The sequence below is a fragment of the Streptosporangium sp. NPDC003464 genome (assembly GCF_053588315.1).
Map to the genome: position 1 here is coordinate 1 of NZ_JBSFPS010000017.1, position 56,595 is coordinate 56,595.

Sequence of the window (56,595 nt, forward strand, 5' to 3'; positions counted from 1 at the left end):
CCAGGATGAGCGTGGCGGCGGGCTCGCCGGTGGAGACGGACTCGGGCCGCAGGGTCATCGCCTCCGGCGAGGCCAGGAACAGGCCGACGCCGCCGGGGACACGCGCGACGCGGGCCGCCCCCGGAGGGAACGGCCCGCGTCGGATCTGTTCAGGTCAGTTGATCGTCACGATCGTGCCGGCCTCGTTGGGGTACTCGACGTAGCCGGTCGCCGTCCGGTCCGGCTGGCCGGACCAGGTGGCCGTCAGCGGGAACGTCGTTCCCGGCGTGACCTTCGGCCTGTCGGGCGTCACCGTCAGCGCGCCGGACCCGGAGCCGGCGTCCACGACGTTGATCTGCGTGCTGAACGGCGTCTCGGCGCTCCCGAAGGTGAGCACGTACAGGGTGTACTTGCCGGGCCTGGGGTTGGCCAGGACCGCGCGGTAGTCCTCCCACGAGGTGACCCAGGCCAGGCCCTGCATCGCACCGCCCTCGGTGTAGCCCAGGATGGCGCCGACCTCCGTCTCGGGGTCGCCGGGGATGAGCTTGAAGGAGACGGCCTTGGCGCCTTCGGGCACGACCACGGAGACTTCCTTGCCCCAGATGTCGCTGGGACTCACGGTGCCGGGCACCGGGTCGGCGGAGACGGGCCCGTAGGCCTTGACGGGGAACTTCGACACGCCGGGGGTCACGTCGAAGGTGAGCGAGCCCTCCGGACCCGTGCCCTTGACCTCGGCGGGCGCCTTGGCGCTCAGCGGGGTGACCATCATGGGGCTGCGTACGGCGGTGTTCTTGCCCTGCCAGGTCAGCGAGCCGACGATGGCGCCGGCACCGGTGTGGCGCGTCATCTCCATGGTGACGCTGAATTCCTTGGTCTCACCCGCCTTCTTGAAGACCAGGGTGGAGGGCTGGACCTTGGTCCTGACGCCCGGCAGGTCGACGGCCGCGTGGTAGACACCGGGGGTCAGCGCCGTGACCTTGCGGGTGAGGGTCCTTGAGCCGAACAGGGCGCCGACCGCGATGCTGGGGTAGTTCAGGTCGCTGGTGGCGACGGGCGCGGTGCCGGTGCCGGTCCTGACGCCCAGCCCCTCCAGGTATCCGTACCAGTCCTGGGCCGCGGCGTCGTAGACCAGGCCGGGCCTCAGCATGCGGGCGGGGTCGACGTGACCTGAGCCCTGCGCGAAGAGGTCGGGTGTCTTGGTGTCGTACGCGGTGGTCATCATCGCCGACTTGACGGCGGCGGGCGACAGGAGCGGGTCGGTGCCCAGATACAGGGCGGCCAGACCGGCGATGTGCGGGGTGGCCATCGAGGTGCCGGAGTAGAAGTCGAAGTCCTTGCCCTGGTTCCCGGGGGGCGCGACGGCGGCGAGGATCGACACGCCGGGGGCGGCGATGTCGGGCTTGATCAGGTCGCCGTTGTTGCTGAGCGAGGGGCCGCGCGAGGAGAAGCCGGCGACCTGCGGGTATTCGGCGCCCTCGGTGGAGGAGGCGGGGAGCAGCGTCACCGTCGCGCCGGGGGTGGCGGCGTAGGCGAGGACCTTCTCGGTGTCGGGGGTGTTGATGTGCACGGTCGGTACGGCGTGCACGTCGGCGCCGGTGTCCTGGTCGCTGGGGTTGCCCAGCACCATGCCCACGCCGCCGGCGCGCTTGACCTCGGCGGACTTGTCCACGCGCGGGGTGACGCCGCGCACACAGTAGATGATCTTCCCGGCGGCCTTGGCCGGGTCCAGCGACCCCGCCGCGCAGATCTGGGCGTCGGAGTCGGAGGCGGCGGCGTTCTTCACCGACACCGAGGTGGCCAGCGGCTTGGGCCCGAACGGCGCGCTGACGGTGGTGCTGGCGCCGCGGAAGGTGCTGCCGTCGCCCAACCGCACGTCGGCCAGGTAGGGGGCGACGGTGCTCGCGGCGACGGTGGTCGTCCACGGGGCGGTGTTGTCCAGGGTGGAGGCGTCGGGGCCGGAGTTGCCGCCCGCGGTGGCGACGAAGATGCCGGCGTCCGCGGCGGCCAGGAAGGCCAGCTGGACCGGGTCGCCGGTGGAGGACTCGCTCTGACCGCCGACAGAGTAGTTGATCACGTCGACACCGTCGGCGACGGCCTGGTCGATGGCCTCGATGATGTCGGAGGTGTAGCCGCTGCCTCCGTCCGGGCCCTCCCACAGCGCCTTGTAGACGGAGACGGCCGCTCCGGGTGCGACGCCGGAGATCCGGCCGAAGTCGATGCCGTTGGCGGTGGCGGGGACGGCGTGGTTGCCCGCGGCGGTGCTCGCGGTGTGGGAGCCGTGCCCGCCCCGGTCGCGCGGCGAGGCGTACTCGCCGGTGGCGGCGGGGTCGTTGTGGCCCAGCCAGGCCTTGCCGAAGTACCTGGCGCTCACCAGCTTCTGATTGCACAGATCGGCGGTGAACTCCGTGCCGGTCTCGCACAGGCCGGTGAAGGTGGAGCCGTCGGCCTTCTTCATGACCGTGGCCGTGCCCTGGCGGTAGGGCCGGTAGGGGTCGGCGGCGGTGGGCGCCTCGGTGCCGAGCGAGGGGCCGGCGAAGGAGGGGTTCTCCGGCCAGACGCCGGTGTCGATGACGCCGACCACGATGCCCTTGCCCGCCTTGGCGGTGCCGCCGAGCGAGGCCCACAGGCCCTTGTCACCTGACAGGCCGAGGAAGTCGCTGGAGTTGCGGTCGTCCAGGGCCTTGCGCAGGGTGTCCTGGACGACGGACACGACGCCGTCCGTCCGGTGCAGCCTGAGCGCCTGAGCGGGGGTGAGCTCGGCGACGAAGCTGTTGGAGGCGACGGAGTTGTGCCGTTGCGCGGTCACGCCGACGCTGCGGGCGGCCTCGTCCTGGCGATTGGTCAGGTGCTCGCGGTAGCGCTTGGCGTCGGCGCTGGCCGTGTCGACCTTCCTGCCCTTGCCCTTGCCCGGCTTGGTGGCGGCGATGCCGTCCACGCCGCCGCTGTAGGTGGCGAGCGGCTGCCCTGCGAGGGTGACGATGTAGGTGGAGGGGGTGCCTGGCACAGCGGGTTCGGCGAGCGCCGGTGCCGCGGCGGAGGTGACCGCCAGCGCGGCGGCGAGCGCCATGGCGCTGTAGACGCGGGGGTTGCGGGACATTGCTCCTCTTGAGGGGGTGAGGCTGCCACCCGCCCGGCCAAGATCGCCGGAGGGGCCGGTGAGCAGTCAACGGCCTGCGAGGATCCCTTGTCGAGATATGGTTATGACATTTTCAGCCATATGGCCAAAATGGACACGATCCGGTCAGGTGATACGTGGAGGAGCAGCCGGTTCTCGGTGGGGTGGGGGTCGCGGAGTTCGACGAGCAGGTGTATCGGCTGCTGCTGAGGCAGCCGGGCCGGCGCACCGCCGAGCTCGCCGCCGCCCTCGGGGTCACCTCCTCACGGGTGCGGCTCGCGCTGCGCCGGCTGACCGAGGTGGGCCTGCTGCGCAGAACCGGCCCCGGCGACTACGAGCCGGTCCCGCCCGAGGCGGCGCTCGGCTGGCTGGTGGACAGGCGCCGCCTGGAGGCGGAGGCGGGCCTGGCCAGGGTACGCACCATGGCGGGCGCCTTCGCCCAGCTCTACCACTCGGGTCGGATGTGGGCCGAGCCCGCGGGCGTGGTGGAGATCCTCTCCGGCGAGGATGCCGTCAAGCGGCAGATGACCGAGCTGGCCCGCTCGGTCACCACCGAGCTGCTCTGCTTCGACAGCCCGCCGTACCTGGGCCGCCCCGACTTCTCCCAGGACACCAACGAGTCGGAGCTGGAGGACACCAGGGAACTGCTGGCCCGCGGTGTGGACATCAGGGTGGTGTACTGCCCTGGCTCGCTCGTCAGGCCGGGCCGCATGGAGACCCTGTTGCGCCTGGCCGGGGAGGGCGAGCGCTCCAGGTTCCTGCCGCGCCTGCCGTTCAAGCTGCGCATCGCCGACCGGAGGGTCGGGCTGCTGCCCCTGGTGGACGGCGTCTACGACAACATCGCGCTGCTGCACCCCTCCCGGCTGCTGGACGCGCTCATCGAGCTGTTCGACGTCTACTGGGAGCGCGGCCAGCCGCTCACCGGCGACTCCCCACCGGTGGACGACAGGCCCGCCGAGGAGGACCTGCTGGTGCTGCGGCTGCTGAACTCGGGGCTCAAGGACGGAGCCATCGGCAGGCACCTGGGCGTCAGCACCCGCACCGCGACCAGGAAGATCGCTGCGGTCGTGGAGCGCCTCGGCGTGACCACCAGGTTCCAGGCGGGCGTGGAGGCGACGGTGCGGGGCTGGCTCTGACCTTCCCCTATCCGGCCTTGAGGAAGTCGCGCAGGTGCTCCAGCACCGCGTCCGGCTGTTCCTCGGCGAGGAAGTGGCCGCAGTCGGGAATCTCCGCACCTCGCACGTCACGCGCGTAGTCGCGCCAGACGTCCAGCACCGGCACCCCGGCGGGCAGGCCGCTGGACCCCCAGAGCGCGAGCACGGGCATCTCCAGCCGCTTGCCCGCGTCCCAGTCGGCGTCGTCGTGGGCGGCGTCGTCGGGGAAGGATGCCCGGTAGTCGTCGAAGCCGGCGCGGAGCGCCCCTGGCCTGGAGAACGCGCGGACGTACTCCTCGACCTCCAGCGCGGCCCGCCGTACCGTCCACTTCTCGAAGAAGTGGCCCAGATAGCCCGCCACGTCGGCGCCGGCGAGCCGCTCGGGCAGGTCAGGCTGCAGATGGAAGGCCCAGTGCCAGGCGCCGAGCGCCAGGCCCGTCCGCGTGTCGAACCTGCGCCACATCTCGCGTGTCGGGATGATGTCGAGCACGGCCAGCCTGTCCACCTCGCCGGGGTGGTCGAGTGCGTAGCGGTGTGCCACCCGCGCGCCCCGGTCGTGGCCGATCAGCGTCACCGACGTGTGGCCCAGCGAGTGGACCAGTGCCCGGATGTCGGCCGCCATCGTGCGTTTGTCGAAGCCCGAGCGCGGCTTGTCGGTCAGGCCGTATCCCCTCAGGTCGGGCGCCACGACCGTGAACTCGCCGGCCAGCTCGGGGATGAGACGCCGCCAGCAGTGGCTCGTCTGAGGCCATCCGTGCAGCAGCACCAGCGGCGGGCCCTCGCCCGCGATCAGATAGTGCATCCGCAGGCCGTCGAGATCTGCCATCCGTGATTCCGTCATGCTGTAACTGCATCATATAGTTACATCATGCACAAGCCGCTGCCGCCGAGAGACTGGGCCTGGGATGGCGGGCGCCCCAGCCTCGACCTGGTCAACACCTTTCGCAACCGCAAGACCGGAGGCTGGGAGCTGCTGCGTACTCCCGGAGACCTGGACGCATGGCTCGCAGCCGCGGGCCTGGTCGAGGCGGACGCCGACAGCGGTCAGCTCGCCGCGGCCCGTGAGGCGCGCACCGACAGCACGCAGCTCGCGCCGGCACGCGAGCTGCGTGAGGCGATCCACCGATGCGCCTCCGGCACGCCGTCGCCCGGCGACGTCGAGCTGGTCAACGGCTGGGCGGCGCGGCGGAAGGCGACCGTGCTGCAGCTCGCGCCCGACCTTTCCGTGGTACGGCCGGCGCCGGAGCGACCCGTGGAGGCGGCACTGGCCGAGATCGCGCACGACGCGATCGACCTGATCGGGGGGGAGGAATGGGCGAGGCTGCGCGTGTGCGCCAGTCCCGAGTGCGGGCTGTGCTTCGTCGACCGGTCCAACGCGGGCAAGCGCCAGTGGTGCTCGATGAAGCGCTGCGGCAACCGCGAGAAGGTCCGTCTGCACCGCGCCAGGCGCACGCCCGAATGATCCCGGACGACCGGTCGCCTCCGACTTGTTACGACCGCCGGCGGCAACCGTGAGCCACCCCGGAGCTCTGGGCCGGGGTGGCTCACGGAGAACATTCCCGGATCGGGCAGGCGCCCGGCCGGGCGGGCCGGTGCGGCGTGGCAGAACTCCTCACTTCCGAGAGGACGGCAACCGGCGGGGTGTCGCGAGTCGACCGGGTCCGCGCAGCGCGGCGTGCGGCGGGACCGCTCCGGCCGGTCAGCCGAGTGCGACGCCGTACATCGCCTTGATGATCTTGATGGGGATGTCCAGGGTCTTCGGCTCGACGTTGGTGTGGATGACGACGCTTCGCCAGCCGTCGACGGTGCTCAGCGCGAGGGTGAAGGATCCCGGGAGGGTGCCGCTGACGCCGCGCACGGTCAGGCCGTCCATCCCCGCGCTGTCGAACTCGATCACGCCGAGGCCGTAGCGGGCGTGCGGCAGCCAGACGACGCTGTCGCCGGCGACCATGGTCCACATCTCGTGGTGCTGAGCCGGTGGCAGCAGGCCGCCGGTCGCGATCGCCTTGAGGAAGCGGGTCAGGTCTTCGGTGGTGGAGACGATGCCGCCGGCCGCCCAGCCCCATGAGGTGTTGAGCGCGGTGACGTCGATGGGGGGCTTGTCGTGGTCGATCATCGACGCCCAGTTCTCCGCGGTGAGTGCCGCCGGGTCGACGCCGTCCTTGAGGGCGCCGGCGACGTAGCCCGTGGGATGCGGGTGGGGATAGCCGGTGGCGTCGGCGGGCCGTACGTAGGTGTGGGTCAGGCCGAGCGGCCGGATGACTGAGCGTTCGACCTCGGCGGCGTAGGTGTCGCCGGTGACCTTCTCGATGATCGCGCCGGCCAGGTAGTAGCCGCCGTTGGAGTAGACGAACTGCTCGCCCGGCTCGGCGACCGGCGGCTGGGACACCGCGAGCTTCACCAGCTCGGAGGTGGTCCAGACGCGGGCCGGCTGGGTGGCGATGCTGTGCTGCAGTTCTGGTGCGAGGCCGGTGAGGAACAGGCCGCCGGTGTGGTTGAGCAGGTGCCGGATGGTGATCTTGTCGCCGTCGTAGCCGCCCGTCTCCATGACGCCGGGCAGCCATGTGTTCACCGGGTCGTCGAGGCTCAGCCTGCCCTCGGCTGTCAGGGCCAGCACGGTGGCGGCGGTGAAGGCCTTACCGGAGCTGCCGATGTGGAGGTGTTCCCCGGGCTGACGCCGATGCCCGGTGGCGAGGTCGGCCACTCCCGCGGTGCCGAACCATGTTCCGTCGTCGTCGTGAACTTCGGCGACGATGCCGGGAATGCTGTCCTCGGCCACAGCCCGGTCCAGGACCTGCTGCACCTCTTCGTGGATGTTTTGCGCCATTTTGATGCCTTTCGGAGGGGAGTGTGCGGTCTGCAGATGCCTGGGGCGTTCAGCGTCCTCTGCGCATGTAGGCGCGGAGCGACAGCGGGACGAAGATCATCAGCAGCGCGGCCGACCAGAGCAGGACGGCGGTCACCGGATGCGCGAGTGGCCAGGTCACGTTCCCGGACGGGGCGCCCGGGTTGCCGAACAGCTCCCGTGAGGCGGCGGTGAGCGCGCTCACCGGGTTCCAGTCGGCCAGGAAGCGCAGCCAGCCCGGCATGCCGTCGGTCGGGACGAACGCGTTCGACAGCATCGTGAACGGCAGGCCCAGCGGCACCATCGCGTCGGCGACCTGGTCGTTCTTCACCGCCAGGCCCACATAGACGCCCACCCAGCTCAGCGCGTACCGCAGCACGATCATCAGCAGGAACGCCTGGGCCGTGGGGATCAGGCCGCGGTGCGGCTGCCAGCCCACCAGCAGGCCCGTGCCCACCATGATGGCCAGCATCAGCAGGCCGGTCAGCAGGTCGGCGCCGGTCTGCCCGAACGGCACCGCCAGGCGCGCCATCGGCATGGAGCGGAACCGGTCCATCACACCGCGGGAGGCGTCGGTGGCCATCCGCGTCATGACCCCCAACCACGCGGAGAAGGTCACCATCGCGAACAGGCCGGGCATGAGGTACTCGCGGTAGTCGCCGCCGCCCGGCACCTGGATCGCGCTGCCGAAGACGTATCCGAACAGCACCACCATGACGGCCGGGAAGACCAGCGCGGCGACGATCTGCCCGGGCTCCTGCCGCAGCCGGCCCAGCTCGCGGCCGACCAGGGTCAGCCCGTCGGTGAGCGTCCAGCGCAGGCGGCCCAGTGGTGAGGTGAGGACGGTCATCGCACGGTCTCCTTGCGGTCGGTGAGGCGCAGGAACACCTCGTCGAGAGTGGGGCGGCGCAGGCTCACGTCGGCGGCGGCGACTCCGGCGCGGTCGAGCTCGCGCACGATGTCGGCGAGCCGGAGGCGGCCGCCGGGCAGGGCGACGCTGAGCCGGTCGGCGCCCGTCGTCGTGGGGTCGGTGCCGGTGAGGGTGTTCAGGACGGTCGCCGCCGGACGCAGGGCGGCGGGGTCTTCGAGGACGACGTCGAGGCGGTCGCCGATCGTGGCCTTCAGCTCGTCGGGAGTGCCGGTGGCGATCACCTGCCCGTGGTCGACGACGGCGATGTCGTCGGCCAGCTGGTCGGCCTCGTCCAGGTACTGCGTGGTGAGCAGCACCGTGGTGCCGTCGGCCACCAGCTCGCGGATGCTGTCCCAGATCTCGCCGCGGCTGCGCGGGTCCAGGCCGGTGGTGGGCTCGTCCAGGAAGAGCACCTGGGGGCGCAGGATGAGGCAGGTGATCAGGTCGAGTCGGCGGCGCATGCCGCCGGAGTAGCCGAGAACCGGCCGGTCGGCGGCGTCCGTCAGGCCGAAGCGCTCCAGCAGCTCGTCGGCCCGCCGGTGCGCCTCGCGCCGGGACAGGTGGGAGAGGCGCCCGAACATGCGCAGGTTGCCGCGGCCGGTGAGCTTCTCGTCCACGGCGGCGTACTGGCCCGCGAGCCCGATCCTGGCCCGTACCTCGCCCGCCTCGCGGACGACGTCGTATCCGGCGATGCGGGCGTGCCCGGCATCGGGATCGGACAAGGTCGCCAGGATGCGCACCGCGGTCGTCTTCCCGGCGCCGTTGGGCCCCAGCACCCCGCAGACCGTTCCTCTGGGGACGCTCAGGTCCAACCCCCGCAGGGCATGGGCATCGCCGAAGGACTTGTGCAGCCCCTCGGCGACCACGATCGGATCAGACATGACCCCTCCACTGGGTACGTTGTACGCGGTTTCGATGGTCACGCTAAACCACTGGGTACTATGTACGCAACAAGGAGGTGGAACGGTGGCCGACGCCGAGTACGTGAACATCTGGATGCGGCCCGAGCGCCCCGCCCGCGGGCCCAAGCCGGCCTACAGCCGCGCCCAGATCACCGAGGCGGCCGTCCGGATCGCCGACGCCGAGGGGCTGGAGGCCGCCACCATGCGGCGGATCGCCGCCGAGATCGGCGCCGGCGCGATGTCCCTCTACCGGTACGTCCCGAGCCGCGACAACCTGGTCGAGCTCATGGCCGACCGGCTGATGGGCGAGATCGACGTCACGGGCATGCCCTCGGGCGACTGGCGCGCCGACCTGACCCGCTACGCCGACGGGCTGCGGGCCATGTGGCTGAGGCACCCGTGGATCGCCACCGTGCAGCGGTCACTCCCCAGCTTCGGCCCCAACCAGCTGCTCTTGATCGAACGGCTGATGGGAGTGCTCGACGCCCTCGTCTCCATCGACGAGAACCTCGGCCTCATGGCCATGCTGAACAGCTACGTCGAGGGCACCGTCCGCGAGGAGATCAGCTCGGCCAGGGAGTTCCGCCGCAGCGGGCTCAGCGAGTCGGAGTGGATGGCGCGGAGCTACCCGTACGTCGAGCGGCTGGTGAAGAGCGGGGAGTACCCGATCTTCACCAAGATCGTGATGGAGGCGCGCCAGCCGCACCTGAGCCGCGACGACCAGTTCCGGTACGGGCTCCAGCGCGTCCTCGACTGCATCGCCGCGGCCCTCCCGTCAACGGCCGGGTCTCCGATGCCGGCGCACCGAGAGGGGCGGGGAGAGGCGGAACCTGCGGTGCCCCATGGTCCAGACGAGACGCAGCGGAGCGGGAGCGCGTAACCGCCCACGTCAGGGGCTTGTCCTGAAGCCACCGCCGGATTCCCTGCCCCCTGGTGTCCGGGCCGTGACCATGTGTCGCGAGAGGGGACGGCTTGCTGGACGACGAGGGCGGCCGCGAGGCACACGGCTCCAGCGACCGCCATTCCGGATGAGGGCCCCAGAGCCGCCATCACCCCGGTGGCAGCCGCCAGGGTGAATGTCTCCAAGCTCATCCGCGCCGTGCTGAACAGTGCGGCGCCCGCCCCTCCGCGCCGGGAGGGCACGTACTTGAGTGCCTGCCCGTCCGGGACGCCTTCGGTCAGTCCAATATCCCCATGAAGGCGCCCGTCGCCAGGGCGTACGCGCGATAGGCGGGGATCCGCAGCAGGTCCACGGGGATCGCGGGGGCGGACGCACGCCGTTCCACACGGACGAGCCCCGTGGCGCCGGCCGCGCCGATGCTGCCCCAGGCGGGCGCCTCGACCAGTAGAGGACGCCGCCCCCGCGCTCCTCGGGGACGGGGCCCTCATGCCGTCTCCTTTCAGATGAGGGTCCGGTGCGTCACGGGGTCTTGCTGTAGCCGAGGGCCTCGACGATGCGTCCGTCACGGATGTGCATGAGGTTGACGCCGGCCACGGAGGTGGACTCGACGTGGGCGTCGCCGAACACCTCGTGCGCCTCGCCGTGCTGGAAGGTGGCTCGCCACTTGATGACCGCGCGGTCGCCGAAGACGAACACCTCCTCCGGCGCGAAGCGGGTGCTGGAGTCGGCGGCCAGGTCCTGCCAGAAGGCGAGGCAGGCGTCGTGGCCTTCGTACCGGGTGCCGTCGGGTGCGGGCTGGACGGTGACCATCACGCAGTCGTCGGCGACCAGGCCGGCGAGCAGTGCCGGGTCGTGCTCGGTGAACGCGAGGTTGAACCGGTCGATGACCTCGGAGGTCGTCTTGCTGTCGGACATGGGATCGTCTCCTTGGAGTTGGTTGCCGATCTGGCCGGCAGGGTTGGGGATCTTGCGGTTCAGTGGTGGACGGCCCGGGTGTTCCGTACGGCCAGGGAGGTGAGGACGCTGAGGGCCGCGCCGAACCAGAGGACGGCGGTGAGGACCACGTGGTCGGCGACAAGGCCGCCGAACAGGGCCCCGAGGGCGATGGCCAGATTGAACACGGAGGTGTTCAGGGCGGTGGCGGCCTCCGTGCTGCCCGGGGCGGCCTTGAGGATCCAGGTCTGGACGCCCACCGGCACGCCGCCGAAGGCCAGACCCCACAGGATCAGCAGGGCCACGCCCCCGACCGGGTTGCCGCCGGCGATCGGGAAGAGGGCCAGAACGACGGCGAGCAGGACGCTGATGGCGATGAGGGTCGCTCGGATGTCGCGGCCCGCGGCGGCGCCGGTGACGAAGTTGCCGGCGATGCCGGCGACTCCGAAGGCCAGGAGTGCGGGGCCGATCATGCTCTGGTCGACGCCGGAGACGGTCTGCATGATCGGACTGATGAAGGTGAAGGCAGCGAAGTGGCCGCTCACCAGCAGGAACGTGGCGAGCACACCGGATCGGACTACGGGGTTGCGGAACTGCTCGGCCAGGGTGCGCAGCCGTACGGGCTGGGCGGGGGGCATCTGCGGCAGCAGCAGGAGCAGGGCGACGACCACCAGGAGGCCGAGCCCGCCGAGGACGGCGAACGCGATGCGCCAGTCGGTGAGTTCGCCGATCAGGGTCCCCGCCGGGATGCCGAGCACGTTGGCGGCCGTGGCGCCGCCGAAGGCGATGGCGGTGGCCTGAGGCACATACCGGTCGGGCACCATGCGGACGGCGATGCCGGCGGCCAGTGCCCAGAACCCGCCGATGCTGATCCCGACCAGGAGACGCGAGGCCAGGAGCACCGCGAAGTTCGGGGCCAGGGCGGACATCAGGTTGGCCACGACCATCAGGGCGATCAGGCCGAGCAAGACGACCCGGCGGTCCAGGCGGCCGATCGCCACCGGCAGGACCGGGGCGGTGGCGGAGGCGACCAGGCCGGGGACCGTCACCATCAGGCCCGCCGTTCCCTCGGAGACCTCCAGCGCCCCGCCGACCGAGGTGAGCAGGCCCACCGGCAACTGCTCGGCGGTCACGACGGAGAAGGTCCCCACCGCCACGGAGGCGACGGCGAACCACCTCCTGAGCGGCACACGGTCAGAGGGGGCGGTAACGGGAACGGACCCGGCGGCACTCGCCACGTCGATCACTCCTACGAGAGATGTTGATGCTGATGAGATGAGGGGTTGAGCCTGTTCCGGGGTCAGGACGGCGCGCCGTCGGCCCTGATCGTCTGTCCGGAGACCCAGCCGGCGGCGTCGCCGGCCAGCCAGGCGACCACCGGGGCGATGTCCTCGGGCTGCCCGAGGCGCCCGCGCCCTGAAGACCCGGAGACGATGTCCTCGGGCTGCCCGAGGCGTCCGCGTCCTGGAGGCCCGGAGGGAAAGGAGTCGGTGACGGGGCCGGGGGCGACCGCGTTGACGGTGATCTGGCGCATGGCCAGCTCCCGGGCGGCGGCCCGTACCAGCAGCTCCACCGCGGCCTTGGCCGCCGAATGCACCCCGATCGACGGGAGCGCGCCGGTCAGGGCCACGTACCGGCCGTGATCGGACAGATGCCGGGCGGCGGCTCGCAGCGTGTTGAACGCGCTGCGGGCGTTGCGGTCGATCAGCAGGTCGAAGTCCTCGTCGGTGTGCTCCGCCAGCGCTTTTCCCAGCACCGCCCCCACGGTGTGGACCACGATGTCGAGCCTGCCGTGCCGAGCGACCACGCCTTCGAACAAGATGTCCACGTCGGCGGACCGGGTCGCGTCCGAGCGGATGGCCTCGGCCGTCACCCCGTGCCGGTCCAGCGCCGTCAGGGTCCGCGCCGCGGCGTGCTCGCCGTGGGCGTAGCTGAACACCGTGGTGGCTCCGCCCATCGCGAGGAGTTCGGCACAGACCGCTCCCTGACCCCGGCTGCCACCGACCACCAGGGCGACCTTGCCCTCAAGATCGCGTGCCGGATACACAGGGGTCATCGGGAACGTCCCTTTCGCGGAGTCGGTGAAGTGGCTCCAGCCTGCTGTGACGGACCCCTCGAGCGGAAACAGAAGTTCGCGATGGCTGTCACCGGCGTTCTCTGTTGCCGCCCGGAATCATCCCCTGTATACGGTTATCGCGTGATCGATGTGGATATGCGCCAGTTGCAGGCGTTCCTGGTCGTGGCCCAGGAGCTCAACATCACCCGTGCCTCGGCCCGGCTGCACATCACCCAGCAGACGCTGTCCACGCAGATCCAGCAGCTCGAACGCGCGATAGGGGTGACGCTCCTGGTCCGCACCTCCCGAGGCGTCCTGCTCACACCCGCGGGCGACGAGCTGGAACGCGGCGGCGGCGCCGTGGTCTCCGAGCTCGGCGACCTCACCGAGCGCGTACGGGCCGCGCACCGGGGACGGCTCGGCCGGCTGCGGCTGGCCTGCTGCCCCTACGCCACCGCGCTGTTCGCCACCGAGGTCGCCGACGCGATGGAGGCCGCGGTCCCGGGCCTCGAGGTCGAGCTGACCAGCGTGCCCACCCCGCCTGACGAGCTCGCGCTGCTCCTATCCGGTGAGGCCGACGCCGCGTTCATGTGGCTGCCGGTCGGCGACAGCCGGCTCAACCACGCGTCCGTACGCAGTGATCCTCGCGTCGTCGCCCTTCCGCCGGGACACCGGCTGGCTGAGCGGGACTCGGTGACCTTGGCCGACCTGGCCGACGAACCGGTCGTCCGTCCCGACATCTTCCTGTCCGAGGAGAACCTGCGCCACTGGCTGGCCGAGCCCCGGCCGGACGGCAGCCCGGCCCTCCGCGGGCCCGCGGTCAGCAAGGTCGAGGACTGCCTCATGGCGGTCGCCCGCGGAAAGGGCGTCTGGCTGGCCCCCGAACCGTTGAGCCGCTGGGTCCCCGTGACGAACGTCCGTTGGCTGCCGGTCTCCGGCGCCGCCCCCTCCGAACTCGCCCTTGTATGGACCGCCCGCGCCTCACAGCGCCTGGTCGCAACCATGATCGCCGAAGTCCGGAAGGTGACCGGCCGGTCCGGGGACCAGCCGGGCTGACCCGCCTGCCCCGCGGGATCGGGGACGGCCCGGGCTTCCGAGGACACGGATCACCGGCCGGCTCTCACCGGCCCTGCTGGGGCGCCTCCACCGGGCAGCTCATCCGCGGCCGGGAGTCGGCCAGGACGTTCTCGCGGATGGTGAGCAGGGTGATCAGCGCGGAGAGGGCCATCATCGCCGCGCTGACCAGCATCGTCGTGTGGAACCCGGCGGTGAACGCGGCCGGGTCGTTGAAGGCGTCGCCGGTCAGGCCGACCAGAGGGGGGATCGCGGCGACCGCCAGCAGCCCGCCGGTCCGGGCGACGGCGTTGTTGACGCCGCTGGCCACACCCGCGTAGCGCTCCTCCGTGCTGGCCAGCACGGTCGCGGTGAGCGGGGCGACCGCCGCCGACAGCCCCAGACCGAACACGGCCGCCGGGACCAGCACGCCTCCCAGGTAGGAGGTGCCCGCGCCGATCCTCGACATCAGCAGCAGCGCGGCGGCGCAGAGCAGGATGCCCGCCGTCATCGGGATCCGGGGCCCGATCCGCTTGGCCAGCTCGCCCGCCCAGGACGACAGCAGCAGCATCAGGACCGTCACCGGGATCATCGCCGATCCGGCCGCCGTCGGGGAGAAACCCGCCGAGACCTGGAGCTGGACGACCAGCAGGAAGAACACCACGCTCATCGCGGCGTACATCACGAACGTGACGACGTTGACCGCGGTGAACACCTTCGAGCAGAAGACCCCGACCGGCACCAGGGCGTCGGGCGAGCGCCGGATCTCCAGCCAGACGAACGCCGCGCCCAGCAGGACGCCGGCCGCGATCGGGACCGGCCGCAGGCCGATCAGGCCGTAGGTGACCCCGGCCAGCGCCAGCGCGGCCAGCACCGCGCCGAGCACGTCGAAACGCCCGCTCGCCTCCACGTCCCTGCTCTCCGGCACGTGCCGTACGGCCACCGCCACCACCAGGGCGGCCAGCGGGAGGTTGATCAGGAACACCCAGCGCCACCCGGCCGTCTCCACCAGCCACCCGCCGAGCAGCGGCCCGACGGCCGCCGCCGTCCCGCCCAGCCCCGACCAGGCGCCGATCGCCTTGGGCCGGTCCTCGCGGACGTAGGACGCCTGGATGATGGCCAGGGAACCCGGCGTGAGCAGCGCTCCGCCGACGCCCTGCAGCGCCCGGGCCGCGATCAGCGTCTCCACGTTGGGCGCCAGCCCGCACAGGGCGGAGGCGAGCGCGAACCAGACCACGCCGACCAGGAAGATCTTCCGCCTGCCGTACCGGTCGCCGAGCGAGCCGCCCAGCAGGATCAGGCCCGCGAGGGTGAGGGTGTAGGCGTTGACGGTCCACTGCAGTCCCGCCATGTCGGCCCCGAGGCTGTCACCGAGCGCGGGGAGCGCCACGTTGACGACCGTGCCGTCCAGCAACGCGATCCCCGAGCCGAGCACGGTGGTGAGCAGGACCCAGCGCCCCTGAGCCGAGCGGAGCCGAATATGGCCGTTATCCATAACCCTAATCATCGCTGACCGTTTCATCCGTCTGATGCGGATTCACGATTCCAGAAGTGTCGGCGATCTCTGGTAGGACGTGATCTGTCATGTTTCGCCTGACAGGAGCCAGGATGGACTACAGCGAGTTCAACGACGAGGTCAACAGGCTGAACCGAGGAAGCTACGCCGGCCTGCCCGTCGTCGAGGCCCCCGGAAGCGACGGCGCGCCTCCGGAAGGGCTGCCGGCCCCCGAGTCGGCGGCCTGGCGGGTCTCCTGGAGCTGGCGGAGCGACGGGTTCGAGACGAACTTCCGGCACTTCCTCACCGTGGTGGACCCGACGAAGGTGGCCGCCCTCATCGTCGGCGACTGGGGAAACGCCTACGAGAGCAGTTCCGAGCAGGCCGTGGGTCTTCTCGTGGAGCACGCCGACCGCTTCCCCGCCCTGCGCTCGCTGTTCCTCGGCGCGATCGCGTCGGAGGAGTGCGAGATCTCCTGGATCAGGCAGAGCGACGTCACGCCGCTGCTGGAGGCGTTCCCGTCGCTGGAGCGGCTGGAGGTGCGCGGCGGCTCCGGGCTCCTGCTCCGGCCGGTCCGGCACGACAGTCTCAGGGTGCTGCGGTTCGAGACGGGCGGGCTGCCGGCCGAGGTGGTCCGCGCGGTCGGCGCGAGCGACCTGCCCGCGCTCGAATACCTGGAGATGTGGCTCGGCACGAGCGACTACGGAGGGGACGCCACGGTGGCCGACCTCGCGCCGGTCCTGTCGGGGGAGCGGCTGCCCGCCCTGCGCCACCTCGGCCTGCAGGACAGCGAGATCCAGGACGAGATCGCCGCGGCCGTGGCGTCGGCGCCGGTGGTGGCCGGGCTGGGGTCGCTGGCCCTGTCGATGGGCACGCTGACCGACGAGGGCGCCGAGGCGCTGCTGTCGGGCCAGCCGCTGACCCACCTCGGGCGCCTGGACCTGCACCACCACTACCTGACCGACATGATGGTCAAGCACGTCGAGGCGGCCTTCGCCGGCACCGGCGTCGAGGTCGACCTGTCCGAGCAGGAGGAGCCGGACGAGGACTGGCGCTACGTCGCCGTGGCCGAATGACCTCGCTGACGGTCGTCGGCACGCCGGGGGAGCGCCGGGTGACCATGTTCGCCGACGCCTGCGTCCGGTACGGCCTGCGGGAGCCCGCCGTCCTGCCGTGGACCTCCGTGCTGCGGGGCCGGGACATCCCGCTGCGGCCGGGGACGCTGGTGCGGATCGAGTCGCCCGGAGAGGACGCCGAGGCCGACGCGCTGCTGCGCGGGCCGGGCGAGCCGTCCCGGGTCGGCGGCGGCGCCGCCTGGCACGCCGCCTTCACCGCCGGGACGGCGCGGATCCGCCGGGCCGTCGAGCGCACGCCCGGGGCCGTGCTGCTCTCCGACGCCGACGAGATCGCGGTGATGTTCGACAAGCGGCTGTGCCACGCGAGGCTGGCGGCGGCCGGGGTGCCGGTGCCGCCCGCGCTGCCCGGGCCGGTCGGCGATTACGTGGAGCTGCGCCGGCGGATGGACGAGGCCGGGTGGGGCCGGGTGTTCGTCAAGCCGGCCCACGGCTCGTCGGCCTCCGGCGTCATCGCCCTGCAGGCCTCCGGCGACCGGGTCAAGGCGGTGACGTCCGCCGAGCTGACCGCGGACGGGCTGCACAACTCGCTGCGGGTGCGCTCCTACGAGGACGAGCTCGACGTGGCGGCGATCGTCGACCTGCTCGCCGGGGACGGGCTCCACGTGGAGCGGTGGTTCCCCAAGGCGGGCCTCGACGGGCGGACGGTCGATCTGCGTGTGGTCGTGGTGGACGGCGCGCCGACCCACGCCGTCGTCCGCGCAAGCCGTACCCCCATGACGAACCTGCATCTCGGCGGCGAGCGCGGTGATCTCGGCGCGGTCAGGACCAGGCTCGGCCCTCAGGGCTGGGAACGGGTCACCGAGGTGTGCGCCCGGGCGGCGTCGTGCTTCCCGGGGAGTCTGACCGCCGGGGTCGACCTGATGATCGGCGTCGACTGGGGGAGTGTCGCCGTGGCCGAGGTCAACGCCTTCGGAGACCTGCTGCCCCGCCTCACCGGCTTCCCCGGCGGCGGCGCCGAGCACCTGAACACCTACGAGGCCCAGGTCCGGGCCATCCTCGCACGCCGTACGGCGGCGCCGGACGCCGCGCACCACCCCGCCGTACCGGCGTCCACGGGAGGGAACGCCGGTGGGTGACATGAACCGGATCGTGGGCAGCCATGACCTCCTGCTGGTGACCCTCGACACCCTCCGCCACGACGTGGCCGACGAGCTGATCAGGGCCGGGCGGCTGCCCACCCTGGCCAGGGCGCTGCCCGGCGGGCGATGGCAGCGCAGGCACAGCCCGGCGAGCTTCACCTACGCCGCGCACGCCGCGATCCTCGCCGGTTTCCTGCCCACCCCCGCCGAGCCCGGGCCGCACCCCCGGCTCTTCGCGGCCGCCTTCCCCGGCAGCGAGACCACGGGCGGCGGGACATGGGTCTTCGACGCGCCCGACCTGCCCGGCGGGCTGACCGCGGCCGGCTACCACACGATCTGCGTCGGCGGGGTGGGGTTCTTCAACAAGCTCACCCCGCTCGGGGCCGTGCTGCCGGGGATGTTCGCCGAGAGCCACTGGGAGCCGGAGTTCGGGGTCACCTCGCCGACCTCGTTCGAGGCGCAGATCGAGTGCGCCGAGCGGGCGGTCGCCGGAACGGACGGGCCGGTGTTCCTGTTCGTCAACGTGTCGGCGCTGCACCAGCCCAACTGGCACCACCTGCCGGGCGCCACCCGCGAGCACGGTGACAGCCGGGAGAGCCACGCCGCCGCGCTGGAGTACGTCGACCGGCACATCGGCCGGCTGTTCGCCCTGATGAGCAGCCGGCGGCCGGGGTTCGCGATCGTCTGTTCCGACCACGGCACCGCCTACGGCGAAGATGGATACACCGGGCACCGGATCGGCCACGAGGTCGTCTGGACCGTGCCCTACGGGGAGTTCGAGATGGAGCAGGGAGGGTGGCGGTGACTGCGAGTCCCGACCGGGGGCCGGTGCCGGAGACGGCGGAGCCGGGGCCGGTGGGCGCCCCGGCGCGGCCGGTCCCCGGCGGCCCGGCCGACGCGGGTCCCCACCAGGGAGCCGATGCGGGCCCCTATCAGGGATACGTCTACGCCTACCCGCACAAGACGGCATACCGGCCGCTGGAGCCGCGCCCGCCGCTGCGGCAGGTGTGGGCGGCCGAGCCGCTCGGCAGCCTCTTCCTCTACCTGCACATCCCGTTCTGCGAGATGCGCTGCGGGTTCTGCAACCTGTTCACCCGGACCGGCGCCCCCGAGGAGCTCGTCGCCGCCTACCTGGACGCCCTGGAACGCCAGGCGGAGGCCGTACGGGACGCCCTGGAGGAGCCGAGGTTCGTCACCGCGGCCGTCGGCGGCGGCACGCCGACCTACCTGAGCGCCGCCGAGCTCACCCGGATGTTCGACCTCACCGAGCGGATCATGGGCGCCGACCTGCGGGCCGTGCCGTTGTCGGTGGAGACCTCCCCGGCGACCGCGACGGCGGACCGGCTCGCCGTCCTGGCCGAGCGGGGCACGACCCGGATCTCCATCGGCGTGCAGAGCTTCGTCGACGCCGAGGTCCGTGCGGCGGTGCGCCCGCAGAAACGGCAGGAGGTCGAGGCGGCGCTCGGCCGCATCAGGGAGACCGGGTTCGAGACGCTCAACATCGACCTGATCTACGGGATCGACGGGCAGACCGAGCGCTCCTGGCGCCGCTCGCTGGACGCCGCGCTCGCCTGGAGGCCCGAGGAGATCTACCTCTATCCGCTGTACGTCCGCCCGCTCACCGGCCTCGGCCGCCGCGCCCGCGACTGGGACGACCACCGGCTCGGCCTCTACCGGCAGGGCCGTGACCACCTGCTGGCCGCCGGGTACGAGCAGGTGTCGATGCGGATGTTCCGGCTGCGGGGCTCCTCCGGCGCGACCGGTTACGACTGCCAGAGCGACGGCATGGTCGGGCTCGGCTGCGGGGCCCGGTCCTACACCTCCGGTCTGCACTACTCCTACGAGTACGCGGTGGGCGCCGGCCAGGTACGCGCGATCATCGACGGCTACGTACGGCTCGCACCCGAGGAGTTCGCGGTCGCCAACGTGGGGTTCCGGCTGGGGGAGGACGAACGGCGCCGCCGTCATCTGATCCAGTCGCTGCTGCAGGCCGAGGGGCTCGACACCGCCGCCTACCGGGAGCGCTTCGGCACGGAGGCGACGGCCGACTTCGGCCAGGAGCTGGAGCGCATGGCCGGCCGGGGCTGGCTGGAGCAGCTGGAGCCGGTCCGCCCGCCGGGCCCCGCCGCCGGACGGCTCCGGCTCACCGCCGAGGGGCTGGCGCACTCCGACGCGATCGGCCCGGCGCTGTTCTCCGGCCCGGTCCGCGAGCTGATGGCGGGATACCAGGAGCGATGACCGAGCGCGCGACGGGCCGTGACCTCCCCCTCCTCCCGGGGACCGGCGGCCGCGCCCTGCCCGTCCCCGTCCTGCCCGCGGGGGAGCGGGACCCCGGACACCTGAGCATTCTCTACCGGGGACCGCTGGCGAGCTGCGACTACGACTGCCCCTACTGCCCGTTCGCCAAGCGCCGCGACGACACCGGGCGGCTGCGCCGGGACCGGGCGGCGCTGGAGCGCTTCACCGCGTGGGTGGCCGGGCGCGACCATCCGGTCTCGGTGCTGTTCACCCCCTGGGGCGAGGGGCTCGTGCGGTCGTGGTACCGGCGGGCGATGGTCGGGCTCAGCCACCTCCCGCACGTCCGGCGGGTCGCCATCCAGACCAACTTCAGCTGCCGTCCCGACTGGCTGGCCGAGGCCGACCTGGACACGCTCGCGCTCTGGGTGACCTACCACCCCGGTCAGGTCGCCTACGGGCGCTTCCTCGCCAAGTGCCGTGACCTGGCCGGGCGCGGGGTCCGCTTCAGCGTCGGCGTGGTCGGGCTGCCCGAGCACCTGGACCACGCGCGGCGGCTCCGGGCCGACCTGCCCGCCGAGGTGTATCTGTGGGTCAACGCCGCCGAGGGCCACCCCTACACCGACGCGGAGGCGGCCGACTGGACGGCGATCGACCGCCTCTTCCGCTACAGCCGCACGCCGCACCGCAGCGCCGGGCAGCCCTGCCGTACGGGGGACAGCGTGATCTCCGTGGACGGCGAGGGCACCGTACGGCGCTGCCATTTCGTCCCGGAGGTCCTCGGCAACCTCTACGACGGGACGTTCCGTCCGGCGGCCAGGGCCTGCCCGGCCGCCCTGTGCGACTGCCACATCGGCTACGTCCACCTGGAGCCGACCGGCCTCTACGACGTCTTCGCCGGGGGGATCCTGGAGCGCATCCCCCGCGCGGACTGACCGGGCGGCCCGCCAGGGCTCCGGGACCGCCCGTCCGCCAGGTCTCCGGGACCGCCCGTCAGGTCTCCCGGGCCGGCCGGTAGTCGGCCTCGGACATGCCGAAGGTCCAGGCCACGCCCTCGCGGGCGGTGCGGGTGGACGGGGGCACCCGCAGCCAGTATCTGCGGAAGGTGCCGTCGGGCTCGGCGGTGGAGTTGACCACCTCGACCATCACCACCGGCTCGTCGTCGGGCAGGTCGATCCGCCACAGGACACCCGTCTCGTCCCGGTGCAGCGGGGTCGCGCCGGACTCGGCGAGGTAGCGGTCGTAGCCGAAGTGCTCCAACATGACGCGGCGCAGCTCCGCGTTCTCCTCGGCACGGATGCGTCCGGGGGTCAGCGTCGCCATGGAGGCGGCGAAGTCGGCCGGGACCGGCATGCCGCCCCAGGCGTGCACGGCGAAGCCGTCGGGGAACAGCAGCGCCGGGCCCTCGGCGCGGTGCAGGCGTGACAGCTCGTCGAGGTGCAGCTCGGCGGGGCGCTCGCACACGATGGCCACCCGTTCGAACGGCCACCACCAGCCGGCCGACCGGGCGACCTGGACCAGCCCCTCGACCTCCGGCCTGCCCAGCGCGTCGAACAGCGACAGCCACGGCGCGTCCTGCTGGCCCAGCACGGCGTCCAGGGTGGAGGCGCGCAGCGCGGCCGCGACGGGCTCCGACTCCTCCGTCGCGGCGATGCCCCGGCGGATCTGGACGACCAGCCGGTTCACCGGATCCCAGAGCCGCCCCCCGGTCAGCGACCAGGCCAGCGGCCAGTCCACAGGGCCCAGTGAGGCGTGCGCCTCGGCCCTGGCCCGCTCCCACGGGCCGGTCCGCACCGCGTCGCGCACCGGCCGGCCGGCGCCGAGCGTGGCGATGGCCCGCGCGCCCGCGGCGGGGGAGTCGACCCAGATGATCTTCTCGGGCTCGGCCAGGCCGGCGATCCGGTATGCCAGCCGTACTCCCGCCTCGGCGCCGGGCCGGTCGGCGGGACCGGACCTGAAGGCGGCCTCCTGCCAGCGGAGCGCGGCGGCGGTCAGGACGTCGGCCAGTTCGGTGGTGACGGTCATCGAATACCTCCAGCGTGGAGATCCGGGCTCCGCCCCGGTGCCGTCAGGTTCGGGGCCTGTCGGGCCGGCGGGCCGCTCGCCCCGGCGGCGCCCGTGGGGGAGATCCGGTCGGGCGGGAAAGTCGGGCGGGAAAGGGGAGTCGGGCGGGAAAAAGGGGAGGAGAGGTCAGTCGGCGACGACGCGGAAGGCGCCGGGGACGTATTCGCGCTGGCGCTGCACGCGGTACCAGCCCTTGGGCAGGGAGATCGCGGCGTGCTCCTCGTGGACGACGCGCCCCCCGGAGGGGACGTTCAGGAAGTCGGGGTCCATCGGCCGCAGGCCGCGCACCAGCGTGCCGGGGCCGACCACCGCGTGGGCGTGACCGGTGGCCTCGCCCAGGGCCAGCACCAGCCGGCCGCGGGCGTCACGCGGCGCGGACGGCGAGGTCCGGACCGGGGCGGGCACGGCCTCCTCGTGGACGGGCACGATCAGGATGTCTCCCTGGCGGTACATCTGGCAGGCTCCTCGCGTCGGGGGTCGATCGAAAGGTAGCCACCGCCACCGACATTTCCCGGCCGCCCGCCGGCGGGCGGCCGCCGTGCGGCGTGCCGGAGCCCAGGGGGACGCCCTCAGGCGCCCAGCCCGCGCAGCACGAACCCGCAGACGGTCTCCTCGGCCTCCTGCGGCGTCACCGTGCCGCTGAGCAGGGGCACCCGCTCGGCGCCGAGGACAGCGATGATCATGCGAGCGGCGGCGGCCACGTCGGGGGTCCGGAAGTCGCCCGAGGCCACCCCGCTGTCGATGATGCCGGTCAGGATGCGCTGCATCGGCGCGACGTGGTCGGCCAGCCGCTGGTAGGCGTCGGGGCCCAGGGCCGCCGACAGGTCGGCGGGGCCGGGGTGGGGGTGGGCGAGCAGCCCGGCGAGCTGGAGCCGGACGAACACCCGCAGCCGCTCGGCGGGGGAGGCGTGCTCGGGCAGCTCCCGCCCGTAGCTCTCGATGAAGTAGTGCGTCACCCGCTCGGTGAAGGCCAGCAGCAGCGCGGCCTTGTCGGGGAAGTAGTTGTAGAGAACGGTCCGGGTGATGCCGGCCTCGCTGGCCACGTCGGTCATCGAGATGGTGTCTATCCCCTGGTTGCGGGAGAGCCGCGAGAACGCCTGCAGGATCCGGTCCCGCGTCTGGGCGCGATGTTCGCCGATCGTCGCGGCCGAAATCCGGGGCATGCCCCCATGGTCGCACAGAGTGGGCGGCGCGGACGGGCTGTGAGCCGTGCGGTCTCCGTACCGGAGCGCCGCCGTACGGCGGGGCGCGGGGGAGCTCAGGCGGCGAGCTCGGCGCGTGCCACCCGGCCGAGGTCGGCGAGGACCTCGGTGTTGAGCAGGTAGGCCAGCTTGGTCTCGCGGATGATCCGCTGCCTGCCGGCCTCGTCCAGGGCCAGCGCGTCAAGCCGGGCGCGGTATTCGTTCTTGAACCGGGGCAGGCTGCCGACCCGGTCGAAGAGGTAGAAGTCGACGCCGCCGCCCGGCTGGTAGCCGTAGATCTTCTGCAGCTCCATCCGGATGAACTGCCCGCCGGACAGGTCGCCCATGTAGCGGGTGTAGTGATGGGCGATGTAGCCGTCCGGCCGGGTGGCGACCTGCTCGATGCGGGCGACCAGCGTCCGGGTCGGCGGGGAGGGCTCGATCCTGGACCGCCAGCCGGCGCCGTAGATCGTCTCCAGGTCGCGGGCCAGCGCCTCCTCGCGGTAGAGCTCGGGGAAGACGAAGGGGGCGGCGACCGGGTCGTCGGCGAGCGCTCTGGAGGCGCCGTCGAGGGCGACGTAGGCGAAGTAGTGCTGGGCGACCATCTCGCCGTAGGCCTCGCGGCTCAGGTGGCCCGCCATCAGGGCCTTGAGGTAGCTCTCGTCCTCGGCCGCCCCGTGGTCGCTCCAGGTGGCGTCCCTGAGGACTTCGGAGAACGCTGGCTCACTCATGATCACTCCGCGCTGAAGAGGCTTTTCATGACACAGTGTCACAAAAATCACGCACCCCCGTCAAGCTGATGACGACACCTTGTCATTAAACCGCTCCGGCTCCTCACCCGCCCGGACGGACCAGGCCCGTCTCGTAGGCGTGGACGATCGCCTGGGCCCGGTCGCGCAGGTTCAGCTTCGCCAGGATCCGGCCCACGTGGGTCTTGACGGTCTGCTCCGACAGCACGAGCTGCTCGGCGATCTCCTGGTTGGAGCGGCCCTGCGCGATGAGGGTGAGCACCTCGGTCTCGCGCTCGGTGATGTCGTCCAGCCGGCCGCGCGGGCGGCGCGGCCCGACCCGCGCGAACTCCGCGATCAGCCGCCTGGTCACCGAGGGCGCCAGCAGCGCCTCCCCGGCCGCGACCACCCGGACCGCCTCGGCGAGCTGCTGCGCCGAGGCGTCCTTGAGCAGGAACCCGCTGGCCCCGGCCCGCAGCGCCTCGTAGACGTAGTCGTCGAGGTCGAACGTCGTCAGGATCAGGATCCTGGGCGAGAAGCCGTCCCCGTCCAGGATGGCCCGCGTCGCGGCCAGCCCGTCCATGACCGGCATCCGCACGTCCATCAGCACCACGTCCGGCCGGAGCCCGGCCACCCGGTCCACCGCCTCGCGGCCGTCGGCCGCCTCGCCCACCACCTCGATGTCCGGCTGGGAGTCCAGGAAGACGGTGAGGCCGGTCCTGACCATGCTCTGGTCGTCGGCGATGAGCACCCGGATCGTCATGTGTTCTCCATGATCGGCAGAATGGCGGTGACCGCGAAGCCCGTCCCCACGGGCCCGGCCCACAGCCTCCCACCCAACATGGACGCCCGTTCCCGCATGCCGATCAGCCCGTGCCCCGGCTGCCCCTGTCCGCCCGCCTGTCCCGGCCCGTCGGGGGGATGGCGTCCGGCGTCGTTGGTCACATTGACGTGCAGTTCGTCGCCGGCCCGGTTGATCCTCATGGAGACGGCCGAGCCCGGCGCGTGCCGCATGGCGTTGCTCAGCGACTCCTGCGCGATCCGGTAGGCGGACAGGCTCACCGCCGTGGGCAGCCCGGTCAGGTCGCCGCCCAGGCTGAGCGTCACGGTGAGCCCGGTCGAGCGCGCGGTGCCGACGAGCTCCTCCAGGCGGCCGAGGCCCGGCTGCGGCGCGGTGTCGGTGCGCCCGTCCTCGTCCCTGAGCACGCCCAGCACCCGGCGCATCTCGGTCATGGCCGCGAGTGAGAGCACGCGGATCTCCCGCAGCCCCTCCTCCAGGCGTCCGGCGTCCCCGGCCGCCTGCAGCGGTACGGCCTCCGCCTGGATGGCGATCACCGACATGTGGTGGGCGACGACGTCGTGCAGTTCCCGCGCGATCCTGGCCCGTTCCTCCAGCGCGGCCTGCGCCGCCAGGGCCCGTTCGCTGCGCCGTTCCTCCTCGGCCAGGCGCCCGGCGGCCAGCCGCCGGGCACGCACGTTGTAGCCGAAGAGCGCGGTGACGCTCAGCAGGATCGCGGCTATGACGAGGTCGTCCCGGCTGGTGGACGAGAGCGCCACGCAGAGCATGGAGACGATCCACACGCCCAGGGTCGTCTCCCGACCGCAGCGGACCGCGACGGAGTAGACGACCAGGAGATAGGCGACGATCCCGACGATCGACACGGGATTGCCGGTCAGGGCGTCCATGATCGGGGCGGTGGTGAGCATGCCCACCGCGCTGATCCGCCATGCGGCGAGCGGCCAGTGCTCGCGTAACAGCAGGGGGAGAGCGAGGGCCGCGGCGGCGCAGTAGAGCCGCCAGTCGGGGGAGGGAGTGGGGAGCCTCCCGTTGCCGTCCAGGAGCATGGACAGACCCCCGCCGTAGGTGAACCAGGCGATCAGCAGGTTGGCCAGCACGACCAGGTCGACGGTCCGGAACGGCAGCAGTCCCAGGAACCTGGGGATCGGTATCCCCAGGCGGCGGGAGCGGGGGAACGGAGGGCCGGCGCGACCGCTGACCACCGCCAGGGTCAGCGGCCGGGTGAGCCGTACGAGACCGGCGGGCAGATTCACCCGGCCAGCCTAGACAGCCGCGGTCCGGCCCGCGTCACACCGGGGAGGGACCCTCCGCCTCACCCCTGGGAGGTACGGCAGGCCCGGCGGAGGCGGTCGTCGAGCAGGGAAATTACACAATTACGATCGCTCACAGCGAACACGCTCAACCTCGGGAACATTTCAAGGCTCCCATTAATTGAGTCGATGTAACTCAACCTTTGGAGTTCGCATGAGTGAGAGCTTGATCCTCCCGGTTCTTCCGCTCGACGACCAGGTCGTGCTGCCGGGCATGGTGGTTCCGCTGGACCTGTCGGAGAACGAGATCCGGGCCGCGATCGACGCGGCTCAGGCTCTCGACGACAACAAGCCAGAGGTGCTGCTCGTTCCACGCATCGACGGGCGATACGGTTCCGTGGGCGTCCGTGCCGTCGTCGAGCAGGTGGGCCGGCTGCCCGGGGGCGAGCCCGCGGCGGTGGTGCGCGGCGTCGACCGCGTCCGCGTGGGCTCCGGCACGACCGGCCCCGGCGCCGCCCTCTGGGTGCAGGCCACCTTGATCGAGGCCGTCCGGGCGGGCGAGCGCGCCGAGGAGCTGGCCAAGGAGTACAAGGCGCTGGCCACCACCATCCTGCAGAAGCGGGGCGCGTGGCAGGTCGTCGACGCGGTCAACCAGATGGACGACCCGTCGATCCTCGCCGACAACTCCGGATACGCCCCCTGGCTGAGCACCCCGCGCAAGGCCGAGATCCTTGAGACCCCCGACCCCGCCGACCGGCTGGAGAAGCTGGTCGAGTGGTCACGCGAGCACCTGGCGGAGCTCGACGTGGCCGAGACGATCCGCAAGGACGTCCAGGAGGGCATGGAGAAGCAGCAGCGGGAGTTCCTGCTCCGCCAGCAGCTCGCCGCGGTCCGCAAGGAGCTGTCGGAGCTCAACGGCTCCTCCCCGGAGACCGAGGAGGAGGACTACCGCGCCCGCGTCGAGGCGGCCGACCTGCCCGAGAAGGTGCGCGAGGCCGCGCTCAAGGAGGTCGACAAGCTGGAGCGGACCTCCGACCAGTCTCCCGAGACCGGCTGGATCCGCACCTGGCTCGACACCGTCCTCGACATCCCGTGGAACGAGCGGACCGAGGACTCCTACGACATCGCCGCGGCCCGCGCCGTCCTCGACGCCGACCACACCGGCCTCGACGACGTCAAGGACCGCATCATCGAATACCTCGCCGTCCGCGGGCGCCGGGCCGAGAAGGGCCTCGGCGTGGTCGGCGGGCGCCGCAGCGGCGCCGTGCTCGCGCTGGCCGGCCCTCCCGGAGTCGGCAAGACCTCGCTGGGTGAGTCCGTCGCCCGCGCGATGGGCCGCAAGTTCGTCCGCGTCGCCCTCGGCGGCGTCCGCGACGAGGCCGAGATCCGCGGCCACCGGCGCACCTACGTCGGCGCCCAGTCCGGCCGGATCGTCCGGGCCATCCGCGAGGCCGGTTCGATGAACCCGGTCGTGCTGCTCGACGAGGTCGACAAGGTCGGCTCCGACTACCGGGGCGACCCGACGGCCGCGCTGCTGGAGGTGCTCGACCCGGCGCAGAACCACACCTTCCGCGACCACTACCTGGAGGTCGAGCTCGACCTCAGCGACGTGCTGTTCCTGGCGACCGCCAACGTGCTGGAGTCCATCCCCGGCCCGCTGCTGGACCGCATGGAGATCGTCACGCTCGACGGCTACACCGAGGACGAGAAGGTCGCCATCGCCCGCGACCACCTGCTCCCGCGCCAGCTCGACAAGGCCGGCCTCACCGCCGAGGACGTCACCGTCGAGGAAGACGCGCTGCGCAGGCTGGCGGGCGAATACACCCGGGAGGCCGGGGTCCGGTCCCTGGAGCGCTCGATCGCCAGGATCCTGCGCAAGGTGACCGCCAACGTCGCGCTCGGCGAGGGCGAGCTGCCCGTGACGGTGGGAGACCTGGTCCCCTACCTCGGCCGCCCGCGCCACGTGCCGGAGTCCTCACTGCCGGAGTCCCGTCAGCGTACGGCGGTGCCGGGCGTGGCGACCGGCCTCGCGGTCACCGGCGCCGGCGGCGACGTCCTCTACGTGGAGGCGTCGCTGGCCGACCCGGAGACCGGCGACACCGGCCTGACCCTGACCGGCCAGCTCGGCGACGTCATGAAGGAGTCGGCCAGGATCGCCCTGTCCTACCTGCGCTCGCGCGGCGCGGAGCTGGAGCTGCCGGTGGCCTCCCTCAAGGACCGCTCGGTGCACATCCACTTCCCCGCGGGCGCGGTCCCCAAGGACGGCCCGTCCGCCGGCGTCACCCTGACCACGGCCCTGGCCTCGCTGCTGTCGGGCCGTACGGTCAGGAACGACGTGGCCATGACCGGTGAGATCTCCCTCACCGGCCGGGTGCTGCCGATCGGCGGGGTCAAGCAGAAGCTGCTGGCCGCCCACCGGGCGGGCATCACCACCGTGCTGATCCCGGCCCGCAACGAGCCCGACCTGGACGACGTCCCCGAGGCCGTCCGCAACGAGCTCACCATCCACACGGTGAGCGACGTGCGGGAGGTCCTGGAGATCGCGCTCACCCCGGCCAAGGTCGCCGAGCACGCCGCGGCCTGACCCGCCGTCCGCACGGCCCGTCCTCTCCGGAGGGCGGGCCCGTGCTCTTTCCGGAGGGCCTTGTCCGGAGGGCGGGTCCCGGGCCTCCGGAGGTCTTCTCCTCCCACGGGAGCCGGCGGACTCCGTGGCGGACATCGCCGCGCCGCTGCCGCTGTACGTGATCTGCGAGCTGCTCGGCGCGCCGGCCGAGACGCGCCCGCCGGGACCGGCCGCGGCGGTCCCGGCGCGGCGTGATCGAGGTCACATGACCTACCGGGAATCGAGGTAAGCAGGGCCGCGTTGACGCACACGTGAACGTGGCGCATCGTGAACACATGACCCCGCAGGGCCGGGTCGTGTGTCGTGGCATGCGCATGTGTCAGGCCTCTCCCATGCGGGCCATGCGCCGCATGTGCCTCATGCGCTGAAAGCCCGCACTCGCCCGTTCCCTCTACGAAGGCCCTGAGAACCATGACCTGCCCCGCGGACGGCCTCGTCCTGCGCCGTCTGAGCCATCTCCCCTTCCACCCCGGCACGCGCTAGCTCTTCCCCCGCTCTGAGGTCTTTCGACGATCCGTCCTGATGGTGGGGAACAGTTGTGATTGATGTGTCAGGCCTGCGTAAGGTCTATCGAGATCGGGGCCGTGAGGTGGTCGCCATCGACGGCGTCGACCTCCACGTCCGCGAGGGGGAGGTCTTCGGCGTGCTCGGGCAGAGCGGCGCCGGCAAGAGCACCCTGCTGCGCTGCGTGAACCTCCTGGAACGGCCCACCGAGGGCACCGTCACCGTGGCCGGGCAGGAACTGACCACGCTGGGGCAGGCCGAGCTGCGCAGGGCCCGGCAGCGGATCGGGATGATCCACCAGCATTTCGCGCTGCTGTCCTCCCGCACCGTCGCCGGGAACGTGGCCTTCCCGCTTGAGGTCATGGGGGTCGGGCAGGCCGAACGGGCCAGGCGGGTCGCCGAGCTGCTGGAGCTGGTCGGGCTGGCGGACAAGGCCAAGGCGCACCCCGCGCAGCTGTCCGGCGGGCAGAAGCAGCGGGTCGGCATCGCCCGCGCGCTGGCCGGCAGCCCCTCGGTGCTGCTGTCGGACGAGGCCACCTCGGCGCTCGACCCGGCCACCACGCAGTCGATCCTGGCCCTGCTCAGGAGCCTGAACCGGGAGCTCGGCCTGACCATCCTGCTGATCACCCACGAGATGAACGTCGTCAAGTCGATCTGCGACTCGGCCGCCATCATGCGCAACGGCCTGATCGAGGAGTCCGGGGCCATCCCGGAGCTGATCGCCAGGCCCGGGTCCCGGCTCACCGCGGAGCTGTTCCCCCTCCCCGCGCCGGACCCCGGCACCGTCACGATCACCTTCACCGGGCAGGCCGACGAGCCCGTGGTGTCGGAGGTGGTCCGCAAGTTCGACGTGGACGTCAACATCCTCGGCGGGGCGCTGGAGGAGGTGGCCGGCGTCTCCGCCGGACGCCTGCGCGTGCGCCTCACCGGTGACGAGCGTGACGCCGCCCTCGCCTATCTGTCCGGGCGCGGCCTGCTGGTGGAGGAGAGCCGGTGAGCGGGCGAGTGAGCGGACACGGTGGCAAGAGGCTGCGGCCGACGGAGGATGACGTATGACGTGGGACGAGATGGCTCCCCTGCTGTGGGAGTCGACCTGGCAGACCGCCCAGATGGTCCTGTGGTCCACGCTGTTCACCGTGCTGATCGGGCTGCCGCTCGGTGTGGCGCTGATCGTCACCGACCGCGAGGGCCTGTTCCCGTCCTGGACGCTGAACCGGGTGCTCGGGCTCGTGGTCAACATCGGCCGCTCGCTGCCGTTCATCGTCCTGATGATCGCGGTGATCCCGCTGACCAGGCTGATCGTGGGGACGACCATCGGCACCGTCGCCTCGGTGGTCCCCCTCACCCTCGGCGCCGCGCCGTTCTTCGCCCGGCTGGTGGAGACCGCGCTGCGTGAGGTCGGCCGGGACAAGGTGCAGGCGGCCCAGGCCATGGGGGCCGGCGGGGCCACCATCGTCGGCAAGGTCCTGCTGCCCGAGGCGATGGCCGGCCTGGTCGCGGGGCTCACCGTGACCGTGGTCGCGCTGATCTCCTACTCGGCCATGGCCGGGGCGATCGGCGGCGGCGGGCTGGGCGACCTGGCCATCCGCTACGGCTACCAGCGCTTCGAGACCACGCTGATGGTGGTCACCGTCGTCGTGCTGATCGTCATCGTCCAGCTCGCGCAGACCCTGGGCGACACCGTCGCCCGCCGTCTCGCCCGGCACTGACCCCTTCCTCTTCCCCGGGCCCCGCCACGAGCGGTGGCCCGTGGTCTCCCATGCCCAAAAGGAGTGCATCATGCGTAAGTTCCCTGCGATCGCGTCCGCGATCGTCGCCCTGGCCGTCGCGCTGACGGCCTGCGGCTCGACCGAGCCCACCACCGCCGCGGGCGCCGCGGGCAAGGAGTCGGCGTCGGAGGTGCTCAAGGTCGGCGCGAGCCCCGTCCCGCACGCGCAGATCCTGAAGTTCGTCAAGGACAAGCTCGCCGCCAAGGAGGGCCTGAACCTGGAGATCGTCGAGTTCACCGACTACGTCCAGCCGAACGTGCAGCTCAACGACGGCCAGCTCGACGCCAACTACTTCCAGCACAGGCCCTACCTGGACGACTTCAACGCCTCCAAGGGCACCAAGCTGAGCCTCGTCCAGCCGGTCCACCTGGAGCCGCTGGGCCTCTACTCCAAGAAGGTCACCGACGTGGCCGGGCTGGCTGCGGGCGCGACCGTCGCTGTGCCCAACGACGCCACCAACCTGGGGCGGGCGCTGAAGCTGCTCGCCGACAACGGCCTGATCACCCTCAAGGAGGGGGTCGGCACCGCGGCCACCGAGCGCGACGTGACCGGCAACCCCAAGAACCTCACGTTCCAGCCGCTGGAGGCCGCCCAGCTCCCCCGCTCGCTGGAGGACGTGGACGCGGCCGTCATCAACGGCAACTACGCGCTGGAGGCCGGTCTCAAGCCGGCCGAGAACGCGCTGGTGCTGGAGAAGGCGGAGGGCAACCCCTACGCCAACGGCCTGGTCGTGGCCGCCGGCGACGAGCAGGACCCGCGCGTGGCGAAGCTGGCCAAGCTGCTCGCCGGCCCCGAGGTGAAGCAGTTCATCGAGCAGACCTACAAGGGGGCCGTTACCCCCGCCGCCTGAGGCCGGTCACCGGGCCGTGGCCCCCGCGCCGCCGGGAGCCACGGCCCCGTCACGCCTTCTCACCGAACATTGAACCGAGTAACGTTCGGTTTCATGCACCCGGGAGCCATCGCCGCAGTCTCGCCGGACAAGCCCGCTGTGATCATGGCGGACTCCGGACGGGTCGTGACCTTCCGCGAGCTGGATGAGGAGTCCAACCGGCTCGCCCACCTCCTCCGCGCCACCGGGCTCCGGCCCGGCGACCACGTGGCCTTCATGCTGGAGAACCATCCGCTGTTCCTGGCCGTCGCCTGGGCCGCGCACCGCTCGGGCCTGTACTACACGGCCATCAGCTCGCGGCTGACGCCCGACGAGCTCGCCTACATCGTGGACAACTGCGGGGCGCGGGTGTTCGTCTCCTCAGCCAAGCTGGCGGAGGTCGCCACCTCGATCACCGCCGCGACGCCGAAGGTCGAGCTCAGACTCATGCTGGACGGCGTCGCCCCCGGCTTCGCCTCCTACGAGGAGGCGGTGGCCTCCCAGCCCGCCACGCCCGTCGAGGACGAGTGCCAGGGCATGGACATGCTCTACTCCTCCGGCACGACCGGCCGGCCCAAGGGCGTCAAACCCACCCTGTCCAAGGCTCCGCTGGACACGCCGGGAGCGCTGCTGCAGCTCATCCAGTTCCTGTTCGCGCCGTCGGCCGACAGCGTCTACCTCTCCCCGGCGCCGCTGTACCACGCCGCCCCGCTGCGCTACTGCATGAGCTTCCAGCGCCTGGGCGCGACGCTCGTGGTGATGGAGAGGTTCGACCCCGAGCAGGCGCTCGTGCTGATCGACAAGTACGGTGTCACGCACTCGCAGTGGGTGCCGACCATGTTCATCAAGATGCTCAAGCTGCCGGAGGCGACCCGGGCGCGGTATGACCTCTCGTCGCTGAGGTGCGCGATCCACGCCGCCGCGCCCTGCCCGGTCCCGGTCAAGGAGCGGATGATCGAATGGTGGGGGCCGATCGTCCACGAATACTACGCGGGGACCGAGGGCAACGGTTTCCTCTACGTCGGCCCGGACGACTGGCTCAAGCACAGGGGCACGGTCGGCCGTCCGCTGCTCGGCGTGGTGCACATCTGCGACGAGGACGGCAACGAGCTGCCGCCGCGTGAGCACGGCACGGTCTACTTCTCCGACGGTCCGCGCTTCGTCTACCACGGGGACGAGGAGAAGACGAGATCCGCACAGGACCCGCTGGGCCGGGGCTGGACCACTCTCGGCGACATCGGCTACCTCGACGAGGAGGGCTTCCTCTACCTCACCGACCGCCGCTCATACATGATCATCTCTGGCGGGGTGAACATCTATCCGCAGGAGGCCGAGAACGTCCTGTCCATGCATCCGAAGGTGGCGGATGTGGCGGTCTTCGGCGTCCCGGACGAGGAGATGGGCGAGCAGGTCAAGGCCGTCGTCCAGCCGAGCTCCATGGACCTGGCCGGCCCTGGGCTGGAGGCAGAGCTGATCGGTTACTGCCGCTCCCGGCTCGCGCCCTACAAGTGCCCCAAGTCCGTCGACTTCCGTGAGGAACTGCCCCGCCACCCCACGGGAAAGCTCTACAAGCGCCTCCTGCGCGACGAATACTGGCCCGCCGTCCCCTGAGCCCCCGGCCCCTTCCCGCCGGGCGGGAGGGGGGCGGTGCCGGGCGAGGCGGGCGGGCCTGGCGGGGCCCGCGGGACACGTCGCGACGGCGGAGAGCCGGCCACCGGGAGACCGGTCCGCGAAACATGGTTCCGGATCCGTCTGTCAGGGCAGGTGGTGCCGGACGGGAGGTGCTCCGCCCGTCGCGGATCGGTGTCGTCGATCGCCCACCGGAGGGATCTCGGTATGACGCAACCCCAGCCACCCATGTGCAGGACGTGCGGAGCGATGGTGGAACACCCCGGGCGTCACCGTGAATGGCACGAAGCCCTCCAGCGCCTGCTCCCCGGCCTGGAGGCCGAGCTGGAGACCGTACAGGGCGGCGAGGCCGACCACGGCTTCACGTTCTAGACGGGGTAGGTCCGGGACGACGGCGGGAGGGGCGGGTGGAGTCCTCAGCCCGCCGCCTGCCTCACGAGTGCGCCGATCCGCGCCTCGACGTCGGCGGTCAACTCCGTCAGGGCGAAGGCGGTCGGCCACATGGCGCCCTCGTCGAGGCTCGCCGCGTCGTTGAAGCCGAGCGTCGCGTACCTCGCCTTGAACTTCTGCGCGCTCTGGAAGAAGCAGAGCACCTTGCCGTCCTTGGCGTAGGCGGGCATCCCGTACCAGAGCTTCGGCGCCAGGGCCGGCGCGGCGGCCCTGATGACCTCGTGCAGCCGCTCGGCGATGACCCGGTCCGCCTCCGTCATCTCGGCGATCTTCGCGAGCACGTCGCGCTCCCCGTCCGCCGCGGCCGCGCGCGGACCGCGACGCGCGGCCGTCTTCAGCTCCTGGGCGTGCTCCTTCATCGCGGCCCGCTCGTCGTCGGTGAACCCGTCGAAGTTCTTGCCGGCGGCGGTGGTGCGGTCGGTGGCCTTCTGCGGTCCGTTCATGATGGGAATCTCCTTGTGTACGACTCTTGGTGGGAGGACTGTCTTGCCGGAGCGGACGCCGTGGCCGCGGCCTCTGCGGCTCCGCTGAGAGATCTCGCGGTGATGAGGCGGGCGGTCCCGGGCCACGGGTCCGTGCACGCTGCCCGGGGACCGGCACACCCTATCCCCACGCGCCGGCGATCTGCCGGGTGGTGGCGTTGAGCCGGTTGAACATGTTGGTGACGCCGATCATCAGGACGATCGCGGCCAGCTGCTTCTCGTCGAAGTAGGTGGCGGCGGTGTCCCAGACCTCGTCGTTCACCGCGTCGGCGCGGTCGGCCAGCCGGGTGGCGGCCTCGGCCAGCGCGAGCGCCGCCCGCTCGGCGTCGGTGAAGTACGGGGTCTCCCGCCAGACGGCGACGGTGGCCAGCCGCTCGTCGCTCACTCCGGCCTTACGGGCCGTCTTGGCGCCGCCGTCGACACAGGCGCTGCAACCGTTGATCTGACTGACCCGCAGGTGCACCAGCTCCAGCGTCTGCCCCTCCACCCCACCGGAGTGCACGGCCTTGAAGATCTCCTGGATGGGCTGCATCGCGCCGGGCAGGATGACGGCGGGGTTCTGCATACGAGACTGCATCGGGTTTCTCCTCTTTCAGGTCTTTCGGGCTTTCAGGTCGGCGCCCCGTTCCCTCGGCGGCGTGACTCCATGACAGCCGAAGGAGAGTTGCCATGACGACGGCCATGGGACACTCTGGGACAGCTGAAACGGTCCTGGCCAGCGGCGACCGCCCCCAGGAAGTTTCCGCCGACGTGGGACAGGGAGACAGGGGAACGGTGGCTGTGGAACAGCGGGCGGCGAAGGCCGACCCGAAGGAAGAGCTGGCCGCCCGCCTGCGCCTGCTCCAGGAGCTGTCGGAGCGCGGCGTACGGGCCCTGGCCCGGGACGCGGGCCTCAGCTCGTCGTCGCTGTCGCGCTACCTCAGCGGCCAGACGGTGCCGCCCTGGCCCGCGGTGATCGCGCTCTGCCGCCTCCTCAAGCGCGACCCCCGCCCGCTGCGCCCCCTGTGGGAAAGCGCCTCGAACCCCCTGCCGGCACCTCCGAAGACCAGCCGCCAGGTCCAGCCCCCGTCGCCGCCCGCCGGGGCTCCGCGCCAGCCCCGCAACGATCTGCCGCGCGACGTGCCCGACTTCACCGGACGCGGAGCCCAGCTCGCCGCCGTGCTCGCCAACGTGGACAGCAGCCGGGTGGTCGCCGTCGACGGCATGGCGGGCGTCGGCAAGACCTGCCTGGCGGTGCACGCCGCGCACCGGCTCGCCGCCGACTACCCCGACGCCCAGCTCTATGTGGACCTGCACGGGTTCACCGCCGGGCGGGAACCGCTCGGTCCCGACCCCGCGCTGCGGGCCCTGCTCGCCGCCCTCGACGTCCCTTCGGAGAAGATCCCGCAGGAGGGCGGCATCGAGCCGCTGGCCGCCTGCTGGCGGTCGGAACTGGCCCACCGGCGGGCCGTCGTGGTCCTCGACAACGCCGCCGACGCCGACCAGGTCCGCCCGCTGCTGCCCGGCGCCGGCCCCTCCGTCTTCCTGATCACCAGCCGCAACCGGCTGCTGGGCCTGGAGGAGGTGCCCCCGGTGTCGCTGGACGTGCTGACCCCGCAGGAGAGCGCCGAACTGCTGGCCCGCGCCAGCGGCGATCCCGGCGGACCCGACAGCCGGCTGGCCCGCGACCCGGAGTCCGCCGCCGAGGTGCTGCGGCTGTGCGGCCATCTGCCGCTGGCCCTGCGGCTGGCCGCGGCCCGGCTGCGGCACCGGCCGGGCTGGACCGTGGGCATCCTCGTCGAGCGGATGGCGGAGGGCGCCACCGAGTTCGACACGGCGTTCGCCATGTCCGTGCGGCAGCTGGACCGGGCCCAGCGCCGCTTCTTCCGGCTGCTGGGCCTGCTGCCCGGCTCGACCTTCGACGAATACGTGGTGGCCGCACTGGCAGAGCTGCCGCTGCGCAGCGTCCGGACGATGCTGGAGGACCTGCTCGACGCGCACCTGGTCCAGCAGCCGGCGGCCGGCCGCTACCGGCTGCACGACCTGGTGCGCCAGCACGCGCGCCGGGCCGCCGACGAGCAGGACTCACCGGCGGAGCTGGAGCAGGCGCTGGGCCGGGTGTTCGACTACTACGTGCACGCGGCGTCGGCGGCCGACGCCGCGATGTCGTACCTGTCCCCCAGCCGGGCGGTCTCCGCGGGCCGCCCCCCGGCCGAGCTGCCGCAGTTCACCGGCAAGCACGCGGCCCTCTACTGGTTCGTCACGGAATACACCAACCTGATGGCCGTCTTCGAGGCGGCGGTCGCGGCCGGAGCCGACCTGCACGTGTGCGAGCTGCCGCGCTTCATGCGGGCGTTCTTCGCGCGGCGCTGCGGCACGACGCACCTCAACGTCCTGTTCGAGCGGTCGCTGGTCGCCGCGCAGCGCCTGGACGATCCGCTGCAACTGGCCGAGGCGCACAGCGACCTGGGCTTCGCCCGCTACAACGCGGGCCGGATGGCGGAGGCGGGTGCCGCGTACGAGGCGGCGGCACCGCTGATGTCCCAGGTCGGGGACACCAGGTCGGAAGCCGAACTGACCATGCGCCGCGGCTACCTGCGGTGGGACGAGGGCCGCGTCGAGGAGCCGCTCGAGCTCTTCCGGCTGGCGGGCAGACTGTACGCGGCCGCCGACTGCCCGATGGGCGCGGCCCACGCGACCGCGTACGAGGCCTGGGCGATGCTGCAGCTGGGACACCGCGAGGACGCGGCGCGGCTGGCCCGCGAGGCACTGGCCATCCCGCACACCGACCCCGCATGGCCCCCCACGCTGACGGCCCGGATCACCCTCGGTGTGGCCATCGCCCAGGACGAACCCGGCGAGGCGATGGAGCACCTGGAGCAGGCGCTGGCGCTGTCCCGCGAGGACGGGCACAAGCACAACGAGGCGTGGTGCCTCAACTGTCTGGGCGTCGCGCTGCGGCAGATGGGCCGCTACGAAGAGGCGCTCGCCAGTCACCGGCAGGCGTTCGCCCTGCTGGACGAGCTGTTCGAGGAGCACTGGAAGATCCATTTCCTCAACGGCTACGCCGAGACCTGCCGGCTGGCGGGCCTGCCCGAGGAGGCCGTGCGACTGCACCGGCAGGCGCTGGAGCTGGCCCCGAGGCTGGGATACCGATACGCCGAGGCGCTGGCCCACGAGGGAATCGCCGCCGTCCTCGACGAGACGGACCCGCCCGCGGCCGCCGAGCACCGCGCGGCCGGGCAGGCCGTCCTGCAGGAGCTCGCCGGCACCGGGAGGAGCTGAGCGGGGCCGAGTGCCGGCTGAGTGCACTGCTGCACCTCGCCTGTCCTGCTCTGTGCAGAGGAGCCCTTTCCCGTTGCGCACTCTCGGGTGTCGTGGGAAAGTTGGCCGCGCCTCGCAGCACATACACACAGCAAAGGATTGAAGCCAATGGTCTCGGCGTCCCTCAGCGGCCGCCGTTGGCAGTGATCGGTCTGCTCTCCTGGCAGCACCGGACACCATCGACGCCACGCCCGTCTCCTCACGGCGGCCCCACGTGCGGTGCCTGATACACCGCCCCCATTTCCCTGTCCGGGGAGGGCTCTGGCCCAACACCGGGTCTGACAAGCATGCGCGGCTCACCGATCCGCCCCGCGCGGCGGGAGCGCGCTCCACCATGTCATCTACGTGAGGTCAACTCATCATGGACACCAAGGTCCAGAGCTTCGCCGTCGCCAACCTCCGTCGCCGCCCCGTGGTCGTCCAGACCGGTGGCTTCGTCGCAGGGTTCGACCCCAGCACCACCAGCCCATACATCAACTACGCGACCCCTGTGCCCGGCGCCCGGCCGACCGGCCGGGATGTCGCAGCGCTGATCGAGGCCTTCCGTGAGCGCGGCCTCAAGCCTCGGCTCGAGTTCGCGCCGGATGCCGCGCCCGCCGTGGAGCCCGCACTGCGCAGGGCGGGATTCACCGTGGAGGAGGTACACGAGTACCTGGTCTGCACCGCGGCCCGGCTGACGATGCCGCCCGTCACCGATGCGCCCGCATCGGTTACGGCCGCAGCCGCGCTCCTTGTGGAGACCCCCTCCACGGACGAGGACTACGCGTCGATCGACGCGGCCTTGTCCGAGGCGTTCACCGGCGAGATCACCCCCTCCCCGCAAGGCGCCGCCCGGCTGCGCCGCACCCAGGAGAACGGCGGGGCGGTGCGGTTCGTCCGGGCACCCGACGGCGGCTGTGCCGGTGGAGCCTCCTGCTCCGCACCGGCCGTGGGTACTGCGGAGCTGTCAGGTGTGGGCACTCGCCCCGCCTTCCGCGGCCGTGGCATCGCCGCCTCGGTCACCGCCGCACTGACCGAGACCATGCTCGCCCAGGGAGCACAGTCGGTGTGGCTGGAGTACTCGGGTGAGGGATCACGCCGCGTCTACGAACGCGTCGGCTACAAGCCCCAAGGCACCCGCCTGTACATGGCACTCGAAGGGTGAGGTGCGGGGCGGGGACGGTTCAGGGCGTCCCCGCCCTCGGCGGGCGGTACCGCCAGAGGCTGCCTGTACGTCATTCCGAAAAGATCAGTGACCGAGCGTTTCGAAATGATGCTCGGAGTCGGCGGAGGCAGACGATGCCGCAGGCCACCGAGGGGGCTTGGGGATGCGGGTAGATGAGGACCTGCTGCGTTCGTACGAAATATCTCCGGGACGTGATCTGACGGACATAATCAACCCGTTGATCACTAAAGAGGAGAGGCATGCTTCATGGCAGACCAGCCGAGCTTCTTACGGACCGGCCGGGCGATGGCGGTGGCCACCCTTGTCTCCCGGATCACCGGGTTCCTCCGTACGCTGGCGCTGGTCGCCGCCCTCGGGCTCGGCACGCGTCTGCTCGACGCCTACACCGCCGCCAACGTCACCCCCAACAGCATCTATGAACTGGTGATGGGCGGGGCGGCGGCGAGTGTGCTGGTCCCGCTACTGGTCCGCGTCGCAGCTGACGACAACATCGACAAGGACCTGTTCACACAGCGGCTGCTGTCCCTGGTGCTCTACGGGCTCTCAACGGTCGTCATGGCGACGATCATCGCTGCCCCGCTCATCGTGGATCTGACCGTTCCTGGGTTCAGCTCCGCGCAGCGTGAGCTGGCCGTCGACTTCACCCGAATCTTCCTGCCCCAGATACTTTTCTACGGCATCAGCGCGACACTGGCCGCGATCTTGAACGTCCGTGGCTGGTTCGCCGCTCCGATGTGGGCCCCGGTGGCCAACAACCTGGTCGTCATCGCCACCGCCGGGACATTCCTGCTGGTCGGCGGGACCGGCCGACTGGAAACGCTGACCCAAGGCCAGATGCTGCTGCTGTCGATCGGCACCAGCGCCGGAGTCGGCGCCCAGATGGTCGTCCTGGCGATGGTCACTCGCCGGGCCGGCCTCCCACTACGGCTGCGCGCCGATCCGCGAGGCATCGCGGTGCGCAGAATCGCGGCGATGGCCGGATGGACCATCGCATCGGTGACCGCCGCACAGGTCGCGCTGATCGTGGTCAACCGTCTCGCGTCGCAGGCCGGACCCGGCGCGGTCAGTGTCTTCTCCAACGCGTACACCTTGTTCCAGCTGCCGTACGCGGTCATCGCGGTGACCGTGATCACCGGTTTGCTGCCTCGCATGAGCCGGGCGGCAAGCGAACACGACCTGTCCCAGGTCACCGCCGACCTGTCCCAGAGTCTGCGGCTGACCGGCGTGGTGCTGGTTCCCGTGGCCGCCGCGCTCGTCGTGCTCGGCCCCCAGCTGACCACCTTGCTGTTCGCGCACGGGAACGCCTCGCCCGGCGCAGCCCGTCTCACTGGCGTGGTGCTGGCGGCCTACGGGCTGGCGCTGGTTCCGTTCGCCGGCTATCAGATCATGCTGCGCGTCTACTACGCTCTCGGTGACACGCGCACGCCGGCCCTGATCAGTGTGGCGGTCTCCGCCGCTCTCCTCGTCACCAGCCTGGTCGCCGCGCGGCTTTACCCAGGCGCGGATATGGTCATCGCCCTCGCCGGATGCACGGCCATCGCCTACGCCTTGGGATTGGTGATCGTCGCGCAGTTGCTGCGGCGTCGCATCGGCCGCATCGATGGCCATCGCCTGCTCAGCTCCCACTCGCGCATGCTGGTGGCCGCGGTCGTCGCCGGGCTCACCGCTGCGGTTGTCGCTTCGGGTCTCGGTCCGGCTGTGGGTACAGGACCGCGCGGTTCGCTCGCCATTGTCTGCGTTGCGACAGCCGTCGGCGCCTGTCTTTATGCATTGATCGCCCGCCTTCTTCGGATCGGCGAGTTCACTGCCCTGACAGCCGGATTGCGCATCACCCGTACCTGATCAAGGCCTGGACCTGACCGGAGGCGGCGGGCCGGCGGCGCCGCCTCCGGGCCGGATACCGGACAGTGCATTCACACTGTCCGGTACAGAAATCGGCGACCGACGCTGTGACCTGCACAAACATTCGGAGCCCGGGAGTGCCCGCGGCGGGTGGGGGCTTCGCTGCCCTGCGGGTGCGCCGGGGGCGGACGGCGTGGATGTCGACGATGTTGGTTCCGGACATGTGGAGGGCTCCTTGTCGTGGGCGGCAGCCATCGAGCGGCCTGCCAGGAGGAGGCCGATCATTGGCTCAATCACCTACGTCCAAAGCGCTGGAAGATCTCATGGAGTGGTTTCCGGGCTGTTCGGCCTGCTTTGACCAGCCGCTATAAGCGGGCTGTCAGAGGATTCGAACAACCGAGATCATCCTCTTAACCTGCGCTTACGCGCGCTGAGGCATCGTTTCAGTCACCGGGAGGACCGGTCGCCGCCCGGCAACCCACGGGCGGACGCAGGAGTTGGGGGAAGACATGGATCCGAACAAGAATGAGCAGGGCGGCACCCCGGCCGAGACGACCCCCGGCAACGACGGCTGGACTCAGTTCGGCAAGGTGCCGCCGCGTGCGGGAGAGTACGCCCCGGGCGGGGAGGCCGGGCCGGAGCCGACGCTGATCCACCCGGTGCCGGGACCGTACGCGGCCGAGGCGCCGCCCGCGGTCCCCGCGCAGCGGCTCCCGCTCACCGCCGCGCAGAAGCTGGGCGCGGGGCTGGCACTGGCCGCGATGGCCGTCGGCGGCGGGGTGGCGGGGGCCTTCGCCATGGCCTCCTTCGGCGGCACCACCACCACGATCGGCTCCTCCACCAGCCCGGTCGTCAGCCAGGTCAGCAACGTGACCACGGTCGCCGACGTCGCCAAGGCCGTCCAGCCCGCGGTGGTGTCCATCCAGGTCAAGACCGCCAACGGGGGCGGCGAGGGGTCCGGCGTGGTGCTGTCGGCCGACGGCCTGATCCTGACCAACAACCACGTGGTGGAGGCCGGCGGGCTGGGCCAGGGCGCCCAGGTGAGCGTCAAGTTCAGCGACGGCAAGTCGGCCACCGCCAAGGTCGTCGGCACCGACCCCGCCACCGACCTCGCGGTCATCCGGGCCGAAGGCGTCTCCGGCCTCACCGCGGCCTCGATCGGCGACAGCGACCGGCTCAAGGTGGGCGACTCCGTGCTCGCCATCGGCAGCCCGCTCGGCCTGTCCGGCTCGGTCACCGCCGGGATCGTCAGCGCGCTGAACCGCACGCTGACCGTCGGCGGCCAGCAGCAGCAACAGCTCCCGCCCGGCTGGGGCGGCGGGCAGCAGGGCGGCAGCGCGCCCACCGCCATCGGCGGCGCCATCCAGACCGACGCGGCGATCAACCCGGGCAACTCCGGCGGCGCGCTGGTCAACGCCTCCGGGGAGCTGGTCGGCATCAACACCGCCATCGCCACCAACGGCGGCGAGGGCAACATCGGCGTCGGCTTCGCCATCCCGATCAACACCGCCAAGCAGGTCGCCCAGCAGCTCATCGACAAGGGCAAGGTCACCCACGCCTTCCTCGGCGTGAACCTCGCCCCCGTCACCGGCGACGCGGGCGGAGCCCTGGTCAGCCAGGTGGTCGAGGACAGCCCCGCCGCCCGGGCCGGGATCAAGCAGGGCGACCTGATCACCAAGATCAACGAAACCGTGGTCGAGGACGGCACCACCGTGGTCGGCGCGGTCCGCGGCTTCAAGCCGGGGCAGAAGGTGACCGTCACCTACGTCCGCGACGGCCAGACCCAGACCGCCACGGTGACCCTCGTCGAGAAGGCGGGGGAGTAGGCTTCACGGACGGATGTGCCGCCGGGGTCGCTGCGGACCCGGCGGCACATCCTTTTCGGACCCGGTGGCGTGTCTTCGGACCCGGTGGCGTGTCGTGGCGCGGGACCGGGCCGGGCGTGAGCCGGTCGGCGGCCGCCGAGCCCCGCTGCTCGATCGGCGCTGCTCGATCGGCCGGAGTGTCTCCTCGGGGCTGAGCGCCCGTCCGTCGGCGCCGCCGGGGTCTCCTCGGAATCGCGGCGGGGCCCGGTTGCCCGGACCATCTGGCCCGGACCATCTGGCCTGGACCATCTGCCCCGGACGGCGGACCCCGTCGCGCCGTCGCGCGACTCCCGGCTGTCCGGGACTACCGCCGGGCCACCAGCGCCTCCGAGCGCCACAGGTCGCGGTAGTAGCCGGGGGCCTCCACCAGCTCCGCGTGGGTGCCCCGCTGGACCACCGAGCCGTTCTCCAGCACCACGATCTCGTCCACCTGCTCCAGCCCGCGCAGGCGGTGGGTGACCAGCAGCGTCGTGTGGCCGTGGGTGGCGTCCAGCAGGTCGGCCATGAGCGCGTCGGCGGTCTCCTCGTCCAGCGCCTCGGCGGGCTCGTCCAGCAGCAGCACCGGCGGGTCGTTCAGCAGCGCCCGGGCCAGGGCCAGCCGCTGCAGCTGCCCCCCGGACACCGTCCGCCCGTCCTCGCCGAGCACGGTGTCCCAGCCGGTCCGCTCCACCCACCGCTCCAGCCGGGCCCGCCGTACGGCCTCCGCCAGCGCGTCCTCGTCGGCCTCGGGGCCGGCCAGCCGGAGGTTGTCCCTCAACGACGCCTGGAACACGTAGGGGTCCTGGGTCAGCCCCGTCATCATCCGCCGGGCGTCGTCGGCCGACAGCTCCCCGATCTCCACCCCGCTCAGCCGGATCGTGCCGGACTCGGGCTCGACCAGGCGCATCAGGGCCGACAGCAGGGTGCTCTTGCCGGCCCCGCTGGGGCCGACCAGGGCGACGCGGCGGCCGGGGGTGAGGGTGAGGCTGACGCCGTTGAGGGCGGGGGCGCGGCCGGGGCCGTGCCGGACCACCAGGTTGTCGACCTCGACGGTCGGCGGGCCGTCGGGGACGGCGGCGGGAGCAGCGGGCTCGGTCACGGCGGGCGGGGTCGCGCGGACCTCCCGCAGCCGGCGGAGGGCGGCCAGCACCCCGGTCAGCCGCTCTCCGGCGGCGGCCATCGGCAGCACCGGCTCGAACGACACCAGCGAGGTCAGCGCGAGCACCGCCGTGGCGACCGCGCCCGCTCCGGCGTCGCGGGCGACCAGGACGACCGCCAGCACGGTCAGGCCCTGGGTGAGCGCGCCCAGCGCGGTGGCCACCGCGTTCGCCCGGGCCTGCCGGCGCTCCAGCGCGGCCAGCCGGGCGTCGGCCTCGGCGCAGGCCGCCAGCGCGCGGTCGCCGGCCCCGTAGGCGGCCAGGTCGGCCGAGCCGTGCACCAGGTCGGCGACCCGGGCGGCCAGGTCGGCCCGGGCGGGCGCGATCCGCGCCGACCAGCGCCGGGCGGCGGCGGCCGCGCCGGCCGGGATCAGCACCCCGGCCACCACCAGCCCGGCCAGCAGCGTCAGCGCCGCCGCCGGGAGCAGGAACAGCGCGATCACGACCGCGGCCACGCCGGTGACCAGCGCCGCGACCGCCGGCAGCAGGCAGCGGACCAGCAGGTCCTGCGCCGCGTCGGTGTCGTCGACCATCCGGCTGAGCAGGTCGGCCCCCCGGTGGTTCAGCGGACCGGCCGGGACGAGCGCCTCATACAGCCGCTCCCGGGTCGTGGCCTGGGCGCGCAGCGCCACGTCGTGCCCGGTCAGGCGCTCGCCGTAGCGGAAGACGCCCTTGCTCGTCGCGAACGCCCGGACCCCGACGATCGCCACGCTCAGCGCCGCCAGCGGGGGCTGCTCGGCGGCCCTGGTGATCAACCATGCCGCCGACCCGATCAGCCCGAGCCCGGCCAGCTCGGCCGCCGCCCCCGCCCCGGCGGCCAGCGCCAGCCGTCCATCCATCCGCTTCACAGGGACCTCCCGGTCTTCTCCGCAGGAACGGCGCCGTCGGTCGGGCCGGGTCCCCGGGCGGCTGCCCGGTCGGACACCACACGGCCGTCGGAGATCCGGATCACCCGGTCGGCCAGGTCGATCATCGCGGGCCGGTGGGCCACGATCACGGAGGTGCGGCCGTCGGCGAGGTCGCGGGTGGCGGTCACGACCGCGCCCTCGCTGCGGCCGTCGAGCCGGGCGGTGGGCTCGTCGAGCAGCAGGACGTCGGTCGACGGGCGGCAGAAGGCGCGGGCGAGCGCGACCCGCTGCCGCTGCCCGGCCGACAGGTCCGCGCCGCGCTCGCCGAGCACCGTGTCGTATCCCTCCGGCAGCGCCCGCACGAACTCGTCGGCGTGCGCGGCCCGTGCCGCCGCCTCGATCTGGCCGGCCGTCGCGCCGGGGGCGCCGAGCCCGATGTTGTCGGCCACCGAGGTGGCGAACAGGTGGGGGCGCTGCGGCACGAACGCCAGCCGCCCGCGCCACCGGTCGAGGTCGGTGAGCTCGACGCCGTCGATCAGGACCCTGCCGGCGGCGGGGGTGACGAAGCCGAGCAGCAGGTGGAGCAGCGTGCTCTTGCCCGCGCCGCTCTCGCCGACCAGCGCGACCCGCTCGCCGGGCGCGATCACCAGCGAGACGTCCTCCAGCGCGGCCTCCTCCCGGCCGGGGTAGCGCACGGTGACGTTCTCCAGCCGGATCTCCGGCGCGGCACCCGGGTCCGTGCCCGGGTCGGTCTCCGCCGCGGGCGTCCGCCCGTCCCGCGCCGGGGGCTCCGCCTGCCCGTCCAGTACGGCGAAGGCCTGGTCGGCCGCCGCGACCCCCTCCATCGCCGCGTGGAACTTGTTGCCCATGTTGCGCAGCGGCAGGTATGCCTCGGGGGCGAGCAGCAGCACCAGCAGCGCGGTCGACAGGTCGAGCGACCCGGACAGCAGCCGCAGCCCCACCGGCACGGCGACCAGCGCCAGCGACAGCGAGGCGGCCAGCTCCAGCACCAGCGACGACAGGAACGCCACCCGCAGCGTGCGCATCGTCGCGGTGCGGTGGGCGTCGGCGACCTGCCGGATCACCCCGGTCTGGAAGTGGGCCCGGCCGAAGGCGCGCAGCGTGGGCAGGCCCCGGACCACGTCGAGGAAGTGGCCGCCGAGGCGGGCCAGGGCCCGCCACTGCCGTTCGGTGACGGCCTTGGTGTGCATGCCGACCAGCGCGCCGAAGATCGGGATGAGCGGCAGCGTGACCAGCACGATCACCGCGCTGGCCAGGTCGGCGACGGACAGCCGGACGAGCACGGCGATCGGCACGGCTCCCGCGACCGCGACCGACGGGAGGTATCCCGACAGGTAGGGGTCGAGGGCGTCCAGGCCCCGGCCGGTCAGCGTCACCAGCTCGCCGGAGCGGTGCGAGGTCAGCCGGGCCGGGCCCAGCTCCTGCAGCCGCGACAGCAGCCGGTGACGCAGCGCGGACTTCACGCCGGTGGTCGTACGGCCGGCGGCGACGCCCTGCAGCAGGCCCAGCGCCGCCCGGACGCCGACGACCAGCGCCAGGAGGGCCAGGGCCGAGGCCGCGAACCGCCCGGACAGCACACCCGCCAGCAGTTCCGCCTGGACCAGGACGAGCAGGCCGGCGACGACCGCGGCGGCCAGGCAGAGGGCGAGGTGACGGCGGACGGCACGTTCGCTCCGGGCGAGCCGTAGGAGATCCTTGTGCATGCGAACCTTTGAAAAGCCTCAGAAGAACGACGGGATCCGATCGGCCGCACGCCGGGGACCGAACGTGTGCCATACCCATACTTGCGCGCCCACCATGAGGGGCGCGAACGGCACAATCATGAAACTCAACACACTTAGCGTCGAGGCGGGCGCGGTGTGCTCCAGCAGCCACGGGGTGAGCACGGCCAGCAGCACGGTGACGGGCGCGGCCGCGACGCAGGCCGAGACCAGCAGCGCCCCGCCGCTCCGGCGCGCCCCGGTCACCTGCCCGGGCAGCCGCCAGGAGAGGAAGGTCCAGCCGTGGAAGGCGAACGCCGCGGCGACCAGCAGCCCCCCGCCGAGGCCGGCCAGGCTGAGCGGCGGCCCGGACAGGCCGCCGGCCACCGCGGCCAGCGCCATGCCCCAGCTCAGCGCCAGGCCGTAGGAGCCGGCGCAGATCACCCAGTCCCAGCCCGCCCGCCAGGCGGGGCCGTCGAGGCGGCGGCGGAACCACAGACCGGCGTCGCGCAGGATCCATGAGACGAGCAGGATGACGACCAGCGGGTAGAGGCCGTACAGGACCTCTCCCTCGACCGAGGGGAAGGCGCCGAACAGCACGCCCGCCACGGCCACCAGCCAGACCTCGTTGGCCAGGACGAACGGCGCCATCGCGGCGACGACGCGGTCACGGTCCCGCTGGGTCCTGCCGAGCACGGGCAGCAGCATGCCCAGGCCGATGTCGAAGCCCTCCAGGGCGGAGTAACCGATCAGCAGGAGGGCGAACACGCCCGTCCAGAGGATGTCCATGGTCGTCTCCCTAGAGGTTGAGCGCGTGCGGGCGCTCGGCGAGGTCGGCGGGGCCGTCCGCGCCGAGGGTGGCGGCGGCGGGCCCGCGCTGGACGGTGCGGGCGATCAGGAGGTAGTCGACGGCCGCGAGCAGGCCGAGCACGCCGATGAAGCCGAGGAACGAGAGGGTGACCATCCCCTTGGTGAGCCCGGGGGACATGGCGTCGGCGACGGTGAGCCTGCCGTTGATCAGCCACGGCTGGCGGCCGACCTCGCGGGCCAGCCAGCCGAGGATCGCGGCCAGGAAGGGCAGCGGGGTGATGAGCATGAGGATCGGCTGCGCCCAGCGCCAGCGCGGCAGCCAGTACACGGTGGGCAGCAGCACGAGCATGACGAAGAGCTGGAGCAGCTGCCCGATCATGATCATCATGCCGAGCCCGGTCCCGGCCAGCGGCTCATCGCTGAACTTGCCCGGCTGGACCTGGGAGATGGCGCCGAACTGGGCGTAGCCGAAGCCGACGGTGACCAACGAGCCGACGAAGGCGGTGACCACTCCCAGGCGGAGCGACCCCGTGAAGAACTCCCGCTCGGTGGTGTGCTTGAACAGGTGGTAGGCGCTGGCGCCCGTCAGCACGGAGCCCCCGACCCACAGGCCCGCGCCGAGCACGTGGGGGAGCGCCATGACCAGGGTGGGGTTGGTCAGCAGGGCGCCGAAATCGGTCAGCACCAGCCGGCCGCCCCGCTCCACGGCCCCGGCCGGGTTCTGCAGGAACGAGTTGGCCACCATGATCCAGAAGGCGGAGGCGTAGGCGGTCAGCGTCACCAGCCAGATGCACGCCAGGTGGAGCCACTTGGGCAGCCGGTGCCAGCCGAAGATCCACAGCCCCAGGAAGGTGGACTCCAGGAAGAAGGCCACGAGCGTCTCGATGGCGAGCGGCGCGCCGAAGATGTCTCCGGCGTAGTGGGACAGGCCGCTCCAGCCCATGCCGAACTGGAACTCCATCACCAGTCCGGTGACGATGCCGAGCGCGTAGTTGATCACGTAGATCTGGCCCCAGAAGCGGGTCGCCCGCTCGTGGACGGGCCTGCCGGTCACCGTGTGGCGGGTGTGCATGATCGCGACGAGGGGGGCCAGGCCCAGGGTCAGCACGACGAACAGGAAGTGGAGACTCCCCGTCACCGCGAACTGCGTCCGGGCCAGGTCGAGCACGTCCATGGTGTCACCTCCGTTGTTATGTCTGTCTACACATAGACACTCTACATGTAGGCCATCTACATGTAGAGTGTCTATAGGAGAGGTAGGGTGACACCGTGAGTGAGCGAAGCGAACGGGCCGGCGGGACGGCTCCCGCGCGCCCGGCACGGGAGGCCGTGTGAACACTGACGCGCTCCGGGGGCACATGGACGCCCTGCTGCTGTCGGTGCTGGAGCACGACCCTCTGCACGGATACGCGATCATCGAGGCGCTGCAGGAGCGCAGCGGCGGCGCGCTGAACGTGCCGACCGGCACGGTCTACCCGGCGCTGCGCCGGCTGGAGCAGGCGGGATACCTGGCCAGCGAGTGGGCCACGGTGGGCGGGCGCAAGCGGCGCACCTACCGGCTGACCTCATCGGGCCGCGCGGCTCTGGCCGGGGAGCGCTCCGCCTGGCGGGAGTTCGCCGGTGTGATCGGCAGCGTCCTGGAGCCGCGCTCTACGCGGTGAGCAGCCGGCGGGCGGTGACGCTGAGGCACCGGCTCGCGCCGTACAGCTGCATGAGCAGGAACGCGTCGCTCACCAGCGCGACGGCCACGCCCGGCGGGTAGCCGGAGAAGCCGACCGGGCCCTGCGCGCCGTACATCAGCGCCATGCTCAGCGTGATCGTGACCGGCAGCATGGCCCAGACGAGCACGGCCAGCGACCGGGTGACGATCCGGGGCCGCCGGATCCGGCGCAGCCCCCGTCCGAGCGCGAGCAGCGCGAGGCCGCCAAGCACGCCGGTGAGCATCTGGAGGATGTCCAGGCCGCGGGCGACCGGTGTGAACCAGCCCGGCCTGACGATGTGGTCGGTCGCCTCCGCGGGGAAGATCTGCCAGATCACGGCCCACATGAGCGCGGTCAGCGGCACGCTGACGAAGAGCAGGGCGGCCAGCCTGCGGCCCGCCGAGACGGCCAGTTCCTCCTGGTAGCCCGGTGCGATCTCGCTGATCGAGCCGAACTCCTCGACCGCGACGCGCTCGGCCTCGGCCCGGTCCAGCCCGCCGCCCTCCAGCGCGTCGGCGGTGTCGAGCAGGCTGTCACGCGCCTCGGTGACCATGTCGAGCTTCGGCCCCCTGGGGCCTTTGAGAGTGCGGCTGAGGCCGGTCACGTAGTCGTCGATGACTCCGGTGCTCGCCATGTTCTCTCCAGTCGCGTGGTCCCCCTCAGGGTAGTCGCCCCCCATCCTGGTCCCGGCGGGAGATCGGCGCATCGGGGACTCCCCTGAGAAGACCCGGAGTCTCGGCTACCCTCCGCCGCCGACCGCGGGCGGCGCCGTACGGCGGGCGCCGGCCCCCGGGCCCGTCCCGGACCCCGGCGCGGGGCCGCCGAGCAGGGCGGCGACCCTGCGGTCCAGGGCGCGGGCGTACTCCTCGCTCACCAGCGAGCGGCGCACGTTGTCGCGGGCGTCGGCGTAGGAGGGCGCGCCCGGCCGGGCCAGCTTCCCGTAGTGGGCCCGGAGCCGCTCCTCCGACAGCTCCAGCTCCCCGGCGAGCCGCTCGCTCAGCGCGTGGTCGAGCTCGGCGGCGCTCACCTGGGCGTAGGTGTACTCGTCGTACTCCGGCACGCCGGGCAGCGGCCGCCCGGCCCGCCGGGCCGCCTCCCGCCGCCCGTTCTCCAGCGCGAGCGCCCGCTGGAACGCCGCCTCGCTCACCTCGGCGACCAGCCCCGCCTCCCGGGCCCAGATCCGGCGCGTCTTGTCCCGCACGGCCGCCGCCAGCGCCCGCTCCCGCAGCCGGTCGCGGGCCGTGGCCCCGGCCCGCGGCCGGTCCCAGAATCCCGGCCCGGCCGGGACGCCGGCGCCGGTGAACTCCGCGATCACCTCGGCCCGCAGCACGTCGGCGGCCCGCAGGACCTCGGCGCCGACCACCTGCTCACCCGCCACCTCCGTCACCACCTCCCGCGGCGTGAGGCCGAGGACCTGGGCGGGGACGGCGGACGCCGAGAGGCCGGCGGTCTCCGGCGCGCCGGGGACCTGCGGGGAGAAGAGGGAGAGGAGGACCGTCCCGGCCGCCAGCAGGCAGCCGATCACGGCACCCCACACCCGCGGCCGGGCGAGGGCCGAGCGGGTGGCCGGGGCGGGCCCTCCCCGCGGCCGGGGGAGGGACGGGCGGCCGGCCGGGACGGGTCCTCTCATCTCAGGAGGCGATCTTCATGTCGAACACGTGGAGGCCCGCGTCGGCGAGGGGGCTGCCGCCGGGCAGGGTCACGGACGCGACGGTCCGGGCCGGGTCCAGCGGGACGGCGTGGGCGAACACCGACACCCCGGACTCCCGGGTCTGGCCGCTGGCGGGGTTCCGATGGTCGGTCTGGGTGATGTTGTGATAGGTCGACCGGGCGACCACGACGGCCCCCTCCGGGGCGGTGGCGTCCCAGAAGTCCCCGAAGCGGACGGTCTTGTCCTCCACCGTGCCGTCGGTGTAGGTCACCTTGAAGACACCCGAGCGGACCTTGAAGACACCGGTGCCGAGCAGGACGAGTCTGCTCCCCCGGCCCGGGAGCTCGATGGTCTGGCCGGCCGCCTTGACGTTGTCCAACGTGCCGTAGGCGCCGGGGTGCCAGGTTAGATCGGCGCCGAAGGCGGTCACGGTCTGCCCCGGACGGAGCCCGGCCGCCTCCAGCCCCTGGCCGGAGTAGCTGCGGCCGGAGGTGGACAGGCCGCCGACGTTGGGGTTGCGGTCGGAGCTGACGCCCACGTTGTTGTAGGCGGCCCGCACCGACCCGTGGACCACCGGGCCGACGGCGGGCCCGGAGTAGGCGCCGCGGGAGACGCTCGTGCCGACGGGGTTGCCGAAGTAGTCGCGCCCGCCCACGCCCTCCACGAGGGCCCCGGTGCCGAGCGCGGGGGAGCCGGCCAGCAGCCGGTATCCGGAGGCGTCGCCGTACCCGGTGGCGGTGCCGGGGGCGGCCAGGCCGGGATCGGCGGTGATCGCGGCGGCGTCACCGGCGGGCGCGGCGACGCCGCCGTAGTAGACGTTGGAGTCGTAGGTGACGTTCTGGCCGGTGGGCAGCGTCCCCTGGGCCGCGTGGAAGATGTTGTTGACGATCTTCGTGCCCGCCGACGGGCCGTTGGGCACCGCGACGTTCAGCTTCTCGCTCGCGCAGAAGAAGGTGTTGTTGTGGATCCACAGCGGGCTGCTGTTGTCCCCGGCCGCGTTGCCGGCGATGCGGCAGTCGTCCTGGGCGATGTTGAAGCGCAGGATCGCCGTCGCCCGGTAGTTCGGGAACTCGGTGCAGCTCTGGCAGCCGAGATAGAAGCCGCCGGCGTTGGCGTGGGAGAAGTTGTACTGGTAGACGCAGGTGCCCTTGATCCCGCCGTCGCAGTCCCAGGCCGTGGAGTCGAAGATGGTCGGCCGCTGCCGGGTGACCTCGTTGTACTGGAAGACCGGGTCGACGGAGTTGATCGGCCACATCCCGGCGAAGTTGCCGTTGACGTAGGGGTATTTGCCGCCGCCACCGTCGTCGAACAGGTTGTGCTCCACCAGCGGGCGGTCGGCGGCGTGCACGACGATGCCGTCGCCGCCGACGCTGCGGATGGTGTTGCGGGCGATGTAGACGTTCCTGTGGTAGTCGGTGCCCTTACGGCTGATCTTGATTCCGCCGCCGCCGGTGTCGTGGACGTGGTTGCCGGTGATGGTGATGCCGTCGATGTAGCCGACCTTGCCCTCGGGCAGGGCCTGGACGCTGATGCCGGCCGAGTAGGCGAACCAGCCGGAGTTGGCGCCGGTCTTGTCACCCCAGCCGGCGACGTCGGAGATCTCCAGGTCACGCAGGACCAGCCCGGCCTTGGGCTCGGGCGTCGTGGAGTTGTACTGGACGCCGGTCCGCTTGGCCGTGGTGGCGGCGGGGTTGGTGATGTGCAGCTTCTCGATGGTGATGTGGCTGTTGTCGACGAGGTGGACGGCCCATTCGCCGCCGTCGCCCTGGATGATCGGCTTGGGGCCCTCACCGTAGGAGGTGAAGGTGATCGGCCGGCCGGGAGCACCGGATCCCACCGGCTCCAGGCGGCCGGCGCAGACGGTGCCGGCCCTGAACTTCACCTTGTCCTTGGCCTGCAGCCGGAGGGCGTTGACCTCCGCCAGGCTGGTCAGCGGCTCGGCGGCATCGCGCCCCGAGCCGCCGGGCGGCGCCGTGCAGTCCACGAAGAAGTTGCGGGCCGCGGCCGCGGCCTGTGCGGGTGGCGCGAGTGCGCCGGCGCAGGCCAGGGCCACCGCGGCGACCAGGGTCGGACGGAGTAACCGCATTCGACTGCTCCTTTTCGGTTGGGGGGAGACCAGAAGGCAGGCAGGACCCCGGCCCGGGGGACCGAGGGAGATGGGGGGAGAGCAGAGGGATCAGGCGGAGCGGGTGAGCGCCTCCGATCCGCCTCGGCGCCGTCCGGCGTTCCGGGATGGACGCCCAGGTAGAAGGTGCCCCGCTCCAGCGACGTCTGGGCGTATGGGCAGACCGGGCCCTTCCTACCGAGGTCGCCGTGGGGGCGGCACAGATACTCCCGCGCCCAGGCGACGATCTCCCCGAGGGCCGCGCCGTACCGCCTGACCAGCTCGTGGCCGCCGTCCAGGTCGGAGGTCTCGACCAGCAGGCGGGTGGGGTCCGCGGGATCGGTCAGCATCGTGCTCCGCCCTTCCGGGTGCTCCGCCGTACGGCGGCCAGCGCCGCGGCGCCCGCCGCGGTCCCGGCCCAGCGCAGGATCGCGTCCTGGCGCCGGGCGCGGGTGAGGGCGTCCGCGTACGGGATGGTCGTGTGCGAGATCATCGTGTAGAGCGGGACCCAGCGGCCGGGCAGGAGCCGGGCGAGCAGCAGGTCCGCCTTCTTGCGCGCGAGGTGGAGCGGGGAGCGGAGCCGCTCGCGCAGCTCCACGAAGTTCTGCCTGGACAGCTCGTCCAGCACGTCGGTGTGCGGCTTGCGCAGGCGCTGGTACTCGGCGAAGGCCCTGCCGAGGTCATCGGGGTGGGCGCCGACGCAGCGGTCGAGGACCGTGCAGTCCTCCAGCGCCGCGTTCATGCCCTGGCCGTAGAAGGGGTAGACCGCGTGACAGGCGTCGCCGATGAGGGCGACCCTGTCCCGGTAGTGCCAGAGCGAGGTGCGGATCGACACCAGATGCCCGACGGGATGCTCGGCGTACTCCTTGGCCAGATGGGGCATGAGCTCGATCGCGTCGGGGAAGCGCTCCCGGAAGAACGCCTCCGGGTCGGCGATCTCCGCGAACCGCCCGGCCGGCAGGAAGAGCGTGCCGGTGAGGGAGTTGTCCCGGTTGGGGTGGGCGACGATGAGGGCGTCCTGGCCGGGCCACACGTGCAGGGCCTCCAGCCTGGCCCTGGCCGACCCGTCGTCGGCGGCGGGGATCGTCAGCTCCTTGTACCCCCACTCCAGGAACTCCTGGTGGTGGTCCACCCTGAGCCCCTGCTGCATATGGGTGCGGACCTGTGAGAACGCACCGTCCGCGCCGATCACCGCGGTGCCGGGGACGGTGAGCGCGGCCCCGGTGTCCTCCTCGACGAGATGGACGACCGCCGCCTCGCGGTCGAGGCCGACCAGCCGGTGCCGGAAGTGGAAGCTCACCCCGGGCAGGGTCTCGGCGTGGTCGATCAGCGTGGTGATCAGGTCCCGGCGCAGCACCGAGTGGAGGATCTCCCCCTCGTGCGCGCCGTAGGGCTGGAACGGTGCCCCGCCGCCGGGCAGGTGGATGGCCCGGCCCCGCATCGGCACGGTGAGCGGCCACAACGTCCCCATCAGCCCGATGCCGTCGAGCGCCCTGATCCCCCGGGCGGACAGGCCGAGGTTGATCGACCTGCTCTCGTCCTCGTCGAGCAGGCGGGGGTCGGCCCGCCGCTCGTAGACGTCCACCTGGAAGCCGCGCCCGGCGAGGTGGCAGGCCAGCAGCGTCCCCGCCGGGCCCGCCCCGACGATGATGATCCGGCGCCTCATCCGTCCTCCCCACGGGTCCGGGCCGCGTCCGCGTCTGTCTCCGGGGTCCGCTCCGCCCCGGACTCCGGGATCCGCTCCGCGTCTGTCTCCGGGGTCCGCCCCGCGCCGGGCAGGCGGGCGACGAGCAGTTCGCTGGGGCCGTCGATCGCGTGCCGCTCGATCCGGCCGAACCCGGCCTCGGCCAGCCATCCGGCGACCTCGTCGAAGGAGTAGATCCGGCCGCCCTGGGTGACGGCGAGGTTGAGGCTGAAGGCCCGGGTGAACGCCTCGGCCACCGGTGGCGTGCCCTCGGGCAGATCCGCGAAGGACTCCAGGATCAGCACCGTGCCGCCGGGACGCAGCGCGGCGGCGACCCGCGCCAGCAGCGCGCGGTTGCCCGGCCCGTCGAAGCCGTGGCAGAGGTTGAACAGCAGCGCCGTGTCGTGGCCGGCGCCGAGGTCGGCCCTGGCCACGTCGCCCGGGACCGCCGTGACCCGGCCGCCCAGCCCGGCCCGCTCGATCCTGGCCCGGCCGCCCCGCAGCGCCTCCGGCAGGTCCACGATCGTCGCGGTGAGCCGGGGATGGGCCTGGCAGAAGGCGATGCTGTAGCGGGCGTGGCCGCCGCCGACGTCGAGCAGCCGCTCCCCCGGGTCGGGCGCGGCCGCGGCGACCAGCGGCGCGAGCCCGGTGGCCATCCCGTCCAGCATGGCCTGGAACTCGCGCAGTGTCCGCGGCCGGCTCTCCAGCCACCCGTAGAAGTCGGCCTGGGGACGGCCGGTGCGGACGGTCTCCTCCAGCCCGTCCCAGAGCTCGCCCAGCAGGTCCTGCCAGAAGGCCAGCGCCGGGGCGTAGCTCCACGGGCTCCGCCGGTCCAGCGCGGCCGCCATCGGGCTGGCGGCGTAGCGCCGGTCGGGCAGCCGGTCGAGGTAGCCGAAGGAGACGAGCGCGTCCAGCAGGACGGGCAGGGCGCCGGCGTCCGTGCCCGTCCGGGCCGCCAGCTCGGTCACGGGCAGCGGCCCGTCCAGGAGTGCCTCGAAGACCCCCAGCCGCTGGGCGGCGCCGGCCGCCCGGAACGCCATCGTCCCGATCAGATCGAGATGCGGCCCGGGTGCCTGGTCACGGAGTTCGTCAGGGTCGAGATACAACGGCATCGCTGTCTCCTTGCGCGATGTGAACGCCTTGCGCGACGTCGGGGTGCTCGGTCTCGGCCTCCGGACCCGCGCCCTCCTCCCGCCCCGGGGGGCGGGCGGTGGCGGCGTCGTCGTCCGGCGGTGAACGTGCGGGATCGGTCTTGGCGGGGACGGGCTCCGGCGGGTGCACGTCCTCGGCGTCGGGGAGCTCGGACTCCACGTTGCGGAAACGGGGCCGGAGGTAGGCGAGCGGGGCGAGCAGGAGCAGGCCCAGCCCGGTGAGGAGGAAGACGGCCGCCAGACCCCGGCCGGTGCCGGTGCCTATCACGCTGCCGAGGGTGCCGGCGAGCGCCCCGTCGGGGGCCATCATCGGTTCGAGGACGTGGTCGGCGAGGGGGCCGGCGGCCAGGTAGGTCAGGACGGTGGCGGCCTGGGTGAGCGTGCGGACCGTGCTGAGGACGCGGCCCAGCGCCGCCGGGTCCGTCTTGAGCTGCAGCACGGTCATCCCGACGCCCTGCACGAACGGGAGCGTGAACAGGAACGCCGGCGCCACCACCGCGATCAGCCACGGCGACGGGGCGAGGCTGTGCAGGGTCAGCAGCACCCCGCCGAGGGCCACCGACACCGCGATGCCGCGCATCCGGCGCCGGGGTCCGCCCCAGGCGCTCAGCACGAGACCCCCGGCGAAGACGCCCGCGCCACCGGCGAACATCAGCGCGCCCAGCACCGCCGGCGACCCGAACGACAGGATCAGCGGCTGGACCAGCACCCCGGACATCCCGAAGAACAGGTTGTAGGCCGCCAGCACCATGACGAGCTGGAACAGTCCGGGCCTGGCCCGCAGGTGCCGCCAGCCGTGGAGCAGGTCCCGGCGGAGCGGCTCGGGCGGGGTCGCGGCGCCCGGCCGGGTGACCTCCGGCGGCAGCCGTACGGCGAACATGACCACCCGGGTGACCAGGAACGTCGCCAGGTCGACCACGACCACGCCGGTGACCCCGACCGTCACCAGCAGCGTCCCCGCCAGCAGCGGGGCGGCGATCTTGACCGAGTCGGCCACCTGCATCAGGCCGTTGGCCCGGCCGAGGTGCCGCTGCGGCATGATCAGCGGCATCATCGAGTGGTAGGCGGCCATGTGGAAGGTGCCGAAGACCGAACCGGCCACCGTGATCGCGTAGACGTGCCAGACCTCCAGCGCGCCGGAGGCCAGCAGCACCGCCAGCACCCCGGTCACCGCGGCGGCCCCGGCGTCGGCCGCCATCAGCAGCCGCCGGCGGTCCCACCGGTCGGCCGCCGCCCCGGCCACCGGCGACAGCAGCACCTCGGGCAGGACCGCGCAGAGCATGATCAGCACGAACTCGGTGGCCGAGCCGTTCTTCTGGTAGACCCAGACGCCCAGCACGAACCCGGTCAGGCTCGACCCGATGATGGACAGGAGCTGCGCCGCCCAGATCACCACGAACCGGCGGATCCCATCACGCACGGCGGGCCCCCGCGAGGACTCCGGCGCCGATGTAGTGGTCGAGATACCGGCCGAG

49 protein-coding genes and 1 pseudogene (1 of these 50 only partly in view) are annotated in these 56,595 nt (G+C 72.3%); 21 read left to right on the forward strand and 29 right to left on the reverse strand.

Features of this window, described 5'->3' with window-relative positions; genetic code table 11:
• Window positions 1-154 precede the first annotated feature (154 nt).
• Window positions 155-3,076 carry a S8 family serine peptidase gene (locus ACWDS7_RS06340; protein ID WP_451928370.1) on the reverse strand — a complete coding sequence of 974 codons (2,922 nt, stop codon included), beginning with the start codon at window positions 3,074-3,076 and terminating at the stop codon, window positions 155-157.
• A 155-nt stretch (window positions 3,077-3,231) separates the two neighbouring features.
• Between ACWDS7_RS06340 and ACWDS7_RS06345 the strand changes: the two genes are divergently transcribed.
• Window positions 3,232-4,230, forward strand: coding sequence for a helix-turn-helix domain-containing protein (locus ACWDS7_RS06345; RefSeq protein ID WP_451928371.1), 999 nt, complete (start codon window positions 3,232-3,234; stop codon window positions 4,228-4,230).
• Window positions 4,231-4,237: 7 nt separating this feature from the next.
• On the opposite strand, the gene ACWDS7_RS06350 is transcribed toward ACWDS7_RS06345, so the two are convergent.
• A complete protein-coding gene (locus ACWDS7_RS06350) occupies window positions 4,238-5,074 on the reverse strand; it encodes an alpha/beta fold hydrolase (protein WP_451928372.1) in 837 nt (278 codons plus the stop codon).
• Between the two features lie 42 nt (window positions 5,075-5,116).
• Between ACWDS7_RS06350 and ACWDS7_RS06355 the strand changes: the two genes are divergently transcribed.
• Entirely contained in the window at window positions 5,117-5,710 is a 594-nt protein-coding gene (locus tag ACWDS7_RS06355) for a CGNR zinc finger domain-containing protein (RefSeq protein WP_451928373.1), read from the forward strand.
• Between the two features lie 237 nt (window positions 5,711-5,947).
• Here the strand turns inward: ACWDS7_RS06355 and ACWDS7_RS06360 are convergent, their stop codons facing one another.
• The 3 genes from ACWDS7_RS06360 to ACWDS7_RS06370 are packed head-to-tail and all read right to left on the reverse strand — an operon-like array spanning window position 5,948 to window position 8,884.
• Window positions 5,948-7,075 carry a serine hydrolase domain-containing protein gene (locus ACWDS7_RS06360; protein ID WP_451928374.1) on the reverse strand — a complete coding sequence of 376 codons (1,128 nt, stop codon included), beginning with the start codon at window positions 7,073-7,075 and terminating at the stop codon, window positions 5,948-5,950.
• Window positions 7,076-7,124: 49 nt separating this feature from the next.
• On the reverse strand, window positions 7,125-7,943 hold the full coding sequence (locus tag ACWDS7_RS06365; RefSeq protein WP_451928375.1) for an ABC transporter permease: 819 nt from the start codon (window positions 7,941-7,943) through the stop codon (window positions 7,125-7,127).
• Window positions 7,940-8,884 (reverse strand): ATP-binding cassette domain-containing protein, encoded by a 945-nt coding sequence (locus ACWDS7_RS06370; RefSeq protein ID WP_451928376.1) that lies wholly within the window; start codon window positions 8,882-8,884, stop codon window positions 7,940-7,942. The genes ACWDS7_RS06365 and ACWDS7_RS06370 overlap by 4 nt, the downstream gene beginning before the upstream one ends.
• An 85-nt stretch (window positions 8,885-8,969) precedes the next feature.
• Between ACWDS7_RS06370 and ACWDS7_RS06375 the strand changes: the two genes are divergently transcribed.
• Window positions 8,970-9,785 (forward strand): TetR/AcrR family transcriptional regulator, encoded by an 816-nt coding sequence (locus ACWDS7_RS06375; protein ID WP_451928377.1) that lies wholly within the window; start codon window positions 8,970-8,972, stop codon window positions 9,783-9,785.
• 540 nt (window positions 9,786-10,325) lie between these two features.
• Here ACWDS7_RS06375 and ACWDS7_RS06380 read toward each other — a convergent pair.
• From ACWDS7_RS06380 to ACWDS7_RS06390, 3 genes are all read right to left on the reverse strand, one after another.
• Window positions 10,326-10,721, reverse strand: coding sequence for a nuclear transport factor 2 family protein (locus ACWDS7_RS06380; RefSeq protein ID WP_451928378.1), 396 nt, complete (start codon window positions 10,719-10,721; stop codon window positions 10,326-10,328).
• A gap of 59 nt (window positions 10,722-10,780) precedes the next feature.
• Complete coding sequence (locus ACWDS7_RS06385) at window positions 10,781-11,929, reverse strand: MFS transporter (protein ID WP_451928379.1); 1,149 nt, start codon at window positions 11,927-11,929, stop codon at window positions 10,781-10,783.
• A 110-nt stretch (window positions 11,930-12,039) separates the two neighbouring features.
• Window positions 12,040-12,795: an SDR family oxidoreductase gene (locus tag ACWDS7_RS06390; RefSeq protein WP_451928380.1), complete on the reverse strand. Its 756-nt coding sequence runs from the start codon at window positions 12,793-12,795 to the stop codon at window positions 12,040-12,042.
• Between the two features lie 141 nt (window positions 12,796-12,936).
• Between ACWDS7_RS06390 and ACWDS7_RS06395 the strand changes: the two genes are divergently transcribed.
• Window positions 12,937-13,851 carry a LysR substrate-binding domain-containing protein gene (locus ACWDS7_RS06395; RefSeq protein ID WP_451928381.1) on the forward strand — a complete coding sequence of 305 codons (915 nt, stop codon included), beginning with the start codon at window positions 12,937-12,939 and terminating at the stop codon, window positions 13,849-13,851.
• 64 nt (window positions 13,852-13,915) lie between these two features.
• Here the strand turns inward: ACWDS7_RS06395 and ACWDS7_RS06400 are convergent, their stop codons facing one another.
• A complete protein-coding gene (locus tag ACWDS7_RS06400) occupies window positions 13,916-15,343 on the reverse strand; it encodes an MFS transporter (RefSeq protein WP_451928382.1) in 1,428 nt (475 codons plus the stop codon).
• 113 nt (window positions 15,344-15,456) lie between these two features.
• Between ACWDS7_RS06400 and ACWDS7_RS06405 the strand changes: the two genes are divergently transcribed.
• From ACWDS7_RS06405 to ACWDS7_RS06425, 5 genes are read left to right on the forward strand one after another with little or no spacing between them, the layout of a single operon-like run.
• Window positions 15,457-16,419, forward strand: a complete 963-nt coding sequence (locus ACWDS7_RS06405; RefSeq protein ID WP_451928383.1) for an STM4015 family protein — start codon at window positions 15,457-15,459, stop codon at window positions 16,417-16,419.
• Window positions 16,416-17,555: an STM4014 family protein gene (locus ACWDS7_RS06410; protein ID WP_451928384.1), complete on the forward strand. Its 1,140-nt coding sequence runs from the start codon at window positions 16,416-16,418 to the stop codon at window positions 17,553-17,555. The genes ACWDS7_RS06405 and ACWDS7_RS06410 overlap by 4 nt, the downstream gene beginning before the upstream one ends.
• Window position 17,556: 1 nt before the next feature.
• On the forward strand, window positions 17,557-18,363 hold the full coding sequence (locus ACWDS7_RS06415) for an STM4013/SEN3800 family hydrolase (RefSeq protein WP_451928412.1): 807 nt from the start codon (window positions 17,557-17,559) through the stop codon (window positions 18,361-18,363).
• Entirely contained in the window at window positions 18,360-19,796 is a 1,437-nt protein-coding gene (locus ACWDS7_RS06420) for an STM4012 family radical SAM protein (protein ID WP_451928385.1), read from the forward strand. Before ACWDS7_RS06415 ends, ACWDS7_RS06420 begins: the two co-directional genes overlap by 4 nt.
• Window positions 19,793-20,728 carry an STM4011 family radical SAM protein gene (locus ACWDS7_RS06425; protein WP_451928386.1) on the forward strand — a complete coding sequence of 312 codons (936 nt, stop codon included), beginning with the start codon at window positions 19,793-19,795 and terminating at the stop codon, window positions 20,726-20,728. The genes ACWDS7_RS06420 and ACWDS7_RS06425 overlap by 4 nt, the downstream gene beginning before the upstream one ends.
• A gap of 58 nt (window positions 20,729-20,786) precedes the next feature.
• Here the strand turns inward: ACWDS7_RS06425 and ACWDS7_RS06430 are convergent, their stop codons facing one another.
• From ACWDS7_RS06430 to ACWDS7_RS06455, 6 genes are all read right to left on the reverse strand, one after another.
• The gene (locus ACWDS7_RS06430) at window positions 20,787-21,818 is read right to left on the reverse strand and encodes a DUF6745 domain-containing protein (RefSeq protein WP_451928387.1); all 1,032 of its coding nucleotides are present in this window, start codon (window positions 21,816-21,818) and stop codon (window positions 20,787-20,789) included.
• A gap of 165 nt (window positions 21,819-21,983) precedes the next feature.
• The gene (locus ACWDS7_RS06435; RefSeq protein WP_306858187.1) at window positions 21,984-22,310 is read right to left on the reverse strand and encodes a hypothetical protein; all 327 of its coding nucleotides are present in this window, start codon (window positions 22,308-22,310) and stop codon (window positions 21,984-21,986) included.
• Window positions 22,311-22,426: 116 nt separating this feature from the next.
• A complete protein-coding gene (locus tag ACWDS7_RS06440) occupies window positions 22,427-23,020 on the reverse strand; it encodes a TetR/AcrR family transcriptional regulator (protein WP_451928388.1) in 594 nt (197 codons plus the stop codon).
• A gap of 95 nt (window positions 23,021-23,115) precedes the next feature.
• Entirely contained in the window at window positions 23,116-23,769 is a 654-nt protein-coding gene (locus tag ACWDS7_RS06445) for a biliverdin-producing heme oxygenase (RefSeq protein ID WP_306858189.1), read from the reverse strand.
• 103 nt (window positions 23,770-23,872) lie between these two features.
• A complete protein-coding gene (locus ACWDS7_RS06450) occupies window positions 23,873-24,529 on the reverse strand; it encodes a response regulator (protein ID WP_451928389.1) in 657 nt (218 codons plus the stop codon).
• The gene (locus tag ACWDS7_RS06455; protein ID WP_451928390.1) at window positions 24,526-25,818 is read right to left on the reverse strand and encodes a sensor histidine kinase; all 1,293 of its coding nucleotides are present in this window, start codon (window positions 25,816-25,818) and stop codon (window positions 24,526-24,528) included. Before ACWDS7_RS06455 ends, ACWDS7_RS06450 begins: the two co-directional genes overlap by 4 nt.
• 211 nt (window positions 25,819-26,029) lie before the next feature.
• Here ACWDS7_RS06455 and lon point away from each other — a divergent pair, with 211 nt between their 5' ends.
• The 7 genes from lon (at window position 26,030) to ACWDS7_RS06490 (ending at window position 33,580) form a co-directional block, all read left to right on the forward strand.
• Window positions 26,030-28,399, forward strand: a complete 2,370-nt coding sequence (gene lon, locus ACWDS7_RS06460; RefSeq protein WP_451928391.1) for an endopeptidase La — start codon at window positions 26,030-26,032, stop codon at window positions 28,397-28,399.
• A 124-nt stretch (window positions 28,400-28,523) separates the two neighbouring features.
• Window positions 28,524-28,667, forward strand: coding sequence for a hypothetical protein (locus ACWDS7_RS06465; RefSeq protein ID WP_451928392.1), 144 nt, complete (start codon window positions 28,524-28,526; stop codon window positions 28,665-28,667).
• A 309-nt stretch (window positions 28,668-28,976) separates the two neighbouring features.
• Window positions 28,977-29,939 (forward strand): methionine ABC transporter ATP-binding protein, encoded by a 963-nt coding sequence (locus tag ACWDS7_RS06470; RefSeq protein ID WP_451928393.1) that lies wholly within the window; start codon window positions 28,977-28,979, stop codon window positions 29,937-29,939.
• A 55-nt stretch (window positions 29,940-29,994) separates the two neighbouring features.
• The gene (locus ACWDS7_RS06475; protein ID WP_306858195.1) at window positions 29,995-30,651 is read left to right on the forward strand and encodes a methionine ABC transporter permease; all 657 of its coding nucleotides are present in this window, start codon (window positions 29,995-29,997) and stop codon (window positions 30,649-30,651) included.
• A 70-nt stretch (window positions 30,652-30,721) separates the two neighbouring features.
• Window positions 30,722-31,561 (forward strand): MetQ/NlpA family ABC transporter substrate-binding protein, encoded by an 840-nt coding sequence (locus tag ACWDS7_RS06480; RefSeq protein ID WP_451928394.1) that lies wholly within the window; start codon window positions 30,722-30,724, stop codon window positions 31,559-31,561.
• A gap of 93 nt (window positions 31,562-31,654) precedes the next feature.
• On the forward strand, window positions 31,655-33,190 hold the full coding sequence (locus ACWDS7_RS06485) for an acyl-CoA synthetase (protein WP_451928395.1): 1,536 nt from the start codon (window positions 31,655-31,657) through the stop codon (window positions 33,188-33,190).
• A gap of 225 nt (window positions 33,191-33,415) precedes the next feature.
• On the forward strand, window positions 33,416-33,580 hold the full coding sequence (locus tag ACWDS7_RS06490) for a hypothetical protein (protein ID WP_451928396.1): 165 nt from the start codon (window positions 33,416-33,418) through the stop codon (window positions 33,578-33,580).
• A gap of 44 nt (window positions 33,581-33,624) precedes the next feature.
• Here ACWDS7_RS06490 and ACWDS7_RS06495 read toward each other — a convergent pair whose 3' ends face one another.
• Complete coding sequence (locus tag ACWDS7_RS06495; RefSeq protein ID WP_451928397.1) at window positions 33,625-34,101, reverse strand: iron chaperone; 477 nt, start codon at window positions 34,099-34,101, stop codon at window positions 33,625-33,627.
• Between the two features lie 160 nt (window positions 34,102-34,261).
• Window positions 34,262-34,717, reverse strand: coding sequence for a carboxymuconolactone decarboxylase family protein (locus ACWDS7_RS06500; RefSeq protein ID WP_451928398.1), 456 nt, complete (start codon window positions 34,715-34,717; stop codon window positions 34,262-34,264).
• 197 nt (window positions 34,718-34,914) lie between these two features.
• Between ACWDS7_RS06500 and ACWDS7_RS06505 the strand changes: the two genes are divergently transcribed.
• From ACWDS7_RS06505 to ACWDS7_RS06520, 4 genes are all read left to right on the forward strand, one after another.
• A complete protein-coding gene (locus ACWDS7_RS06505; protein WP_451928399.1) occupies window positions 34,915-37,404 on the forward strand; it encodes a tetratricopeptide repeat protein in 2,490 nt (829 codons plus the stop codon).
• A 400-nt stretch (window positions 37,405-37,804) separates the two neighbouring features.
• On the forward strand, window positions 37,805-38,587 hold the full coding sequence (locus ACWDS7_RS06510; RefSeq protein WP_451928400.1) for a GNAT family N-acetyltransferase: 783 nt from the start codon (window positions 37,805-37,807) through the stop codon (window positions 38,585-38,587).
• 267 nt (window positions 38,588-38,854) lie between these two features.
• Window positions 38,855-40,450 (forward strand): murein biosynthesis integral membrane protein MurJ, encoded by a 1,596-nt coding sequence (gene murJ, locus ACWDS7_RS06515; RefSeq protein WP_451928401.1) that lies wholly within the window; start codon window positions 38,855-38,857, stop codon window positions 40,448-40,450.
• 509 nt (window positions 40,451-40,959) lie between these two features.
• Window positions 40,960-42,276 carry a trypsin-like peptidase domain-containing protein gene (locus tag ACWDS7_RS06520; protein ID WP_451928402.1) on the forward strand — a complete coding sequence of 439 codons (1,317 nt, stop codon included), beginning with the start codon at window positions 40,960-40,962 and terminating at the stop codon, window positions 42,274-42,276.
• A 343-nt stretch (window positions 42,277-42,619) separates the two neighbouring features.
• Here ACWDS7_RS06520 and cydC read toward each other — a convergent pair whose 3' ends face one another.
• The 4 genes from cydC to ACWDS7_RS06540 are packed head-to-tail and all read right to left on the reverse strand — an operon-like array spanning window position 42,620 to window position 48,004.
• Window positions 42,620-44,290: a thiol reductant ABC exporter subunit CydC gene (gene cydC / locus ACWDS7_RS06525; RefSeq protein ID WP_451928413.1), complete on the reverse strand. Its 1,671-nt coding sequence runs from the start codon at window positions 44,288-44,290 to the stop codon at window positions 42,620-42,622.
• 5 nt (window positions 44,291-44,295) lie between these two features.
• Window positions 44,296-46,023, reverse strand: coding sequence for a thiol reductant ABC exporter subunit CydD (gene cydD, locus ACWDS7_RS06530; protein ID WP_451928403.1), 1,728 nt, complete (start codon window positions 46,021-46,023; stop codon window positions 44,296-44,298).
• Between the two features lie 18 nt (window positions 46,024-46,041).
• On the reverse strand, window positions 46,042-46,809 hold the full coding sequence (locus tag ACWDS7_RS06535) for a cytochrome d ubiquinol oxidase subunit II (RefSeq protein WP_451928404.1): 768 nt from the start codon (window positions 46,807-46,809) through the stop codon (window positions 46,042-46,044).
• A gap of 10 nt (window positions 46,810-46,819) precedes the next feature.
• Window positions 46,820-48,004, reverse strand: coding sequence for a cytochrome ubiquinol oxidase subunit I (locus tag ACWDS7_RS06540; RefSeq protein ID WP_451928405.1), 1,185 nt, complete (start codon window positions 48,002-48,004; stop codon window positions 46,820-46,822).
• Between the two features lie 157 nt (window positions 48,005-48,161).
• Between ACWDS7_RS06540 and ACWDS7_RS06545 the strand changes: the two genes are divergently transcribed.
• The gene (locus ACWDS7_RS06545; RefSeq protein WP_306858219.1) at window positions 48,162-48,491 is read left to right on the forward strand and encodes a PadR family transcriptional regulator; all 330 of its coding nucleotides are present in this window, start codon (window positions 48,162-48,164) and stop codon (window positions 48,489-48,491) included.
• Here the strand turns inward: ACWDS7_RS06545 and ACWDS7_RS06550 are convergent.
• From ACWDS7_RS06550 to ACWDS7_RS06585, 8 genes and pseudogenes are all read right to left on the reverse strand, one after another.
• Window positions 48,481-49,164, reverse strand: coding sequence for a permease prefix domain 1-containing protein (locus ACWDS7_RS06550; protein WP_306858220.1), 684 nt, complete (start codon window positions 49,162-49,164; stop codon window positions 48,481-48,483). The genes ACWDS7_RS06545 and ACWDS7_RS06550 overlap by 11 nt on opposite strands.
• Window positions 49,165-49,269: 105 nt before the next feature.
• Window positions 49,270-50,160 (reverse strand): hypothetical protein, encoded by an 891-nt coding sequence (locus ACWDS7_RS06555; protein WP_451928406.1) that lies wholly within the window; start codon window positions 50,158-50,160, stop codon window positions 49,270-49,272.
• A gap of 1 nt (window position 50,161) precedes the next feature.
• Window positions 50,162-52,267, reverse strand: coding sequence for a right-handed parallel beta-helix repeat-containing protein (locus ACWDS7_RS06560; RefSeq protein WP_451928407.1), 2,106 nt, complete (start codon window positions 52,265-52,267; stop codon window positions 50,162-50,164).
• A gap of 140 nt (window positions 52,268-52,407) precedes the next feature.
• Window positions 52,408-52,635, reverse strand: a pseudogene (locus tag ACWDS7_RS06565) (DUF6875 domain-containing protein); the annotation flags it as partial.
• On the reverse strand, window positions 52,629-53,951 hold the full coding sequence (locus ACWDS7_RS06570) for an FAD-dependent oxidoreductase (RefSeq protein WP_451928408.1): 1,323 nt from the start codon (window positions 53,949-53,951) through the stop codon (window positions 52,629-52,631). The pseudogene ACWDS7_RS06565 and the gene ACWDS7_RS06570, both read right to left, overlap by 7 nt.
• Window positions 53,948-55,081: a methyltransferase gene (locus ACWDS7_RS06575; protein ID WP_451928409.1), complete on the reverse strand. Its 1,134-nt coding sequence runs from the start codon at window positions 55,079-55,081 to the stop codon at window positions 53,948-53,950. The genes ACWDS7_RS06570 and ACWDS7_RS06575 overlap by 4 nt, the downstream gene beginning before the upstream one ends.
• Complete coding sequence (locus tag ACWDS7_RS06580; protein ID WP_451928410.1) at window positions 55,059-56,540, reverse strand: MFS transporter; 1,482 nt, start codon at window positions 56,538-56,540, stop codon at window positions 55,059-55,061. Before ACWDS7_RS06580 ends, ACWDS7_RS06575 begins: the two co-directional genes overlap by 23 nt.
• Window positions 56,533-56,595: the final stretch of a non-ribosomal peptide synthetase gene (locus ACWDS7_RS06585; RefSeq protein ID WP_451928411.1), read on the reverse strand. Its footprint extends 4,323 nt past the window's final position; the window shows 63 of its 4,386 coding nt (coding positions 4,324-4,386); the start codon falls outside the window, past its right edge — the gene reads right to left on this strand; the stop codon is at window positions 56,533-56,535. The genes ACWDS7_RS06580 and ACWDS7_RS06585 overlap by 8 nt, the downstream gene beginning before the upstream one ends.

Coding starts and splice junctions, on each gene's coding strand:
- ACWDS7_RS06340 (WP_451928370.1), bottom strand. CDS start 3,076: ATGTCCCGCAACCCCCGCGTCTACAGCGCCATGGCGCTCGCCGCCGCG.
- ACWDS7_RS06350 (WP_451928372.1), bottom strand. CDS start 5,074: ATGGCAGATCTCGACGGCCTGCGGATGCACTATCTGATCGCGGGCGAG.
- ACWDS7_RS06355 (WP_451928373.1), top strand. CDS start 5,117: ATGCACAAGCCGCTGCCGCCGAGAGACTGGGCCTGGGATGGCGGGCGC.
- ACWDS7_RS06360 (WP_451928374.1), bottom strand. CDS start 7,075: ATGGCGCAAAACATCCACGAAGAGGTGCAGCAGGTCCTGGACCGGGCT.
- ACWDS7_RS06365 (WP_451928375.1), bottom strand. CDS start 7,943: ATGACCGTCCTCACCTCACCACTGGGCCGCCTGCGCTGGACGCTCACC.
- ACWDS7_RS06370 (WP_451928376.1), bottom strand. CDS start 8,884: ATGTCTGATCCGATCGTGGTCGCCGAGGGGCTGCACAAGTCCTTCGGC.
- ACWDS7_RS06380 (WP_451928378.1), bottom strand. CDS start 10,721: ATGTCCGACAGCAAGACGACCTCCGAGGTCATCGACCGGTTCAACCTC.
- ACWDS7_RS06390 (WP_451928380.1), bottom strand. CDS start 12,795: ATGACCCCTGTGTATCCGGCACGCGATCTTGAGGGCAAGGTCGCCCTG.
- ACWDS7_RS06400 (WP_451928382.1), bottom strand. CDS start 15,343: ATGGATAACGGCCATATTCGGCTCCGCTCGGCTCAGGGGCGCTGGGTC.
- ACWDS7_RS06405 (WP_451928383.1), top strand. CDS start 15,457: ATGGACTACAGCGAGTTCAACGACGAGGTCAACAGGCTGAACCGAGGA.
- ACWDS7_RS06410 (WP_451928384.1), top strand. CDS start 16,416: ATGACCTCGCTGACGGTCGTCGGCACGCCGGGGGAGCGCCGGGTGACC.
- ACWDS7_RS06415 (WP_451928412.1), top strand. CDS start 17,557: ATGAACCGGATCGTGGGCAGCCATGACCTCCTGCTGGTGACCCTCGAC.
- ACWDS7_RS06425 (WP_451928386.1), top strand. CDS start 19,793: ATGACCGAGCGCGCGACGGGCCGTGACCTCCCCCTCCTCCCGGGGACC.
- ACWDS7_RS06430 (WP_451928387.1), bottom strand. CDS start 21,818: ATGACCGTCACCACCGAACTGGCCGACGTCCTGACCGCCGCCGCGCTC.
- ACWDS7_RS06435 (WP_306858187.1), bottom strand. CDS start 22,310: ATGTACCGCCAGGGAGACATCCTGATCGTGCCCGTCCACGAGGAGGCC.
- ACWDS7_RS06440 (WP_451928388.1), bottom strand. CDS start 23,020: ATGCCCCGGATTTCGGCCGCGACGATCGGCGAACATCGCGCCCAGACG.
- ACWDS7_RS06445 (WP_306858189.1), bottom strand. CDS start 23,769: ATGAGTGAGCCAGCGTTCTCCGAAGTCCTCAGGGACGCCACCTGGAGC.
- ACWDS7_RS06450 (WP_451928389.1), bottom strand. CDS start 24,529: ATGACGATCCGGGTGCTCATCGCCGACGACCAGAGCATGGTCAGGACC.
- lon (WP_451928391.1), top strand. CDS start 26,030: ATGAGTGAGAGCTTGATCCTCCCGGTTCTTCCGCTCGACGACCAGGTC.
- ACWDS7_RS06475 (WP_306858195.1), top strand. CDS start 29,995: ATGACGTGGGACGAGATGGCTCCCCTGCTGTGGGAGTCGACCTGGCAG.
- ACWDS7_RS06480 (WP_451928394.1), top strand. CDS start 30,722: ATGCGTAAGTTCCCTGCGATCGCGTCCGCGATCGTCGCCCTGGCCGTC.
- ACWDS7_RS06485 (WP_451928395.1), top strand. CDS start 31,655: ATGCACCCGGGAGCCATCGCCGCAGTCTCGCCGGACAAGCCCGCTGTG.
- ACWDS7_RS06490 (WP_451928396.1), top strand. CDS start 33,416: ATGACGCAACCCCAGCCACCCATGTGCAGGACGTGCGGAGCGATGGTG.
- ACWDS7_RS06495 (WP_451928397.1), bottom strand. CDS start 34,101: ATGAACGGACCGCAGAAGGCCACCGACCGCACCACCGCCGCCGGCAAG.
- ACWDS7_RS06500 (WP_451928398.1), bottom strand. CDS start 34,717: ATGCAGTCTCGTATGCAGAACCCCGCCGTCATCCTGCCCGGCGCGATG.
- ACWDS7_RS06510 (WP_451928400.1), top strand. CDS start 37,805: ATGGACACCAAGGTCCAGAGCTTCGCCGTCGCCAACCTCCGTCGCCGC.
- murJ (WP_451928401.1), top strand. CDS start 38,855: ATGGCAGACCAGCCGAGCTTCTTACGGACCGGCCGGGCGATGGCGGTG.
- ACWDS7_RS06520 (WP_451928402.1), top strand. CDS start 40,960: ATGGATCCGAACAAGAATGAGCAGGGCGGCACCCCGGCCGAGACGACC.
- cydC (WP_451928413.1), bottom strand. CDS start 44,290: ATGGATGGACGGCTGGCGCTGGCCGCCGGGGCGGGGGCGGCGGCCGAG.
- cydD (WP_451928403.1), bottom strand. CDS start 46,023: ATGCACAAGGATCTCCTACGGCTCGCCCGGAGCGAACGTGCCGTCCGC.
- ACWDS7_RS06535 (WP_451928404.1), bottom strand. CDS start 46,809: ATGGACATCCTCTGGACGGGCGTGTTCGCCCTCCTGCTGATCGGTTAC.
- ACWDS7_RS06540 (WP_451928405.1), bottom strand. CDS start 48,004: ATGGACGTGCTCGACCTGGCCCGGACGCAGTTCGCGGTGACGGGGAGT.
- ACWDS7_RS06550 (WP_306858220.1), bottom strand. CDS start 49,164: ATGGCGAGCACCGGAGTCATCGACGACTACGTGACCGGCCTCAGCCGC.
- ACWDS7_RS06555 (WP_451928406.1), bottom strand. CDS start 50,160: ATGAGAGGACCCGTCCCGGCCGGCCGCCCGTCCCTCCCCCGGCCGCGG.
- ACWDS7_RS06560 (WP_451928407.1), bottom strand. CDS start 52,267: ATGCGGTTACTCCGTCCGACCCTGGTCGCCGCGGTGGCCCTGGCCTGC.
- ACWDS7_RS06570 (WP_451928408.1), bottom strand. CDS start 53,951: ATGAGGCGCCGGATCATCATCGTCGGGGCGGGCCCGGCGGGGACGCTG.
- ACWDS7_RS06575 (WP_451928409.1), bottom strand. CDS start 55,081: ATGCCGTTGTATCTCGACCCTGACGAACTCCGTGACCAGGCACCCGGG.